Here is a 55,758-nt window from a genome sequence, read left to right on the forward strand (position 1 = left end):
GGGCCGCTTCCACGCTGGCATTCAATGCCAGCAGGTTGGTCTGGAAAGCGATCTCGTCGATCAAGCCGACAATATCACTGATCTTCTGGGCGCTGCCTTCGATCCGACTGACCGCAGCCACCGCATCGGCCACCACGCTGCCGCCCTTTTCGGCAGTATCGCGGGCCGCGACCGCAAGCTGATTGGCGGCCTGGGCATTATCGGCATTCTGTTTCACGGTGGTGGTGACTTCGTGCATTGAGGCAGCGGTTTCCTCGATGGCGGCCGCCTGCGCTTCGGTCCGCTGTGCCAGATCCTGGCTGCTGCCGGTGATTTCACCGGCGGCCGTCTTGACCGAATGCGTCGTGGAGGTCAGCCGGCCGGCAAAGTCGCGCAGCCGCGCCGCCATGCCATTGGCACTGTCTTTAAGCTGGCCGAATACGCCGTGATACTCGCCGCGCACACTGCGGGTCACATCACCCTCGGCCATGGCCCCCATGACTTCAGCGAGTTCGCCGGCCATGGTCTGCAGCGTTGCGGCCAGCCTGTTGAGTTCCTGGCTGGTGGAAAGGAAAAACCCGTCCTTGCCAGTTTCGTTGATACGGCCGGTAAGGTCGCCGCCAGCCACCTTGTTCACCAGGGCGGCGATTTCCTCGCCGGCGGCCTTTTCGCGCGTTTCGCGTTCGGTCCGCCGCAACTCCGCTTCCTCGCGCTGCTGCGCAATCTGCGTCTCGGCTTCCTCGCGGGCAATCATGCTGTCCTTGAATACCTGCACTGCCTTGGCCATTTCGCCGATCTCGTCGCGGCGTTCGCTGCCGGTGATGGCAATGCCGGTATTGCCGGTGGCCAGCGTGTTCATCACGCCGGTGATGCGGCTGATCGGCCGGGTCAGGGTGGCAATGACGATATAAAGTGCCAGCAGCACAGAAATGGCAATCGCCGCCACCGTGATGGTGATCAGCAGCGGGCGTTGGGCGTTGTAATACTCAGTCAGGCCGCTGCTGACCTCGATCACGCGCTCGGCATTACGTTTGGTGACGCCGTCGATCAGTTTGTTGACGGCCTGGCGGTTGGCACGATTGGCTTCGTTGTCACCATATTCGCGCGCCTGCTTGGTATCGACATCGGTGCCAAGCCGTGCCAGTTCGCGGCGGAACTGGATGAACTGGTTGATCTGCGCGATAAACAGCTTGGCTTCGTCAGTTGACGCCGCCTGCGGACCGATCAGGGTGGTCCAATCCTTGAGCACATTCTCCATCTCGGCGGTGAAACGCCGGATACCGGCGGCAAAGGGCTTGGCGGCATTGGTGTCCGCCGACATATAGACGCCCCGCGAGTCCATCACCACCGCATAGACCATGGCGTTCAGCCGTTCACCATACTGGGTCTGCTTGGCAATGCTCTCCATCACATTGGTCTGACGCTCGAAGCGGTCGAGGGAAATCACGCCCATCGTGCCGATGGCCGCCGCTGCGATCGCCAAGAGCGCAACGACAGCGAGCACCCGCGGGCCGATCTTGATATGAGAAGCGAATGACATGTGCGTCCCCTCCCCCGAAGCTGAGATTAAGCTGTTGCAGGTTGGCACAACGGCTTGATCTTGCTGAGGTTGATAAACGTACACCTGCGGAGGTTTCCGGGCGGGCGAAGCAGGCCACAACCGGGTACAATCCAATGTTCACATCTTAAAATTTAATTGTATGCGGATGATCTGGAACATGAATTCCGCAGGTACCGGCGAGACTCGGAAGCCCCGCCGGTCATCATCCGGCAGCGTATTAAGCCGCCGCCGAAATCGACGGTACGCCGCGATTGAACAGACGATTGACGTCGATCAAAGCCACCATACGCTCTTCGTGGGTGGCCAGGGCACTGAGGAAGGTGTGTTCCTCATCCGCCGCGGTAGCCGGCACCGGCTGCAGCGCCGAGGCATCCAGCGCAAGGATATCCGAGACCGTATCGACCAGCAGACCGACAGACTCGCTGCCGATCTCCACCACGATCACGACATTGGCGCTGGTCGGCTGGGTCACGCCACCGCCGAGGCGGACGCGCAGATCGAAGATTGGCACCACGGCACCGCGCAGGTTGATCACACCGCGCACGAAGGGCGGTGTATTGGGCAGCGGGGTCACGTCGGTCCAGGCGCGGATTTCGCGAACGCTGAGCAGGTCGAGGCCGTAATTCTGGTCGCCGATGGTGAAGGTCAGGACTTCCTGACTGCCGCCCATGACGGCGGCGCCGGCCTTGTCGGTCGTGGCGGGGACGGCGGTGGCGGCGGAAACGGTCGCTGGCATGGACATGGCGCTCACACTTTCTGTTGTCGCACGGGCTGTCGGTCTGCGGCAGCGGCGGAAATCGTCTGGTTAGAACGCCGCCCTTTGGTAACGAGGACGGCGTGTGCCCGGTGGGGGCGGAAAACTGCGGCTTATCCTTCGGTGATCGGGACCGGCAACCGGCTTGACCCGCCCGCTGCTTCAGGACTTCCGCGTCTAATGATTGGCAAAATTCCGGCCAAGCTGCAAACGGAATCCTAAAAATAGCCTCAAGGTTATCAAGACTTTAGCACCGGGCCGGCCAACCTCTACCAAGGCTTGTGGCAAAATCAGAAGCGCAACTCAACGAGTTGTGGTCCCCGGGTTTCCAGGGCCGCCGCGAAAGCCCGGCTGAAATCGCCCATCTCGTCGACGCTGACCGCCGCGACGCCATGGCCCTTGGCCAGAGCCACCCAGTCGGGGTCGGGCCGGTCGAGCGTCAGCATGTCGATGGCGCGCGGCCCGGGATTGGCGGCACCGACATTGGCCAGTTCGTTGCGCAGGATGGCATAGGAGCGGTTGGCGAAGATCACCATGGTGACGTTGAGCTGCTCGCGCGCCATCGTCCACAGCGCCTGTAGCGTATAGAAGGCACTGCCATCGCCGGTCAGTGCAACGATCTTGCGATCCGGTGCTGCAATCGCCGCACCGACGGCCACCGGCAGGCTGTAGCCGATCGAACCGCCCATATTGTTGAGCCAGTCATGCGGACCGGAGGCTTCTGCGGCGGCAAAAATGCCGCGGCCGGAGGTAACCGATTCATCCACCACCACGACGTTGTCGGGCAGAAGGGCGGAAATGGCGGCGGCGATCTTCTCGAAGCTCGGCGCGCCTTCGGGCAGGGCGGGCCTCAGCAGGCCCGGATTGTACGCCGGCACGGTCTTCGGTGCGCCGACCGCATCGGCCAGGCGCTCCAGCGCATCGATCAGGTCGCCCTCCACATCGAGCACCGGGGTGATGTTGCAGTCATCCGGCGTCAGGATACTGGGCTTGCCCGGATAGGCGAAGAAGGCGACCGGACGCTTGGCGCCGATCAGCGCGATCTCGCGCACATCCGCAAGATATTTCAGCGCCAGATCGACGACAAAGGGAATGCGGCCCACGCTGGGCAGCCCGCCGCCGCGCTCAATGCGCGCGCTGAAGCCATTATTCGACAGGCGACAGCCGGTGGCGGCCGCGATCCGAGCGGCCAGCAGCAGCCCCTGCCGCTGCAGCGCGATGCCGCCGAGGATCAGCATGCCTTTCGAGCCGGCTTTCTTCAGTGCGGCGGCCGCAGCCTTGACCTGGGTGTCATCGGCCCTGGCGCGCGGTGGCACGGGCAGCGGCCTGGCTTCACCCTGCGGCGCCTCGTTCCAGGCGGTATCCGCGGGCAGGATCAGGCTGGCGATCTGGCCGTTGTGACTGCGGGCTGCAGCCACGGCCTGAGCACCCAGGCCGGCAACCTCGCCAGCGGTGTTGGCACGGCCGATCCAGTGCGACACCGGACGGGCGATGCCTTCGATATCGGAGGTGAGCGGCGCATCATATTGCAGATGGTGCGTGGCGTGTTCGCCGATCACGTTCACCACCCCGGAACTGGCCTTGCGCGCGTTGTGCAGATTGGCAACGCCATTGGCGAGGCCGGGACCGAGATGCAGCAGCGTGGCGGCCGGTTTCTGTGCCAAGCGCCAGTAGCCATCGGCCGCACCGGTTACCACGCCTTCGAACAGGCCAAGCACACAGCGCACGCCGGGCACACGGTCGAGGGCCGCGACGAAATGCATCTCCGAAGTGCCGGGATTGGCGAAGCAGACATCGACGCCGGACGCGACAAAGGTTCTGACCAAGCTCTCGGCGCCATTCATGAAGCATCTCCCGTTTCGCGATCTGCGATCAAATCAGATCGTCAGCATGGGGAGCAAGTGCTTGAAAGACCAAAAATGTCGCGCGCGCGGCTCAGTCTGCTTTGAAAAATGCCACCAGCTCGGCCAAGCGTTGCGCTTCGCCGGCCAGCGCCTGGGCGGAGGCGGATGTTTGCTCAACGAGGGCACCGTTGCGCTGGGTCATCTCATCCATACTACCGACCGCCGTGTTCACCTGATCCAGCCCGGTGGCCTGCTCGCGGCTGGCCGCGGCAATCTCGGCCACGATGTCGCTCACCTTCTTGATGGCACTGACGATCTCCATCAGTGACACGCCGGTCTGATTCACCAGACTGGCACCGGTCTTGACCTGGGCATTCGATTCGGTGATCAGCGCCTTGATGTCCTTCGACGCATTGGCCGAGCGTTGCGCCAGCGCCCGCACCTCCTGCGCTACCACCGCAAAACCCTTGCCGGCCTCGCCCGCTCTTGCGGCTTCCACGCTGGCATTGAGCGCCAGCAGGTTGGTCTGGAAGGCGATCTCGTCGATCAGCCCCACGATGTCACTGATCTTCTGCGCGCTGGCCTCGATCTGGGTCACCGCGCTGACGGCATTCTTCACCACGCTGCCGCCTTTTTCTGCAGTATCGCGGGCGGCGACCGCCAGTTGATTGGCCGCCTGCGCATTGTCGGCATTCTGTTTCACCGTCGTGGTGATCTCATGCATCGAGGCTGCCGTTTCCTCGATGGAGGCCGCCTGCGATTCCGTGCGGCTGGCCAGATCCTGACTGCCGGAGGAAATCTCGCCAGACGCATCACGCACCGTTCGTGCGGTATCGTTCAGCCGATTGGCGATCTCGGTCAATTTCTCGGCCGTGCCGTTGGCATCGCTCTGAATGCGGGCGAACACGCCGGCAAAATCGCCGCGGATACGTCGTGACAAATCGCCATCGGCCATGCCGGCCAATACCGCACTGATCTGCTGTAATGAACGGTCGGTCACATCAAGCAGTCGATTGATGCCCTCGGCAATACGTCCAACGGCACCGTTCAGATTGGCGGCATCGATGCGATCTCCAAGATTGCCGCGCACCGCCGCATCGATGACTTTTGCCATCGAACGATCCAGTTCCTCCTCCTGCCGTGCACGCTCGGCCTCGTTGCGCTCACGTTCGGCCAGCTGCCCGGCCTGCGTCTGGCTGCGCTCAAGCTGCAGCGCCTGATTCTGCGCGATCTGCGCCTTGAACACATCAAGGCTGCGCGCAATATCGCCAACCTCGTCGCCACGTCCGAGGCTGGGAATTACAACATCCTGCCGTCCCGCAACCAAATCGGTGATGGTCGCGGTTATCTTTCGCAGCGGACGGCTGACCAGCAGCATCGTACCGAGCATCAACGCGACCATCAGCGCCGCCAGCAAGCCGCCACCGAGCAAGGCAGCGCGGCGGGAATCACGTGTGTAAGTGGCCTCGAGATTGGCCAGGCTGAGGGCCAGTGCCATAGTCCCGACATATTCCTTGTCGCGCCCGGCGACCACCGGCACGGCGACGATATAGTGCGTAGTGCCGATCACCGAAACCGGCTGACCGGCTTTCAGCGTCTGCAGCATGGCCGGCGAAATCAGGCTCGCCACCTCGCGGTTGGGCGGGAAAGCCTTGCTTTCGTATTCGAGAATGACCTTGTGACTGGCATCGAATACCGCCGCATTGGCGAGCGCTGACCCTTCGAACTGCGCCAGCCCCTCCAGCGCCGGCTGGATCGTCTCCGGCTTGCCCCAGCGCACACCGCCGGAAATTTGCTGCGCCACCAGCGTGGCCAGTTGCTGATTGCTGTTGCGGAAATCGGCAAGCGTCGCCTCCAGCCGCAATTTCAGCTGAAGAAACACCGTGCCGCCGACCATAACGCAAAGAATGACGGCGATGACCAGACCAAGCTTCACGGCCAGGCTCAGCCGCAGACTGCCCCGCTTGCCCATCATCCTGGCTGCCCCCATCATCGCATCTGCATTCTGCATGACCAGTTCCTTTTGCGATGAATGCTGATGGGCTTCACATCTCCATCAGCATTTCAACATCCAGGCCGACAGTGACCGCGCCGATCACGGCGCCGCCTGCCGGGTCGACAATCGAGATGCTGACCTGGGTCTGGAATTTCTGGGTCGATTCATCCTTGTCGACCTTGTCCACGAACACGGCCGCCGGGCCGACCGAGAATGTCTTCTGCCACTTGGCTTCATCGCCCTGCCAGTAGTCTGACGTCACATCGCTCTGGCCGACATTGAGCCCCTTGTTGTCCATGACGAAGATTTCGGTAACGAGACCCTTGCCCTCGGCTTCCTTCTTTTTCAGAAACGCCGAAAGCGGGTTGCCCATCACTTCATTGATCAGGGGTTTGGCAGAAGCCTTGGTTTCGGCGCGCCACTGCTTGTCGAGCGCATCGACCTTGTCCTGGGTCAGGCCGGCATGCTTGGCATTCTGTGCCTTGACCGCTTCGATCACGACAGGGTCTTTCATCCACTCACGCAGCGTTTTCTCCGCCCAGGCCTGGGCCTTGGGCGCATGCTTGTCCTGGGCCAGTACAGGCGCTGCGAATGCGACAGACAGTGCCGCGACGAGCGTGATGGCAATTATGCGGAATGCGGAATGCGGCTTCATTTTTCATCCCCCTGCTGTTGCTTCCTCGGATCGGTGCGATCCAGCGCGAATTGCAACTATTCGTATTCTGATTGTGCGCGGCTGGGACATTAATAAAGCGTAATGCGGCTAAATTGCCGGGCCGACGCTCAGTGTGCGGCACATAAATCCATCTGAAGATGTGGAGCCGCTTGGTAATAATGGACCATAGCGTGCAGCTTACTGCAACGCAGTTATCGCCCTGACAGCCGCGCTTCAGACGGTGGCGATAGGCGAGGCCGGCGAACCGACCGCACCGGTCAGGCGCAGTGGCGGTGCCGTGAGCAGGAAGCGGTTGCGCTGGTGCTGTTTCAGCCAGGCGGCCAGCTCCGAGAGATACCACAGCTCGCCCAGCGGCACGCCGAGCTTGAACAGGCAGTGTTCATGCAGCGGCAGCATGGCATGGCTGCCCTCCACGGCTTTGGCCGGCAGGCCTTCGACCGCATAGTTGTCGGCAATCAGGCAGCTGACTTTGGAATCGGTGATCCAGTTGCGCAATCTGGCATCGCGGCCATCCAGCACGGCGCAGGAATTTTCCAACCGGTGGTGATCAGGCTTGCGTCCCATGGACATCAGCACATCGCCAAAGCCGGTGTAGAAGCAGAGCATGTCACCCTGCTCGATACTGACCTTCTGCTTTTCCATCGCCGTCATCAGCAGGTCATAACCGATCCAGGTGCGCGTCTCGCCCACCTCGTCCTTCAGGTTGACCAGCACGCCACGGCCCTGCAGGCCATGCTTGGCGAAATTATGAATGCCAAGCGGCTCGGTGCCCTTGGACGGAAAGCGCTCCAGCCGCGGTTCGCCGACGCCGCGATCCTCGGCATCGGGAATATCGCTGCCGCCGCGCCAGCCATTGTAAAAGACCCGTTCGGGCTTGCCATCGCCATCGGCATCGAACATCGAGCCGATATGGGCGAAACTGTCCCATTGCGTGGAATACTGCAGATACAGCAGGGCTGCGTCGTCGCTTGAAACATCAGTCACTTTCGGATCGTACAACGACAGCGGCAGCGCCATGTTCGGCTTACCCTCGCGCACCACGGCAAAGAGTTGCGGCGGGAAGCGGCGCGGATTGAGCAGATTGCCGCCGGGATATTCGAGCGGCAGTGACAAACAGAAAGTGCGGCCTTCACGCACCTCGGCGACACCCTGCTTCACCTTCTCGGGCGTGATCCAGTTGACGCGGCCGATGCGGTCGTCGGCACCGAACTCGCCCCAGTTCGACCCGTCGGGCCGGTTCTTCCAGCGTTGCGTCATGCCAAGGCCCTTAAATGTGGATGGCCGGTCAGGACAAAGCCTGAGCCGGCCATGATTGAAGGAAAATTGCCGTCAGAAAGATAGTGTCACCGCAGCTCTCACGCTGTCTTCATGGCGAAGAGCGCGGCGGCCTAAGCCGCTGCCCGCTCGCGCATGGCGCCAACAGAGTAATTCTTCCAGCGCGCCTCGACCGCATCATGCAGGTCTTTCTGCTGGCCGAGCGCGAAAACGGTTTCGGCCACCAGGAACATCGGACCGATCAGTGCCTGCAGCAGATTGTCGGCAAGTGCGGGGCGCCGACCTTCGAAGACATGGCCGACAAGCTGGAATATCCAGCCGCCGACGAAGAAAGCAGCGAAGGCGATCCAGCCTACAGTGCCGCCCTGCATCGCCACCCATTCGGCGATCTGCAGCAGCCCGAAGGAAAACAACATCATCAGGCTGCCGATGCGGCGATCGAGCCAGATGTAAAACATGCCGGTGCCGAACCACAGCAGGCTGGCCAGGGTGATCACGGTTTCACCGCCCCAGAGTGTGAACAGCGTCACCCAGTGCAGCGGAATGAACAGCGCAAACACGATGGCCGGAATGCCGATGAAATGCGTGGCACGATTGCGCGCATCCCGGTGATAGGCCGAATACATCGCCATCTGCTCGACGAAGAACGGGTTCATGGCGGTTTCCTCCATTTTATCGAGTCGCCGAGTCGCGTCCGGCGCCCGGAAAACCCCTTTGCTGTGGATAACCCTAATCGCCCCTAAAGCATTGTCAATCGTGGTGTTTTCGAGCTTCCGCAAGGTCACCGGGAATATCATTGACTAATATATGGCGCCGCCTATTCTCGCGGCGTCGCTAGCAGTCTGGCGGGAGAGACGCGAAACCCGTTCTACACGGGGGCCCGCGCGCCGAAGGAGCAACCGCCCCGGAAACTCTCAGGCCAACGGACCGACCGGACTGGCGACACTCTGGAAAGCGGATCGGGAGTCCAACCCCGGTCCCACCGAAGGAGTAAGCAGTACAAAATACTGCGAATCTCTCAGGTTCCCGGACAGAGGGGGCGAACGGCGAAACCATCCGCCGGTTCGACTCTGACTCTGTCTGCAAGGGAACCTCGCTTGGGCGATACGGCCGAAAACCTCAAAATCACGCCGCTGAACGCGCTGCACAAAGAGCTGGGCGCGCGGATGGTGCCCTTTGCCGGCTATGAAATGCCGGTGCAGTATCCGGCGGGCATCCTGACCGAGCACAAGCACACCCGCGCCGCTGCAGGTCTCTTTGACGTATCCCACATGGGCCAGGTGCGCCTGACCGGAGGCGACCCGGCCAGGGCCTTGGAAGCTTTGGTGCCCGGCGATCTCGTGGCGCTGGATGTCGGCAAGATGCGCTACACGGTGTTCACCAACGACCAGGCCGGCATCCTGGACGACCTGATGGTGAACAAGCGCGACCGCGATCTGTTCGTCATCGTAAATGCCGCCTGCAAGACCGAAGACATCGCGCATATGCGCGCGCATCTCAAAGGCGTCGAGGTCGAATACCTGGAAGATCGCGCGCTGCTGGCGCTGCAGGGGCCGGTCGCCGTCGATGTGCTGTCGCGGTTGAATTCCGTGATGCCGGCGATGAGCTTCGGCATGGGCGCCACGCTGGCGCTCGGCAAATATGAGGCCTTTGTCACGCGTTCGGGATACACCGGCGAGGACGGTTTCGAGATTTCGCTGAAAGCCGATGAGGCCGAGGATTTCGCGCGCTGGCTGCTGGGTCAGCCGGAAGTAAAGCCGATCGGTCTCGGGGCGCGCGACTCTTTACGCCTTGAAGCCGGGCTCTGCCTCTACGGCCACGACATCGACACGTCTACGTCGCCCATCGAGGCCGGCCTGAACTGGACGATCTCCAAACGCCGCCGCGAAGACGGCGGTTTCCCCGGCGCCGCCATCGTTCAGAAACAGCTGAAAGACGGCGTCATGCGCAAGCGCGTCGGCATCCAGCCCGAGGGCCGCGCACCCGCCCGCGAAGGTACCGAAATCTTCAATGAGAAAAATGAGAAGATCGGCGTCATCACCTCGGGTGGTTTCGGTCCCAGTGTCGATGCCCCGGTCGCCATGGGCTATGTCGCCATCGAATACGCCAAGCCCGGCACGCCGCTTACTCTGATGGTGCGGGGCAAGGCCCTGCCGGCCAAGACCTGCACCCTTCCCTTCATCACCAAACGCTACGCCAAGTAAGGAGACGATCCATGACCACCCGCTACACCAAGGACCACGAGTGGATCCGTCTCGATGGCGATGTCGCCACCGTGGGCATTTCCGATTACGCCCAGAGCCAGTTGGGCGACGTTGTGTTCGTCGACCTGCCGGCACCGGGCAAAAAGGTGGATGCCGGCGCCGAAGTTGCCGTGGTTGAATCGGTGAAGGCGGCCAGCGAAGTCTACGCTCCGGCCGGCGGTGAAGTGGTGGAAGGCAACCAGGCCATCGTCGATGACCCCGCGCTGGTGAACCGCGCAGCGCAGACCGATGGCTGGTTCGTCAAGCTCAAGCTCAGCAACAAAGGCGAACTGGACGCCCTGATGGATCAGGTCGCCTACGACGCCTATCTCAAGACCCTCTAATCAGGAGCGCCTCCCCATGCGCTATCTCGGTCTGACCGAAGCCGACCGCGGCGAGATGCTGAACACCATCGGTGCCGGCGGTATCGACGCCCTGTTCAAGGACGTTCCTGCCGGTACACTGAACCCGCAGCTCGACCTGCCGCTGCACCAGGGCGAACTGGAAGTCGAGCGCGCTTTTGCTGCCATGGCGAAGAAGAATGTCTCGCCGATGGAGGTGCCGTTCTTCCTCGGCGCCGGCGCTTATCGCCACCATATCCCGGCTGCCGTGGATCACCTGATCCAGCGCTCGGAATTCCTCACCTCCTATACGCCGTATCAACCCGAGATCAGCCAGGGCACGCTGCAGTATCTGTTCGAGTTCCAGACCCAGGTGAGCATGATCACCGGCATGGAAGTGGCGAATGCCTCGATGTATGACGGCGCCACTTCGGCGGCCGAGGCCGTGCTGATGGCACAGCGCATCACCAAGCGCAGCAAGGCGGTGCTGTCGGGCGGCCTGCATCCGCATTACCGCGACACGGTCGCCACCCTGATGGACCAGACCGACCAGCCGCATGTGGCGGCCCCGGTCGATCTTGCCGGCAATGAAGACCTTGCGACCCTGATCGACGAGCAGACCGCCTGCGTGGTGGTGCAGAATCCGAATGTGTTCGGTCATCTGCGCGATCTCACCGGCCTCGCCCGCGCCTGCCAGGCCAAGGGCGCATTGCTGATTGTCGCTGTTACCGAGATCACTTCGCTCGGTCTGATCATGCCGCCGGGCGCCATGGGCGCCGATATCGTGGTGGCGGAAGGCCAGAGCATCGGCGTGCCGCTCAGTTTCGGCGGGCCCTATGTCGGTCTGTTTGCCACCCGTGAGAAATATGTGCGACAGATGCCAGGTCGCCTCTGTGGCGAGACCGTCGACCAGGATGGCCGGCGCGGCTTCGTGCTGACGCTGTCGGCCCGCGAGCAGCATATCCGCCGCGAAAAGGCGACATCGAATATCTGCACCAATTCGGGTCTCTGTGCACTGGCCTTCACCATCCATATGAGCCTGCTGGGCGAAGCCGGCCTGACCCGGCTGGCCGAGATCAACCATGGCAAGGCGGTACAGCTGGCCGAGAAGCTGAGCCAGATGAAGGGCGTCGCCATCGTGCCACAGGCCTTCTACAACGAATTCGCCATCACCCTGCCCAAGCCGGCAGCCGAGGTGGTGGAGAAGCTGGTGGAAAAGAAGATTCTCGGCGGCGTGCCGGCCTCGCGGTTATTCCCAGGCGATAAAAATTTGACAAATGTCCTGCTGATCGCCGTGACCGAAACCAATACTGAAGGCGACATGGACAAACTTGCCGCCGCCCTGAAGGAGGTGCTGTGATGCTGAACCGTCAGGGACGCCCGACCACGCCGCATGCGGCCGCCAACAGCGCCGTCACCGGCACCATCACCGGCAATCGCGGCCTGCAGATGGAAGAAGCGCTGATCTTCGAAATCGGCGAAGAGGGCCGCACCGGCGTTGATCTGCCAGATGCGCCGAAAGTGAAAGACCGCCTCGGCGGCCTGAAGCGCCAGGGCAGGATCGGCCTGCCGGGCCTGAGCGAGCCGCAGGTGGTGCGCCACTTCGTGCGCCTGAGCCAGAAGAACTATTCCATCGATGCCGGCCTGTATCCGCTCGGTTCCTGCACGATGAAGCACAATCCGCGCCTGAACGAGAAGATGGCCCGCCTGCCCGGACTGGGCGACATCCATCCGCTGCAGCCGGCCTCCACCGTGCAGGGCGCGCTGGAACTGATCGACCAACTGGCCGGCTGGCTCAAGACGCTGACCGGCATGCCGGCGGTGGCAATGTCGCCGGCGGCTGGCGCCCATGGCGAACTTTGCGGCCTGATGGCGATCCGCGCGGCGCTGAAGGCGCGCGGCGATGTGCGCAAGCGCATTCTCGCGCCTGAGTCTGCGCATGGCACCAACCCCGCCACCGCGGCACTCTGCGGCTATACCGTCGATCCGATCCCGGCCACCGCCGAGGGGCGCGTCGATCTCGATGCCCTGCAGGCCAAGCTGGGTCCGGATGTGGCGGCGATCATGCTGACCAACCCGAATACCTGCGGGTTGTTCGAGCGCGACATCAAGACGGTCGCCGACATGGTGCATGCCGCCGGCGCCTTCTTCTACTGCGACGGCGCCAACTTCAACGCCATCGTCGGCAAGGTACGGCCGGGCGACCTCGGCATCGACGCCATGCATATCAACCTGCACAAGACCTTCTCCACCCCGCATGGCGGCGGCGGCCCTGGCTCGGGCCCTGTCGTGCTGTCGGATGCGCTGAAGGATTTCGTGCCGGTGCCCTATGTGGTGCATGGCAGCGATGGCTATCGGCTGGTTGAAAGCGGCGACGCTAAAAGCTTCGGCCGCATGAAGGCCTTCAACGGCCAGATGGGCATGTTCATCCGGGCTCTGGCCTACATGATGAGCCATGGCGCCGATGGTCTGAAGCGGGTGGCGGAGGACAGCGTGCTGTCGGCCAACTATGTGATGGCCAGCCTCAAGGATGTGATGACCCCGAGCTTCGAGGGCCCCTGCATGCATGAAGCGCTGTTCGACGATCGCTTCCTCAAGGATACCGGCGTCACCACGCTGGATTTCGCCAAGGCGATGATCGACGAGGGCTATCATCCAATGACGGTGTATTTCCCGCTCGTCGTGCATGGCGCCATGCTGATCGAGCCGACCGAAAGCGAAAGCAAGGACAGCGTCGATGCCTTTGTGACCACTTTGCGCGGCCTGGCCGAGAAAGCGAAACAGGGCGATCAGGTCGCCTGGTTCCAGGCTGCACCGCAGCTTACGCCGCGTCGCCGCCTGGACGAAACCCGCGCCGCGCGGTCGCCCGTGCTGCGCTGGAAACCCGGCAGCAACGGTGCACCGATCGACAAGGCAGCCGCCGAGTAAAAAACCTCACGCTACAATGAAAAGCCCGGCCATAATTGCCGGGCTTTTTTATTTCCCACACATTAACGGGAGTGCTGATAATGCCGCAGAATAAAAAACAGGTAGAAATTTATACTCTGCAACTCTCTAAGGAAAAATTACTTAATAGCCCTAACGTTGAGCGTAATTTGTTTTTCCTGCTGGGCCACCTAGCAAACGACCTGCTTATACTAAACAGATTATTTTTGATAACCGCTCAAAGCACACATATTCGCGACGATAGCTTTGTAAAAAGATTTAATACGGCTCAGGCCCTACTAATCGGCAAGATCATTACGAGTAAGCTACATGAAGGTTGGGAATTAACAAAAAAACTCTACTTCATTAAAGAAGTATCTCAGAAATACGACAAGGTAATGCCAGAGCCCGGAAAGCAAGCTTTAAAAGCTCTAAAACGTTATTTTGGTAAAGCAAATATAGCTACATCAATTAGAAACGAGTTTGGATTTCATTATCCCATCAACCGCATTGATAAAACAATCAAGAATATAAACGAAAGCGAAGAACTACTTCTCTATCTATCCCCAGCAAGCTCAAATACGCTCTATTATGCATGCGATCTGATACCCAACCATGAAATGATCCATTCGATTGGTGAAGAGAATATGCAAAAATCCTATGATCGCTTGATTGATGAGACCGCAAAATGCGTGAAAAATTTCAACGATTTCATTCAGAATTATATGATCGCTTTTATAGAATCTAACGATGTCTTGGAGGGAGATGCTGGAGATCGTCCGACTATCACATACAAATCCGCTCCTAAACTAAAGCACTTTAAAATGCCGTCTGTGTTTGATCAGAGAGGGATGTAAAAAATTCCAATTCAGGCCACATGGCCGAAACGCAAACCGCCCGGTCAGCAATGTCCGGGCGGTTTTTCGTTTGGCGCGGGACTGTTACGCCGGCAGCGGCAGCATGATCTCGTAGCAGGCGCCGGGTCCGCCGCGGCGGATGTTGAAGGTGCCGGCCAGCTGCGCCACCAGGCCATGGATCAGTTTCATGCCGAGCCCCGTGGCCGCCTCGGGCTGGGCGGCTTCGGGCAGGCCGACGCCATCATCGCTGACGGTCAGATACAGCGCGCCATCTTCGCCCTTGCCGCAGGCAATCTCGATGACACCACCATCCTGCTGACCGGGATAGGCATGCTTGAGTGAGTTGAAAATGAATTCGTTGACGATCATGCCGGTCGCACTGGCGATCCGCGCCGGAACCCAGAGCGGATCGACATTCACCAGCAGGGCATGACGGTGATGATCGACCACAGCAGCAAAAATCTCGTCGCGCAGGCCGGTCAGATATTCTTCAAGTGCCACGATGCCGGTGCCGTCGCCGATCGACAGGCGTCGATGCAACTGGGCAATCAGACGCAACCGTTTGCTGGTGCGGGCCAGGGCGTCGCGGGCCTGAGCATCGACGGCTTGCTTTTGCTGCATGTTCAGCAGACTGCTGATCATCTGCAGGCTGTTGCCGATCCGGTGATCGGCTTCCCTGCGCAGCAGTTCAGACAGCTCGACTGATACCGATGGCGAATCCGTTGCGGAATCGCCGACCGGATGCGGCGGGAATAATAATGCGGGCCAGGTGCTCATCGCTGTGTCCTCTGCCCAGACCCTACGTCCATGTCCAGAATAATCCTAACGGTATTAAAGACTTAATCTGAGCATTGAACTCCTTAGGGGGCTTCAGCGTTTTCTACTCATAAGACGCAAAATGAGCGTCAAATAACTCTGCCCAATAACCCGGATGGTGAAAGGCCATGAACGATCAACAAGCCCGCGGCGAACGGCTGCAGATCATGCTGACGCCCGATGAATTGAAGGCGCTGGACGACTGGCGCTTCAACAAGCAGATGCCCAGCCGCGCTGCCGCTATCCGCGAACTACTGCGTCGCGGCCTCACCGGTGAAGGATTCGCTTTCGCCGACCGCCACACCAAGTCGAAGAACTTCGGCGTGATCGAAGGAGAATAGTCTGTTGCGAACTGCCATTTCCGCCGAACCCTCGGCGCCCGCGGATTTGAAATCCGCATGAATGATCCGAGCACGCTCTTCGATCAAATCGTTGCCAGACTGCAATGGATGCCGGACTGGATGATCAGTCTGATCATTCTGGCCCTGGCCCCGTTTCTGGCCAATCTTCTGCATCGTATTCTATTCCGCATGGTGACCCGATGGGTCAGCCATATGGACCTGTTCTGGCGGGCGCTGCTGGCGCGTACCGAGGGGCCGACACGTCTGGCTTTCCTGATCGTCGCCGTCAGTTTCGCCGCCAGCATCGCACCGCTACCCCCTGGATGGGGCGCCATCGTGCGACAGGTACTCTCGGTGGGATTCATCGCTCTGCTGGGCTGGATCGCGCTGACTGCTTTCCATGTCTGGATGGTGATGCATCTGCGCCGCTTCAAGCTGGACACCGAAGACAACCTTCTGGCGCGCAAGCATGTGACGCAGACCCGCATGCTTCAGCGCGTGGCGAATGTGCTGATCCTGGTGATCACCGCATCCATCGCGCTGATGACCTTTGACAGCGTGCGGCAATACGGCGTGTCGCTGCTGGCTTCGGCCGGTGCCGCCGGTATCATCGTCGGCCTCGCCCTGCAGCCGGTGCTGAAAAATCTGATTGCCGGCATCCAGCTGGCCATTACCCAGCCGATCCGCATAGATGATGCCCTGATCGTGGAGGGCGAATGGGGCAATGTGGAGGAAATCACCTCCACCTACGTGGTTGTAAGGCTGTGGGACTGGCGCCGCATGATCCTGCCGCTCAGCTATTTCATCGAAAAGCCGTTCCAGAACTGGACCCGCGAGAATGCCGACCTGATCGGCGTGGTGATGCTGTATCTGGATCACACCGCCCCGGTAGCTGAGATTCGCAGCAAGGCCGAGGAGATTGTGGGCGCCTCACCCAACTGGGACAAGCGTGTGATTGCCGTGCAGGTGACTGATTTCAAGCAGAGCACAATGGAAGTCCGCATCCTCGCCAGCGCCGGATCAGCCGGCCGCGCCTTCGACCTGCGCTGCGAAATCCGCGAGAAGATCATCGCCTTCCTGCAACAGAATCACGTCTATGCCCTGCCGCGCCTGCGCGCCGAATTGCCGACATTATCCGCTTGAAACATCATTACAGACTGTTGCAGGCAATCGCCGGACGCAAATCCGGCAAGAGCTGCCGATGCGGATTTGCCGGGCGGTCCGGAGCATCCGCCACTGCAATCTCCTGAAACAATATCTCTTCGTAAACTCAGCAACTTATTGGCACCGGACAATGGCATGCGACTTGATGCAGCTTTTTGCGGAGATATGGCAGCAGCCGTCGGCCGCATGCCACCTCCATATCCGCAATGACTTCGAAGGAGGTCCGTATGAGTAGCATTGGCGGTGTCGGTTCCGGCACCAATCCACTTCAGCAGGCCATGCGCCAGCTGTTTTCCAAAAGCGACGCCAATACCGATGGCAAACTGGATACCAGCGAGATCAGCTCCCTGCTCGACACGCTGCAGAGCGGTTCGTCCGACAGCAGCCTGACTTCGGACGGCATCGTCTCGGCTTTCGACACCGACGGCGACGGTGCCGTATCCGGCTCGGAATTCGATGCCGGATTCAAGAAGCTGGGCGAGCAGATGCACAGCACCATGCTGGCCATGCAGGAAAGCGGCCAGATGCCGTCGCCCCCACCGGGTCCGCCGCCCGGCATGTCGGGCGACAGCGCATCGGATGACGATGAGGATGATGACACCTCGACCGTTGCCACCCTGCTCGACCTGCTGCAGAGCTATAGCAGTGAGGAGACGGAGGATACCGCCTCCAGCAGCGACAGCACGACGACCACAACCGACACCCTGCTGCAGACCTTCCTTGGCCAGCTGGAGCAGTATGCCAGACAGCAGGATCGCCTGTCGGCATACCAGTCGCAGTATGGTAGCGGGGTATCTGTGTCGGCCTGACAGCCGACTGTCGCGAGACCCAAGGTCGATCCGCCCGGACAGAAGGCCTGGGCGGCATCGCACTAGATTTTCAGATTGGTATAGCTGGCATTGCCCAGTCCGGTGCCGATGGTCAGAGCAGCCCAGCGCCCGACATCGCGCATGCGCCAGACCTCGCTCAGACCCTGGACCACCGCGTCGTTATGCAGTGCGATGCTGATGCTGTGCCCGCCGATGCGCGGCAGGCGTTCAAAGAGTGCCTCTGTGAGGTTGAAATCCTCGCCTTCCCAATTGCCCGGCAGATTCTGCGCGCCGCGCTTGATCCAGCCGTCATCGGCAATCAGGCCGGGGCAACCGACCGCGATCACCGGCGCCAGCCGAAGTTTCTTCCTGGCTGCATATGCGGCCAGCTCGCGCATCATGCCTCCTAGATGGTCAATTGCTTCCTCGCGTCCCGGCCGTTCGTCACGATGCCGCCAGTGCAGCAGGCGCTCGACACGGGCGGTATCGCCCAGTCTATCCTTGCGGCGGATTGTCACGATACCGCAGCGCAGGTTGGTGCCACCGATATCGATGGCGAGAAAGCCATCGTGGTCGTGCATGACATCAGGTGCCAGCAGTTGCAGTCCGCCGATCAGGCCGGCCTCGTCGGGGTGGTGCGCCAGCGGCACCATTCCGACATCGAGATCGGCCTGCCGCAGCAGAATCGCCGAGCGCAGGATGGCGATCTCGCCCACCCGGCTGCGCCGCAACCCGCCGCCTACACCGATGCGCTGCACACCGCGCCATGTCTGCTGGCGCAGGAAACGCTGCGCCACGGCCGACAGGTTCTGCGCAAATTCCTCTATGGCACCCTGTACGATCGCGGCGGCGCCCAAGTCGTCGCCGGTGAGGATCCCATCGAGTTCAGCTTTCGACAGGTCGGCGTGCGGCGCCGTGTCCGCCTCAACCGCGTCGTCGGCCTCCTTGCGGATTTCGTCGAGCAGTCGGCGGAAGGCACGGCCACTGGCCTTATCGCCGATGAATCCCCCGGCGTCCCGCAGTTCGAGATTATAGCTGTCGACATGCACGGCCGGCAGGTCGGCGGCACCATGGTGCGGCAGCGCAGCCGGTTCGCCGGTGCGGCCGTTATTCCGTTTGATCTTCCTTGCAGAGTCTGCCGCCACATCGCCCTCTTGATCTGGAGGACGGACAGCGCCCTCGGCTGATCAACGTTCGGCACGTGCCAGCAGTGCCATAAGGAAATAGGCCAGGACGGCAAAGCCGAGACCGGGCAGCAGTATATTGCTGGCCACGAACCCCCAGTCGATCCCGCAGCCGGTGGGAATGCCACTGCCCCGGCTCATGTCGATGGGAATCAGGCCGCCGTTCGGTATTGGGTGGCACAGCCCCATCGGCTCGTAGCCATGGGTACGCAGCATCAGGATGGCATACAGCAGCACCGGCAAGCCAAGGCCGGCCACCAGGCTGGTCATGATACGGCCAGCCACGCTGCGGGGCCGGATCACTCTGGATAAACGCGGCAGCACATCTGTCTCCGAAAAGGACTGTCCTCGGGCTGGCTGCCTTCGAATAGCAGTCCCGGCGACCGGATGCCAGATGCGGCAGCTATCCGGCGGACAGTGCGATCCGCGCCCGGGTCACTGTACAGTCCCGGTCACCGGCGGCATCCACGGTCAGCCAGGCCGATTCCGTCGCCGCAGGCGGTTCCAGATGCTGCGCCTGCCACTGCACCACGGCTTCGTTGGCATCCGAGGCGTCGCCGCGCCGGCCGGCAACGCGCTGCGCCAGCACATCCAGCGGCGCCGTGAGCCAGAGGCCGGTGAAGCGTACCGCGCAAGTTTCCGCGACCCCGGCGACGCCGCGCCGTTCGTCAGGTCGGCCGAAAACCGCATCCAGGACGACGCTGTTGCCGTCCCGCAGCAGCAATGCCGCTCGGTGCAGCAAAGCCGCATAGGTGCGCTGGCTCGCCTCCGGCGTGTAGGTGTCGCGCGGCAGCGGCTGTGCCAGCGGCACGCCCAGCAGCTGCTTGCGCAACACGTCGCTACGCAGCAGCACGCCGCCCCAGGGATAGCCGCCCAGATCGGTCGCCAAGGCACGGGCCACGGTGGTCTTGCCGGTGCCGGAGAAGCCGCCAACGGCCGCCAGGCGGACACCGCTGGATTGCAGGGCCCGTTGCGCGAGGGCCAGATAGCGCGCTGCCTCGTCGCGGCCTGCCGGCGTCATCGCCGCGATATGGCAGCGGATCGCGGCACGGAGCGCGACATAGAGCGGCAGCAGGTCGAGACCGGCATAGTCGCCGCTGGCTTCCAGGTAACGGTTGAGCGCCAGATTGGCCAGGTCGGCGCGATCATGCTGCAGCAGGTCCATCAGCAGGAAGGCAAAATCGTAGAGCGTGTCGATCTCGGCGAAACCGTCATCGAATTCGAGGCAATCGAACAACACCGGCTTGCCATCGATCAGCGTGATATTGCGCAGATGCAGGTCGCCATGGGCATGGCGCATACGTCCGACGAAACGGCGCTGTGCCAGGCTGTCGCGCCGGCGGTTGCACTCGGCCGCCAGTGCGGTGTGAAAATCGGCCAGCGGCGCAGTCGGCAGGGCATCGGGGGCGAGCCGGTCGAAGGCGGCCCGGTTCAGTTCGATCGTGCGGGCAACGCTTGCCGCGGCGTCGACATCCACATGCGCGGCGCCGGCATGGAAGGCGGCGATGGTATCGGCCAGTGTTTCGACCAGCGCCGGCGTCAGGCAGTTCTGGGCGGCAAGCTCGTCGAACGTGGCTGCGGGCGGAAATCGCCGCATTTCGACCAGCCACTCCACCGGGTCGCCCTGTGCCGACAGGCTCAACCGGCCGGTGCTGTCACGGCAGACCGGGCGGCAGCCGAGATAGAGGGCCGGCGCTGTGCGGCGATTGAGCGCCACCTCGCGTTCGCAGGCGACGCGCCGCTGCTCCAGACTGCCGAAATCGACATAGGGCAACGTGACGGCCTTCTTCAGCTTCCAGGCCCGGTCACCGGTGAGGAAGACGCGCGAAATATGCGTCTCAATCACCTTGTCGGGCGGCGGATCGAACAGGTCTTCGATATCGGCAGGATTGGGCTCGGTCATGCCGGCAGTCTAACCCGCAGGTCGTGGCAGATGTTTGACCGAGCGCAAATGGCGCGATCTATTTGCCCTGCCGCTGCATCTGCCGGTCATGCCAGCGCGCCAGCAGCAGGGCCGCCAGGGCACCGACCAGGGCCATGAACATGTCGGACTGCGTATCCCACTCGTCGCCCTGGGTGCCGAGGAATTCATCCGCGCCCTGACCCAGGCTGAGCGCGGCCGCCCATTCGATCAGCTCATACATGGCGCTGATGGCGAGGCAGATGCAGACTGCCAGGAAACCGACCAGCCCCCGGCTGCCGATGCGGAACACACGGATCAGCAGTTCGCGCGCGATGATCGCCGGCACGAAGCCCTGGGCCAGATGGCCGATGCGGTCGTATGGATTGCGCTCCAGCTGCAGCCAGTCCTGCAGCCAGAAACCGAGCGGCACGCGGGCATAGGTATAGGCGCCGCCCAGCATCAGGATCAGGCCATGCAGGGCGATCAGCGCCATCGCCAGATCGCTGAAGCGGAAACGCTGCCGCGTGGCGAACAGGATCGGCCAGGCGATGATGGCGGGCAGGACCTCCATCAGCCAGGTGAGCCTGTCGTAGGGTGCGATGCCGCTCAGCACCAGTCCGACGGCCCAAGCCGCCGTCAGTAGCCAGAACATGCGACCGCTTATGCCGCCCCCCATCAAGCTGCCTGGGACCAGCTGCGGTCAACCAGCGCCACAATGGCGCGCATAATGGCGGTAAGGTCATAATCCTTCGGCGTGAAGACCCCGGCGATGCCGGCGGCTTTCAAGCGCGCCTCGTCCTCGGGCGGAATGATGCCGCCGACCACCACCGGCACCCCGCCGATGCCCTCGGCGCGCATGCGCTGCATCACCTCGGTCGCGAGTTCCACATGGCTGCCCGAGAGGATGGACAGGCCGACCAGATGCACGCCCTCTTCGAGGGCGGCGGCGACAATCTGCTCCGGCGTCAGGCGGATGCCCTCGTAGACCACTTCCATGCCGCAATCGCGCGCCTTCACGGCGATCTGCTCGGCGCCGTTGGAATGGCCGTCGAGACCCGGCTTGCCGACCAGCAGCTTGAGCGGACGGCCCAGCCGCCTGGCCACGGCCTTCACTTCCTCGCGTAGCTCGTCCATGCCGTCATTCGCCAGCGCGCCGCTGGCGGCCGAAACGCCGGTCGGCGCACGATATTCGCCGAATACCTTGCGCAGGATGGCAGCCCATTCGCCGGTGGTGACGCCGGCCTTGGCCGCAGCGATGCTCGGCTCCATGATATTGCGTCCCTCGCGCGCCGCAGCTTCCAGCCCGGTCAGTGCGGCATCGACAGCCTTCTGGTCGCGACTGGCACGCCACGCCTTCAGCCGCTCGATCTGCTCGGATTCGGCAGCCGGATCGACCGTCATGATCGCGCCACCCTCGGTGGCGACCAGCGGAGACGGCGCGCTTTCGGTGAACCTGTTGACGCCGACCACGGTGATCGCGCCGGTTTCGATGCCGCGCACGCGCGCGGTGTTGCTTTCCACCAGCGCCTGCTTGAGGTAGCCGCTCTCGACCGCCTGGATCGCGCCGCCCATATCCTCGATGCGCTTGAGCTCGGCACGCGCCGCCTGCTTCAGTTCCTCGACCTTGGCATCGATTGCGGGATTGCCATCGAACAGATCGCCGTATTCCAGCAGGTCGGTTTCATAGGCGACGATCTGCTGCAGGCGCAGCGACCATTGCTGGTCCCAGGGCCGCGGCAGGCCGAGCGCTTCGTTCCAGGCCGGCAACTGCACGGCGCGGGCACGGGCTTTCTTGGACAATACCACCGCCAGCATCTCGAGCAGGATGCGATAGACGTTGTTTTCCGGCTGCGGTTCGGTCAGGCCCAGCGAATTGACCTGCACGCCGTAGCGGAACATCAGGGCCTTGGGGTCGGTGACGCCATAGCGTTCGCGTCCGATCTCCTCCCAGAGATCGACGAAGGCGCGCATCTTGCAGATCTCGGTGACGAAGCGGATGCCGGCATTCACGAAGAAGCTGATACGGCCGAAAGCCTGGGCAAAATCCTCCGCTGGCACCTGGCCGCTGTCGCGCACCGCATCGAGGACTGCGATTGCCGTTGCCAATGCGTAAGCCAGTTCCTGCACCGGTGTGGCGCCGGCTTCCTGCAGGTGATAGCTGCAGACATTGGTGGGATTCCATTTCGGCAGCTCGCGATAGGTGAAGGCGATCACGTCGGTGATCAGCCGCATCGAGGCTGCCGGCGGATAGATATAGGTGCCGCGCGAGAGATATTCCTTGATGATGTCGTTCTGCACCGTGCCGTTCAGGTCGGCGCGCTTGGCGCCCTGTTCCTCGGCCACCGCGATATAGAGCGCCAGCAGCCAGGCGGCCGGGGCGTTGATGGTCATCGAGGTATTCATCTGCGCCAGCGGAATCTGGTGGAACAGCACCCGCATGTCGCCCAGATGGCTGACCGGCACGCCGACCTTGCCCACCTCGCCCCGCGCCAGCACATGGTCGCTGTCGTAGCCGGTCTGGGTCGGCAGGTCGAAGGCGACCGACAGGCCGGTCTGGCCGCGGCCCAGATTGGTCCGGTACAGCTCATTCGAGGCCGTGGCCGAACTGTGGCCTGAATAGGTGCGGAACAACCAGGGCTTTTCCGCGTTATTCTTTTCGCGGTTGCGAAGGCCAGTGGCCGTAGTACCATCAGTTGAGCGAGTCGCGGTCATAATTTTATTCCGTGTCAAGTTGACGTTAGGTCATTATATTTCCGGTTGCACGGCGTATTCGAAATATCATAACCTCTGCTGCATTGCAAAACGATCTTGCCATTTTTTCGCTTCTGCAAAAAGATGGTATCCGCTTTGCAATGCACCGTCTTAGGTGTCCGGCAAGGCTAATCCCGGCCTAACCGGCCCAACAAGCACAAACCTGCGTTCATAACGAACGTCGTACAGGGATAGCACAGGAGGAGTTTCGTCATGTCGAATGCGGGTGGATCCGTTGTCGCGCTGCCGACCGCCCAATTACAGGGGGGCCAGGCTCAGGCTGCCCAGGCCGCCGCTAAGGTTCAGGATGCGGCCGGCGCCCATAAAGACCTCTATGAGGTCGGTGAAATTCCGCCGCTCGGCCATGTGCCGAAGAATATGTATGGCTGGGTGATCCGGCGCGACCGCCACGGTCCGCCCGAGCAGTCGATGCAGCTCGAAGTCGTGCCCACCCCGGAAATCGATGCCGACGAGGTGCTGATTCTCGTGATGGCTGCCGGCGTGAACTACAACGGCGTCTGGGCCGGCCTCGGCGTGCCGATCTCGCCCTTCGACGTCCACAAGGCCCCGTTCCACATTGCCGGCTCGGATGCTGCCGGTATCGTCTACGCCGTCGGCCGCCGCGTGAAGCGCTGGAAGGTTGGTGACGAAGTCATCGTGCACTGCAACCAGGATGACGGCGACGACGAGGAGTGCAACGGCGGCGATCCGATGAACTCGCCCTCGCAGCGTATCTGGGGCTACGAGACGCCGGATGGCAGCTTTGCGCAGTTCGCCCGCGTGCAGTCGCGCCAGCTGATGCCGCGGCCGAAGCACCTGACCTGGGAAGAAAGCGCCTGCTATACACTGACGCTGGCGACCGCCTATCGCATGCTGTTCGGTCATCGCCCACATATCCTGCGGCCGGGCCACAATGTGCTGGTCTGGGGTGCCGCCGGCGGCCTGGGTTCGATGGCGATCCAGCTGATCGCGATCTCCGGCGCCAATGCCATCGGCGTGATCTCCGATCCGTCCAAGCGCGACTTCGTGATGAGCCTCGGCGCCAAGGGCGTGATCAACCGCAACGACTTCGATTGCTGGGGCCAGCTGCCGCCGGTGCTGGATGCCGAGAAATACGGCGCCTACATGAAGAAGTGCCGCGAATTCGGCAAGGCGATCTGGGAAGTCACCGGCAAGGGCAACGATGTCGATTTCGTCTTCGAACATCCGGGCGAGCAGACCTTCCCGGTCTCCTGCTTCGTGGTGAAGCGCGGCGGCATGGTGGTGTTCTGCGCCGGCACCACCGGTTTCAACCTTACCTTCGACGCGCGTTTCGTGTGGATGCGGCAAAAGCGCATCCAGGGCAGCCATTTCGCCAACCTGCTGCAGGCCAGCCAGGCCAACCAGCTGGTGATCGAACGTCGTCTCGATCCCTGCATGTCGGAAGTCTTCAGCTGGGCCGATATCCCGCGCGCCCATACCAAGATGTGGAAGAACCAGCATAAGCCCGGCAACATGGCGGTACTGGTCAGCGCCAAGACGCCTGGCCTGCGCACCATCGAGGATGCTATCGAAGCGGGCAACTCATAACGCCCCTCGATGCTGACCGGTTGGCGGGGGCAACCCCGCCAACCGCCTTTCAGGATTTAATTTCCACTCCGATTTTTTTGTCGAGAATGAGCCCCGCATGTCTGCTGCTCCCAAGCCCACTCCCATTTCTGATGTCCTGCTGATTGCCGATCTGCTACCGCTGTGTGGCAAGGCCCTGGAAGCCGCCGAACAGCTGCTTGGCCACGCCACCGCTGCCGTGGCGCAGCGGGTGCGCGGCATCGACGGCAATATCGACGGCGCGCGGCTGGAAGAAGAGCAGTTCGCCACCCATGGCCTGGCCTGGCTCGCTACCTATGTGGCAACGCTGAAGGAAAGCCTGCACTGGGCCGAGCGCCTGCAGGCCGAAGGCAAACTGCGTGAACTGGAACAGCTGATCCTGCAGGCCGGCTTCGGCGAATATCTCGCCCAGATGATGGGCGGCATCAGCATGAGCCAGGTGGAAATCTGCCGCCTGTCCGATCTCGGCGTCACTCCGGACGCGCAGCAGGCAATGCTGGTGCCGGCGGCGAAAACCCTGATCGGTGCCGGTAATACGCCGGCCGTGCGCAGCCGCATCGCCGAATTGGTCAAGGACGGGCTCGCGACCGGCGATTTCGGCGAGCTGGGCCTCGACGAGACCATGGCGATGGTGCGCGAGCAGTTCCGCCGCTTCGGCGAGGACAAGGTGGTGCCGTTTGCCCATGACTGGCATCGCAAGGACGAATTCATTCCGATGAGCGTGGTGGACGAGATGGCCGAACTCGGCGTCTTCGGCCTGACCATCCCGGAAGAATACGGCGGCCATGGCCTGGGCAAGACGGCGATGTGCGTCGTCTCCGAGGAACTCAGCCGCTGCTATATCGGCGTCGGCAGTCTCGGCACCCGCGCCGAGATCGCCGCCGAACTGATCCTGCGCGGCGGCACTGAAGAACAGCGCAAGCAGTGGTTGCCCAAGCTGGCTTCGGGCGAAATCCTGCCCACCGCCGTGTTCACCGAACCAAATACCGGCTCCGATCTCGGCTCTCTGCGTACGCGGGCGGTGAAGGACGGCGATGTCTACAAGGTGACCGGCAACAAAACCTGGATCACCCATGCGGCACGCACCGACCTGATGACCCTGCTGGCGCGCACCGATCCCAATGAGAAGGGCTATCGCGGTCTTTCCATGTTCCTGGCCGAAAAGCCGCGCGGCGACGATGCCAACCCCTTCCCTGCCGAAGGCATGACCGGTGGCGAGATCGAGGTGCTGGGCTATCGCGGCATGAAAGAATACGAGATCGGTTTCGACGGTTTCACCGTGAAGGCCGAGAACCTGCTGGGCCAGCGCGAGGGCCAGGGCTTCAAGCAGCTGATGGAGACCTTTGAGTCGGCCCGCATCCAGACCGGCGCCCGGGCACTCGGTGTGGCGCAATGCGCTATGGAGCTTGGCCTGAAATATGCGAACGAGCGCATCCAGTTCGGCAAACCGATCTACAGCTTCCCGCGCGTGCATGGCAAGATCGCCTGGATGGCGGTGGAAACCATGCTGGCGCGACAGCTCTGCTATTTTGCCGCGCGCGAGAAGGATCAGGGCCGGCGCTGCGACCTGGAGGCCGGTATGGCCAAGCTGCTGGCCGCCCGCATCGCCTGGGCCAATGCCGACAACGCCCTGCAAGTGCATGGCGGCAACGGCTATGCCGAGGAATATCCGATCAGCCGCGTGCTCTGCGACGCGCGCATCCTCAACATCTTCGAGGGTGCCGCCGAAATCCAGGCGCAGGTGATCGCGCGTCGCCTGCTGGAAACCCGCAACGGTTAGCCTCTGGGTCTAACGGCCTATGAAATCCGTGCTGGTCGGGTTGCTGCCGCAGACCAGCACGGCGACCTTCTCGCCCGGCTGCGGCACATAGCGGCCAGACAGCAATGCGGCAAAGGCCGCGGCGCCGCCAGGCTCGGCTACCAGCCGGAGCTTGTCCCAGAGCGCCGCCTGCGCTTCACTGATCGCGTTGTCAGCCACCAGCACGGATGCAGCGACATGCTTCTGCGCGATCGGAAACATCAGGCTGCCGATCATCTTCGGCGCCAGTGAGTCCGCGGCAATCCCGCCGGCCGGCGCCTCCACCGGCCTGCCGGCCTTGAGCGCCATATGCAGCGTCGGTGCCGCCTCCGGTTCTACAGCCACCACCTTCACCTTGCCGCTATACCACGCGGCGATGCCGCCGATCAGGCCGCCGCCGCCGACGGCCACCAGCAGGGTGTCGATTTCCGGCGCCTGCTGCTCCAGTTCGAGGCCGACGCTGCCTTGGCCGATCAGCGTTTCCGGCTGATCATAGGCATGAATCGCCATGGCGCCGCTCTGCGCCAGCCAGGCCTCACTGGCCGCCAGCGCATCGGCATAACGCTCCCCGCCCACCACCAGATCGGCGCCATAGCCGCGGATACGCGCGATCTTCATCGGTGCCGCGATGCTGGGCACGAAAATCTTGGCCGGCACCTTCAGCACCATGGCGGCATAGGCCACCGCCGCGCCGTGGTTGCCGCCCGAGGCCGCCACCACGCCAGCCGCCGGCACCGGACGCTGCAGTAGGCTGGTGAAGGCGCCACGCGGCTTGAACGAGCCGGAATGCTGCAGCAGTTCAAGCTTGAACTGCACCTCTGGTATCGGCAGGCCGAAATCGATGCCATTCACCGCAATCATTGGCGTGCGCCGTATGTAAGGTGCGATCCGCTCATAATTGGCGGCGATGGTGGCACGGTCGACGATTGGCTGGGTCATGGGCTCTGGGTGAAGGTGGGGCCGACAGGGGCGGGCGTGGAAACCGGCTTGACTATAATTAGGGAAATGGCTAATTGGCAATATGCCTTCCGGCGAAACATTTCACGCTCTCTTCCGGGCACTGGCCAGCGACCGCCGCCTGGCTATTCTGGACTGGCTGCGCAATCCCCGTGCGCATTTCCGCCCGCAGACGGACGGCGACCTAGTGAAGGACGGCGTCTGCGGCCTGCTGATCGCCGAGAAACTGGGGGTCAGCCAGCCAACCGCCAGCGAACATCTGAAAATCCTGCAGCAAGCCGGCCTGCTGCAGGGCAAGCGGATCAGGCAGTGGACCTTCTACCGCCGCGACGAAGCCGCCATCGCCAAGCTGAAGCAAGCTCTGCGCGATCTCTAGTCCGGCCGCCCGCCATCGAGAATCCGCATGATTGTCTGCATGGCAGACAGCAGATCGCGCTGTTCGCCTTCAACCAGCGGCCGCAACAGCTGAGCCACCTCGCGGCTGGCGGCACGATCCAGCGGTGCGAAGGTGGTCCGGCCGAGAGACGTCAGCCGCAGATGATATTCGCGCCGGTCATGCGGACTGGGCTCGCGCAGGAGCAGGCCATTGCGGCGGAAACGCTGCAGAATCCGGCTCAGATAACCAGCGTCGAGGCCTAGCCGCTGTCCGAGTGTACCGGCCGTGGTCGGTTGCCCATGCGCAAGCTCGAACAGCACCCGCACTTCCGTCAGCGAAAATTCGCTTTGCAACAGGCCATCATCCAGCGCACCGATACAGCGCGTGTAAAACCGGTTGAAACGCCGCACCGCGGCAATGCGCCCGACCTGCCGCCCCGTCATGCCGGCCGGCCGCGTTGCGACGCCGACCATGTCGCCAGCGCAAAGCCTGCAATGATCAGTACAATGCCCGCAATGTGGAAACTGCGCACCGGTTCGCCCAGCGTCAGCATCGCGAGGATGGCGGTAAAGACCGCGACCAGGTGGAACGATACGCCGGTCATCGTCGCCCCCAGCATGGCAACGCAGCGGTTCCATAGGATGAAGGCAAGCAGCGAGGCGAACAGGCCGATATAGAGCACGGCCGCCACGGAGGCCGGATCGAAAGGGATTGTCGCACCGGCGGCAAGCTCCCACAGCCAGAAGGGCAGTAGCACGAGCAGGCCTGAAACCATGGTCGCCGCAAGAAAAACGAAGGGATCGAGCGCTGCAGCACGACGGCGCAGCAATACCGAGTACAACGCGTAATTCAGAATCGCCAGCAGCACCAGCAGGTCGGCGCGCTCAAACCGCAACGCCAGCAGGGCTGCGACATCCCCCCGCGAAACGATCCAGCAGACACCCGCGAAAGACACCGCAATACCCAGCAGCGTGGGGCGTGATACCTTCTCGCGTCCCAGCAGAAAGGCAGCGACGGGAATCATCAACGGCAGGGTCGAGTTCAGGAACGCCACATTGACGGCCGGCACCGAGCGCAGGGCAACATAGGCCAGCGCATTGTAGCCCGCGATACCGAAACCGCCGCAGAGCAGGATCAGCCCGCGCTGGCGCCACAGCAGGGCGCGCTGGCGCCAGGCCTGTGCGGCAACGAAGGGCAACAGAAGCAACAGCGCCACCAGCCAGCGCCCGACCGCGAGCGTCACCGGCGGCATCGTCTCGGCCAGTCCTCGCCCGAGCACCAGGTTACCTGCCCAGAATGCCGGCGGCAGCCAGAGCAGCAGGTAAGGGCGCTGCCAGATCGCCTGCAGCCACCGGGTCATGTCTCAGGCCGGATCAAGGCCGAGCCGCAGACGCCGGTTATGCCGCCCCTTGTTGTCGATCTTGAGGATGCGCAGCTGACGCGAGGCCCCGGTCGAGGCCAGATGCGTGCCACCGCAGGCCTGGCGGTCGAGTCCTGCAATTTCGATGACACGGATCAGCCCGTCGCTGGTCGGCGGTGGCGCGACCGAGCGCGACCGCAGCAGGCCCTTCTCGTCATAGGCGTCATCGAGTGGCAGATAGCTTTCCCGCACCGGCAAGTCCTGACGGATGGCATCGTTGATCGCCGGTTCAAGCGCACGCAGCCGGTCGTTATCGGCATCAGGCAGATCGAAGTCAATTCGTGCCGTGGCATCGGCATTCATCTGTACCCCGGTGACCAGTGCGCCGTCGAAGGCCTGGAAGACCAGCGCATTGATGATGTGCAGATCGGTATGCAGCTCGCGCATGGTCTGCCGGAAAACCGGATCGACCTTGGCCTCCACCTCGCCGGTCAGCTCCACCGGCTGCGCCAGCCTGATCCACAGCCGGCCGTCGATGCTGTCGAACCCCGCCACCGCCACCGCCCCTTCGCTCCAGTGTAGCATGCCCTGGTCGGGTAACTGGCCGCCGCCGCCGGGATAGAAGGGCATCTCGGCCAGGCGCACGAGGCCCGGGCGGCTCTCCGCCACCGTACTGCGCAGCTCCATGACATCGGGATTCAGATGACAGAAATATCGTGACATTAACCACCTCATAGTCCTGGGGCGGACGATAGGCAGGCGATCAGCGGCATTCTTGGTGAAAATTGCGCGCGCGGAACTCCGCCGCCGCAGCTAGCCCGCCTGGGCCGCGACGAACTGCCGGGGCGTGATGCCGTAGATGCGGCGGAAGTGCCGGTTCAGCGCACTCTGGTCGAAGAAGCCGGCCGCCACGGCCGCTTCGGCAATCGGCAGGCCGACCCGCAGATGCCGCAGGACTGCCTTGAGCCGGATCTGGGTGAGATAGGCATGCGGTGTCAGGCCGGTGGCCTGGCGAAACAGCCGGATCAGCTGGAAGGAGCTGAGGTCGAAGGAGGCGCCCAGTTCGGTGAGAGTCAGCCGTTCGGTATGGCGCTCCTGCATTTCCGCAATCAGCCGGCGCAGCAGGTCCGGTATTCCGCCGGCATGCCGGGCCGGCTGGCGGCTGCCGTAACGGCCGCTCAGCAGGGCAAAACCCTGCGCGAGCAGCTCCTGCTGCCGGAACCGGTCGTCGTCCTGCTCGAGTGCGCAATGCAATTCATGGAAGATCGTCACCAGTTCCGGGTCGCGGAACAGGTTGGCGGTGAAATAACTCGGCCGGTCCAGGCCGGCCAGCCGGCCGGCCGCGGCGATGGCTGGGCTGTCCAGATATAATGAACGATAGCGCCAGCGCGGGCTCCGGGCCATCCGGCCGGAATGCGGCTCGCCGGGGTTGAACACCATCAGGGCTTCGGCCCGGGCCTCTTCGGTGCGGCCGCGGCTGGTGAATTCGGCGCCGCCGGCCTCGGTGACCGCCACCACCAGAGCGTCATGGCTGTGCGGGGCATAATCGTGCCGGGTGAAATCGGCATGCAGCAGGCTCAGGCCCGGCATATGTCGATCCTGCCAGTAATGGGCTGCATTTTTCGAATTTGCCTGCATGGGCCCTCCTGAACAGCTGCAGAATAGTGTCGCCTCGCCCAGGCCACCACAGGATTATCGCCATGCCGGCCCCGCCCTGCGGCCTTGGGTCGCGCCCGGATCGGACGGCGGTCGGGTTCTGGCTGTTGGATTGCCCCCCGCCGACCCTATATCCTCCAGTCATGCAGACCGTCATCAACATGCTGATCCCGGCCTTTGCCGTGGCCACCTTCCTGGTGCTGTGCGTGGGCATCTTTGCCCTGTTCCGCGGCGGCCGGTTCAACCGGTCCTATTCCAACCTGCTGATGCGCTGGCGCATCCTGCTGCAGTTCATCGCCATCATCCTGATCGGCATTGCCAGCTTCGCCTTCCGCAACTGAGGCCGCCTTGCATGGTTAAACTCGACCGAATCTATACGCGCGGCGGCGACAAGGGCATGACCTCGCTGGGCAATGGCGAACGGGTGCCCAAGCATGACCTGCGGGTCGAGGCCTATGGTGCGGTCGACGAAGCCAATGCAACCATCGGCCTGGTCCGCCTGCATACGGCTGGCGGCGATCTGGATGCCATGCTGTCGCGCATCCAGAACGATCTGTTCGATCTGGGGGCCGACCTTTCCACTCCGGAAGACGAAGATAACGATCCGCGCCGCCGGCCCGCCCTGCGGGTCACCCAGGTGCAGGTCGACCGGCTGGAAGCCGAGATCGATGCCCTGAATGCCCGGCTCAGCCCGCTGACCTCTTTTATATTGCCCGGCGGCAGTGCGGCAGCCGCCTATCTGCATCTGGCCCGCACCGTCGTACGCCGGGCCGAGCGGCTGGTGACAGCCCTGCAAGACGCCGAACGGCTGAATCCAGCCGCGCTCAGCTATATCAACCGGCTGTCCGACCATCTCTTCGTTGCCGCCCGCCACGCCAATCAGGATGGCACCGCCGACGTGCTCTGGGTGCCCGGCCTCAACCGCGGCTGAGCCCTGCAGGACCGGCCACACCCGGCAAATTCTGCCGCCACAGCCCCTGCAATGATGTGACACGGCAGAAGCTGCCGCGTTTACCGAATTCCGAAATATTATGAAATCCCCTGAAATAATAATGCGTTAGCCCAGGCGTCCGGAACTGGCACGACGCTTGCTCATATCCTGCCAAATCGGTTTCCAGCCAGGAGGCAGTGTTATGTCAATTAGTGGCGCTTTGCAGACTTCTATTACCGGCCTGAATGGTCAGTCGTCCGCCATCGGCTTCATTTCGGATAACGTCGCGAACGCGAGCACCATCGGCTACAAGAAAGTCGAATCGCGCTTTCAGACGCTGGTAACGCAATCCAGCGCCCAGGCAAACACCCACTCGCCGGGCGGTGTGCTCAACCAGCCATTCTTCGCCAACAATTCACAGGGCGCGATCCAGCAGGTGTCTTCCACCACCTCGATCGCCCTGGTCGGCGGCGGCTTCATGCCGGTGTCCAAGAAGAACGGTACGGACGGCACTACCGGCCTGCCGACCTTCGAGACCACCAGCTACTTCACCCGCGTCGGCGACTTCAACCAGAACAACGATGGCTTCCTGGTGAACTCGTCGGGCTACTACCTGCGCGGCTGGCCGATCGATCCGGTCACCGGCGTGGTCGACAGTTCGGCGACCGAAGAAGTGCGCGTGTCCAACCTGCTCGATGCGCCGGTAGCGACCAGCGTGGTGGATTACGCCGCCAACCTGCCGTCGAATGCGCAGAACGGTTCGGGCTCGCTTCCGGCCACCCTGCCGGCCAGCTCGATCCAGATCTTCGACGCACTGGGCAATGCCCGCACGCTTGATCTGACCTGGACCCGCACCGGCGGCAACACCTGGGAACTAAACGTTGGCGCCACAGGAGCCACCTCCACCTCCTTCGGCCCGGTCACCGTGGTCTTCGGCGGTTCGATTGCCGGCACCGACATCGCGCCGGGCACGATCGCCGCGCTGGGCGCCGCTGACGGCACGACCAGTTCGAACGGCCTGATCGGCTCTCTCGCTTCGGCAACCAACGACGACGCCTCGCTGAGCTTCAGTCTCAATTATGGCTCGGGTGGTCAGCAGATCCGCCTGGACCTGGGCTCCTATGGCAACTCGATCGGCACCACGCAGTATGCCGGCGACACCCTGACGCTGAACAATTTCCAGCAGAATGGTGTGCCGCAGGGTAACTTCAAGAACCTTGCAATCGACCAGGACGGTTTTGTTTCGGTCACCTTCGACAATGGTAACGTCAAGCAGTTCTACCAGATCCCGGTGGCCAAATTCCGCGATCCGACCGAACTCGACCGCGTTGCCGGTAACGCCTTCGTCGAAACCCCGAGCTCGGGCGCTGCGGTTCTGTCGCAGTCGGGTGCAAGCGGCGCTGGCGACTACGTCTCGGCCGCCATCGAAGGCTCGAATGTCGATATCGCGGAAGAGTTTTCCAAACTGATCGTCGCCCAGCGCACCTACTCGGCCAATGCCCGACTGATCACCGCTGCGGACGAACTGCTGCAGGAAACCATCAACATCCGCCGCTAAGCCTGACCTGACTGCCGGGCAGCCCACCGCCCGGCAGTCGACAGCCCCTCTGTAAAAAAGGTTTCTGTGTCATGTCTCTGAGCGCCGCCCTCAATACCGCCGTGATCGGTCTGCAGACGCTGCAGAGCCAGACGCGCGTCGCGGCGGGTAACGTCTCGAATGCGCAGAATCCGAACTACACCCGCAAGATCGCCACTCTCACCACACCGGTTGCAGAAGGCCTGCCGCAGGCCGCCCTGATTTCCAGCGTAGTTCGCGTCGCCGCTCCGGAAATCCAGCAGGATTACTACGAGGCCAATGCCGATTTCGGCCGCCTGCAACAGCAGTTGACCTATTCCAAGGAACTGGCCGAAGCGCTGGACGCGACCAATACGACCGGCGACCAGCCGGCCCTGCTGGCCATGATGACCCGCTTCGAGGATGCCTGGAAGCAGCTGGAAGCGACGCCGGAAAACAACGACCTGAAGAATCTGGTCGTGCAGCGCGGCAACGAATTGGCGACAGAAATTCGCCGTCTCAATGGTTTGCAGTCCGAATTGCAGAATCGTGCCCAGGCGAACCTGCAGAGGGATATCGAGGCGATCAACCAGTCGACGATCAAGATCGCCGAACTCAACGGCAAGATCGCCTCGCAGGCTGCCAGCGGTTCGCCGGTCGGCGACCTGCAGGATCTGCGCGATGCCGAGGTCGCCATCCTGTCCGACAAGGTCGGCGTGCGCGCCATTCTTAACGACCGTGGCGAGCTGTTTGTTTACACCGAAGGCGGCGTCCAGCTGGTTGGCTCCACCGCCCAGCAGTTCGACTATATTACGACCGCCAATCCGCCGACCCATCCGCAGGCCGGCATCTATCTGCAGGGATCGAGCACCGATGTCACCGGCGGCTTCCTGAATGGCTCCACGCGTGCCTCGATCGACTATCTGGATGTCACCGCGACCGCCCTTGCCACCAGCGATCCGAATATCGGTGCCCTGCCCAAGTTCTTCAACCAGCTGGACACATTTGCCGCCAACCTCGCCGATGTGGTGAACACTGCCTACGGCGGCGTCTTCTTCGATTTCAGTGGCGCCATCAGCACGCCGCCGGATGAAGCCGGTCTGATCGTTGTCGAAGCCGGTGTTATGGGTGATCCCAGCACGCTGGATTCAACAGTGGCCGGCACGGTTCAGCAGGCTATGCGCAACACCACGATGACCAATGCGCAGATCAATCGAACGACCGATCCGAACGGCCTGGTGATCGCCAATGTGAACATCTTCGGCGTCGCCAACGGCATCCTGGCTTATCAGGCCCGCGCCGCAGCCGATAATGAAATCCAGCGCGATTCATCCGAGCGCCTGCAAAACACGCTCGACCAGAAATACCGCAACCTGACCGGCGTGAATATCGACGATGAGCTTGCGCAATTGCAGGTTCTGCAGAACAATTATGCGGCATTGGCCAATGTGATGAACACGATCACGCAGATGTTCGACACACTCGTCAGCATCGGGAGGTAAATCATGGTTGCGCTTGTAGGAACCACCCAATACGCCACTCAGCTCGACGTGACCCGCAACATCCGGCTGCTGAACCTGCAGCTGAACAAGCAGAACCAGCAGCTGGCAGATGGCCGTTATGCCGACGGCCTGATCGGCGTGTCGCAGCGCGCCCAGGAACTGGGCTCCCTTAAGTCTGAAGTCGGCACCGTCAACAACTACAAGAGCGCGGTGCAGACGGCGCAGAACCGCACCAACCTTTACGCACTGACCATCGAAGAGCTCATCGATATCGCCACCGAGGCGCAGGATACGATGATCAAGAACCGCGATCCGTTCTTCGCGGCGACCTCTGCTCCCAACGTACAGGCCAATGTGCTGCTCGACCGCGTCGGCAGCCTGCTGCAGACCAAGGATGGTGACCGCTTCCTGTTTGCCGGCACCAATTATACCGACAATCCGATCAACGGCGCGATCTCGGGTCTGGCGACCGTCTATCCCGCCGGCGCGGTCCCCGGAATTGGCTTCAATACCTTCGTGCCGTTCACGGCTCCGGCAGCCTTCCCGGGTACAACGAACTACGCCACGGCCAATGACTTTTACGTCAACCCGACGGCCACCGCGCCGGGCACGTATGACGATTTCTACAATACCACCGGCACGACGCTGTATTCCGACGACAACGAGCAGATGAGCTACGGCGTTTCAGCGGCGGAAGATGGCTTCCAGACCATGATCGACTCGATCATCCGCTTCCGCGATGCCACCCAGGACATCGCGACCGATCCGAACAATTACCAGGCCCGCGTCGACGATGCGCGTGACCAGCTCAACACCGCGATCACCCAGCTGAAGACGATTGCTTCGCGCAACGGCTATAAGCAGCAGCAGATGAAGGAAGTGCAGGGGCGCCATGATCGCGCACTGGATGTCCTCAAGGTTCGTATCGGCGGCATCGAGAATATCGATATCGGCGAAGTTTCGGTTAACATCAAGAACCTGCAGACCACGCTGGAAGCCAGCTATGTGATCACCCGCGACAGTCTGCAGCTTTCGCTGGTCAACTACCTGCGTTAGTTCGCACTTTCTGGACGATTTTCCGGCCTGATGAAGCACTGGCGGGCTGCCCCGCCGGTTGCGATTCCACGTCCATCGCCTATATTCCGGGCCATAACACGGGCCCCGGACCATGGACATTCAACTTTACAATACGCTTACCCGCCAGAAGGAAGTCTTTTTGCCGCTCGATCCGCAGCGGGTGACCATGTATGTCTGCGGCCCCACCGTCTACAACTACGCCCATATCGGCAACGCCCGGCCGGCGGTGGTATTCGATATCCTGTACCGGCTGCTGCAGCGCAGTTTTCCGACCGTGGTTTATGCCCGTAACGTCACCGACGTGGACGACAAGATCAATCAGTCGGCCAGGGACCAGGGTGTGCCGATCAGCACCATCACCGACCGGTATCTGGCGGCCTATCATGCCGATATGGGCGCGCTCGGCGTGCTGCCGCCGACCATCGAACCGAAGGTGACCCAGCATATCGACGCCATTATCGCGATGATCGAGCGGTTGATCGCCAACGGCAATGCCTACGAGAAAGACGGCCAGGTGCTGTTCCATGTGCCGTCGTTTGCACAATACGGCCAGCTGTCGCGCCGTGACCGCGACGAGATGATTGCCGGCGCCCGGGTCGATGTCGCCCCGTACAAGCGCGACCCGGCCGACTTCACGCTGTGGAAACCCTCGACCGAGGACATGGTCGGCTGGGACAGCCCCTGGGGCCGCGGCCGGCCCGGCTGGCATATCGAATGCTCGGCGATGATCGAACGCAATTTCGGCACCGGCCCGATCGACATCCATGGCGGCGGACACGATCTGATTTTCCCGCACCATGAGAATGAAATCGCCCAGAGCACCTGCGCCCATAACGGCGCGCTGTTCTGCCGCACCTGGCTGCATAACGGCTTCGTCAACATCAACGCCGAGAAGATGTCGAAATCGCTCGGCAATGTGACGCTGGTGCATGATCTTCTGGAGCTTGCTCCGGGTGAGGCGCTGCGCCTGGTGCTGCTCTCGGCACATTATCGCCAGCCGCTCGACTGGACCGAGAATGCCGTGAAGGATGCGCGTGCCCAGCTCGACCGCCTGTATCGCGCACTGGACAGCCTGAAAGATGTCGAGGCCAGCAACAACGCCGTACCGGCCAGCTTCATGACCGCCCTGGCCGACGATCTCAACACGCCGAAGGCGCTGGCCGAACTGCACCAGATCGCCAATGCCGCCAACAAGGCCACGGATGCCGCCGAACGCGCCCGACTGAAGGGCGAACTGCTCGCCGCCGGCTGGCTGCTCGGCCTGCTGCAGCAGGATCCCACCGCCTGGCTCAAAGGCACCGGCGCCGCCGATGTGGATGCAGCCGCCATCGAGGCGCTGATCGCCGAACGCAAGGCGGCCCGCGCCCGCAAGGACTGGGCCGAGTCCGACCGTATCCGCGATGAGCTTGCCGGCCGCGGCATTCTGCTGGAAGACAAAGCCGGTGAAACCACCTGGCGGGTAGCATCATGAGTGAGCCCGATATCAAGGCCGTGCAGGAAGAGATCGTCGGGGATTTTGCGACATTCGACGACTGGATGGACCGCTATCGCTTCCTGATCGACCTTGGCCGCGCCCTGCCCGCCTATCCCGACGAGTTACGCACCGACGAATGGCGCGTGAAAGGCTGCATCAACCGCGCCTGGCTGCATGGCGAGGCGCGCGATGGCCGGGTATATTACCAGGCCAGCAGCGAGTCCGAGATCGTCGCCGGGTTGATCGCCCTGCTGCTCAAGGTCTATTCCGGCCGCAAGGCGCAGGAGATCGTCGACAATCCGCCGGACTTCCTGCAGCGCATCGGCGTGTGGGAAAATATCACGTCCAACCGCATCAACGGACTGAACGGCATGATCGCCCTGATCCAGTCGGTGGCAAAGGCCGAGCTGAAGGCTGCCTAGACAGGTTTTCTCGCCGCCTCGATCTGGTCGATCGCCTTTACCGCCGCCTCGAACGGCAACAGCACGGCATTATGGCGGGCCTTGTGCTCGCGCACCGGTACCAGCACTTCCAGGTCGCAGAAAGCGCCCCCGGCAAAATCCGGGCCCGGCGGCGCGCCGTTTTCCTTCAGCATGCTGCGCATCACGCCGACCAGCTGGCGCAGTGTGGCGGCATCCTGGCCGACGATATGCTGGCCCAGGATGCTGGCGGCGGCCTGGCCGAGCGCACAGGCCCGGACCTGCTGGCCATAGGCGGCCACCCGGCCGTCCGGGGCCAGGGTCAGGTCCACGGTAATCCGGCTGCCGCAAAGCGGGCTATGGTGCGTCACGGTCGCATCCGGGGCGGCCAGGCGCTCGGTTTGCCCGATATGTGCCGCAAAATTAAGGATTTTTTCGTTGTAGAGGGCATTCAGCATGGCGCGTAGGCTACTCCTCGGCCGGCTCGGCTTGAAGCACCGGCCACCCGACGATATATAACGGCCATTCTTTCAAGAGCAATCCGGCATCACGGGTCCCCCGTCCGGCCGGCAGGAGCAAAGCCCGTGTTCGCCAAACGCGTCTCGATTGAGCAGGTTGAGGAAGGCAAGGATCTGGCGCCGAAATTCGACGCCGATGGCCTGATTGCCTGTGTCACCACCGCCGCCGAAAGCGGCGAGGTACTGATGCTGGGCTATATGAATGCCGAAGCTCTGCAGAAAACCATCGAGACCGGCGAGGCGCATTATTACAGCCGCAGCCGCAAGGTGCTGTGGCACAAGGGCGCCACTTCGGGCCTCGTGCAGAAAGTGGTCGAAATGCGCATCGACGACGACCAGGATGCCGTCTGGCTGCGCGTGACGATTCCGGGCGATGCCTCCTGCCATGTGGGCTATCGCTCCTGCTTCTACCGTTCGGTGCCGACCGGCACACCGGCCGACAAGCCGGTGGAGCTGACCTTCGAGGAGAACGAAAAGATGTTCGATCCGAAGGACGTCTACGGCGACGCGCCCAATCCTACAATTTTGTAGGGCCGACGATTCTGTAATCCGCTAAAGCCCGAGCGCCTCGTAAGGATAGAAGCGTGCGGGCTGGCCCGGCTCCAGTCGCAGCAGGTCTTCCGGCAGTTCCAGCAGCCCGTCGGTGCGCGTCAGCGACGTGATCACCCCGGCACCGTCGACGGGGTATTTCTCCGCCCGCCAGCCGCCCTTGCCGTCATCCTGCAGCGAGACCCGCACCCATTCGCGGCGGTCGGATTTCTTCTTGTAGGAAAAACCGGCCGTGACCGGGAAGCTGCGCATCGGCTTGGGATATGCACCGTTCAGGCGCTGCAGCAGCGGGCGGGCGAAAAAACAGAATGTCAGCAGGGCAGCCACCGGATTGCCCGGCAGGCCGAAAAACGGTATCCGGCCGATCTGGCCGAGCGCGACCGGCCGGCCCGGCTTGATCGCCAGGCGCCAGAAATCCAGCCGGCCATGCGCCTCGATGGCGGCCTTCACATGATCCTCGTCGCCAGTCGACACGCCGCCGGAACTGACCACCGCATCATGCTCCCGGGCCGCCTGGGCAAAAACACCGGCCAGATGGTCACGGCGGTCGGGCTGGATGCCAAGATCGTTCACCTTGCAGCCGGCCGCCGTCAGCAAGGCGGCCAGCAATGGCCGGTTGGCGTCATAAATGCCGCCATCGGGCAAGGCGCTGCCGGCCTCATGCACTTCGTCGCCGGTGGAGACCAGGGCCACGCGCAGCGGCCGATGCACCGCCAGCATGGCATGGCCGCCGGCCGCGGCCAGCGCCAGGTCGGCGGCCGTCAGGATATTGCCGGCCTTGAGCACGGTCTCGCCCTGCCGCAGATCCTCACCAGCCAGCCGGCGATTGGCGCCACGCCTGATGCCGGGACGGATCACCACGACATCGCCATCACGCGCGCAGTCTTCCTGCATCATCACGGTATCGGGACCGCCCGTTTCGCCGAATGGCATGACGGCGCCGGTCAGCATGCGAACGGCCGTGCCGCGCGGTTGCGGCCCCTCGAAAGGATGGCCGGCCGCGGCACGACCGATCACCCGCAGATGCGTTTCGCCGTCTGCGGAAAGATCATCATGATAAACCGCATAGCCATCGACGGCCGAATTGTCGCGCGGCGGCACGGCAACCTTCGCCACCAGCGAGGTGGCAAGAATGCGATTGTGGCACAGCGCCAGCGGCAGGGTCTCCATGGCAGCAATGGGGACAAGACGCTGGGTCAGTTCGGCCAGTGCATCGTCCAGCCGCATGAGCGCCCCGCCATGGGCGAAGCAGTCGTCACTCAGCTGCGCCACGGCGCGCCTCGCCCCGTGTGGCGGCCGGCCGGCCCATCCACGCCACGATGAAATCCGCCACCTGCTGCGGCCGGTTGGTATCCAGCTGCGGCACACTCAGATTCGGCACCGGCGCATCGCTGGCCACCGCAATCACGGCGGTATCCTCGATCTGCAGCATCGGCTTGCCAACGGAGGCGCGCCAGACTTCGATCTTGGCATGGCTCGATTTCTTGAAGCCTTCGACCAGCACCAGATCGACCGGGCTGAGCCGGGCCAGCAGCTCATCCAGTGTCGGCTCCGGTGCGTCGCGATGCTCATGCATGATGGCATAGCGTTTCGCCGAACTGATCAGCACCTCGCTGGCGCCGGCCTCGCGGTGGCGATAGGAATCCTTGCCCGGCTGGTCGACATCGAAGTCGTGGTGCGCATGCTTGATCGTGGAGACCTTCACGCCGCGCGCCGTGAGCAGCGGGATCAGTTCGGCCAGCAGGGTGGTCTTGCCCGACCCGCTCCAGCCGGAAATGCCCAGTACTTTCATGCCGGCACCTTCATGACGGCTTCTTGCCGGCCGCCTTCAGTTCGGCGGCGGCACGTTCGGTCAGGTAATCGTCGGTGGTGCGCACATCGGGTCGCGGCGCGCCGGCATAGGGATCCAGCTTGGTCTCGCTCTGCACGATGATGCGGCAGTCGGCACACATGCGCATGCGGTCGGCAATATCGCCGCCCTTGCCATACATCCAGTGCTTGCCTTCCAGTTTGGCAATCACCTTCTCGATGGAAGATTTTGTGCCGAACGGCTTGGCGCAGCGGATGCAGTGGAAGGGTTCTTCTTCCTTGATCAGCCGCGGACGGCCTGAAGCCGTGGTGAAATTCACCCGCGGTTCCAGTGCAATCACCTTCTCCGGGCAGGTCGTCTTGCACAGCCCGCATTGCACGCAGGCATCTTCAGTGAAACTGAGACGCGGGGTTTCCGGATCGTCGCTCAGCGCGCCGGTCGGGCAGGACGACACGCAGGCCAGGCACAAGGTGCAGCCTTCGGCATCGATCTGCAGATTGCCGAAAGGCGCGCCCGGCGGCAGGGCCACTGTGTCGACCGGCTGCGGTGCAACCGCATGCAGGTGCCGGAATGCCATTCGCGCCAGATCGCGGTTGCGGCCCATCGGCAGATAGCTGGCGCCGCTCGGGCCTTCGCGCCGCGGCAGGGCGGCCAGTGCGCTGCCCAGCTGGTCCGGATCGTCGGCCTCAATCAGGCCGAGCCGCCCGCCTTCATACCCCAGGCCGACCAGCACGCTTTCAGCCAGCGCCATCTGCTGGCCGATACCGGCGACATCGTCGCTGCGCCTGGCCGGCGCCAGCAGGCGCAGATCGGCGGCGCCGTAGGAAAAGGCGGAAGCCAGGAAAGCGACATTGCATTCGCCGAGCGCATGTACGGCAAAAGGCAGTACCCGGGCCGGCAGGCCGTCGCCATGACGGGCCAGCGCATCGATCAGCGGCGCGCCGTGTTTGGCATCGTGCAGCAGCACAACGGCCTGGCGCCCGCCGGCTTCGCGGTAGGCCAGCAGCAGGGCGCGCAGCTGTTCGGTCAGTGTCGCCGGCGGCGGCAGGCTGTATTCGGCCGCGCCGGTGGGGCAGACTGCACCGCAATTGCCGCAGCCACCGCAGATAAAGGGGTCGATGGCGACATGATCGCCGGCCGGGGTGATCGCGCCGGTCGGGCAGACATCCAGGCAGCGCGTGCAGCCGGTCTTCTTCGAACGGCTGTGGGCGCAGATTTCGGCATGGTAGCTGACATAGATCGGCTTCTCGAAACTGCCGGTCAGGTCGCTGGCCTCGAACAGGGCCCGGTGCACTGCCGCCGGATCCTTCGGATCGGGGCGGAAATAGCCGTCGCGCTTTTCATGCGCCGGAAACAGCGGCGTGCCGCCGGTGAGGTCGATGATGATATCGCATTTCGAGCTGGCCCCGTTGCGGGCCGGGCTGAACACCAGGCTGCGGCGCGACGATGGCAGCGGCAACGCATAATTGTCGACCACCAGCTCGAAGGCGCCCAGATGGCCGCGCGCACCGGCGATATGGCCCTGCACGACGGGCAGGTCCATCAGTGGCGGCGCCGCGACGTCTTTCGGGCGATCCAGCATGACGGTGACATCCAGCCGGCTGCTGAGCTGGCGCGCGGCGGCAATCGCCACCTCGTCGCGGCCATAGATCAGCGCCACGCCTTCCGATTTCATAGTGACGACCGGCAGCGCCGGAGACGGCACCGCAGCCGCCGCAATCAGCGCCGCCATTTTCGGGGTGGCATCGCCCGCTTCGGCGGACCAGCCGGCGGTTTCACGAATGTTGACGTAAGTGACGGGCGTCTGGCTTTCCAGCTCTTCGCGCTGCTCGTCGAACAGCGGACTTTCCTGGGTGCAGGCCACCGTCAGGGGCTCGCCGGCCTTCAGCGCGGCCTGGAACACGCCGATCTCGGCGCGGCAGAGCTGGGTCGCGACCTCGCCTGCGACACTCGCGCCACATGCCTTCGCCAGCGCCTTGCCATCCAGCGGCATGGTGCCTTCGCAGTTGCACACCAGGACGCGTTTTCCGTCCAGCCGCATGACCCGTTTTCCACCCGACAATCTGGTAAACTCAACATCTGAAACTATAGTGTTGAGGCAACAGGAAAACCAGCCGGAGGGTCCGGGTGCGTATCGTCATTTGGCTGCTGATTCCCGGGCTGCTCGCCTGCGCCGGGGCGGCATCGGCGCAGGTCGCCAAACCCGAGGACCTGGAGCCGCCGAGCGTGGAGCGCGGCGCCGAATTATGGGGCAAATGCCGGGCCTGCCACACCATCGAGGCCAGAGGCCGCAATATCGTCGGCCCGCGTCTCCATGGCGTGTTCGGCCGCAAGGCCGGCAGCGTCGCCGACTACCGCTATTCCGAGGCGATGAAGACGTCGTCTGTGGTCTGGACGGAGCAGACGATGGACGCCTATCTGGCCGCCACCCAGGACTTCATGCCGGGCAACAAGATGTATGGCGGGCTGGCCATCGCCCAGGATCGGGTCGATCTGATCGCTTGGCTCAGACAGGCCTCGTCTCAATAGCCAAGCTCTTCCCATTGGTCTGCGAAATCCTATATAATTTAGTTGTATCAATACTTTGGAGGTCGCCCCATGAAAGCCTTCGTTTCCGGCCTGATCGCCGCCCTGGTTATTGCCATCGGCGCCGCCTTCATTCTGCAGACGGTCAACAAGCCCGCCGATGTCGCCTTCAGCACGGAAGGCGCACGCGTCACCCACGAGACGCATCAGAATTAAACCGGACTTCGCTGTTGCGGTTCAGGATTTCGGCGCGGGAATCAACGCGCCTGTTTCCAGCGACCAGACTTTGATCACCGTATCGTAGCCGCCCGACACGGCGCGCTTGCCGTCCGGCGTGAAGGCAACCGACCAGACCGGCTTTTCATGGCCGGCGAACTGCTTGAGCTGGCGACCCTCTTTCAGATCCCACAAACGCATCAGACGATCCCCGCCGCCCGACAACGCGTAGCGGCCATCTTTCGAAATCGCAATCGAGGTAATGAAGCTGCCATGGCCAGGCAGTCTGCCGCTTTCGCGTTGCGCGGCCAGGTCCCAGCGTTTGATCGCGCCATCGGTGCTGCCGGTGAAAGCGGTCTTGCCATCAGGCATCACAGCCACAGCATTCACGCTGGCCTGATGCCCGGTCATCACGGCAAGCTCCCTGCCGCTGGCGACCTCCCACAGGCGGACGGTCCGGTCGTAAGCCACCGAAACCAGCTGCTTGTCATCCATGGCAAAGGCAACCTGCATCACGTTGGCGTCGTGACCCTCGAAGCTGCGCTCCAGCGCATTGGTCGACAGGTTCCACAGCTTGACTGTGCGGTCCCAGCTGGCGGTTGCCAATCGGCGGCCATCGCGACTGAGCGCCATGCCGGCGATATTGTTGACATGGCCGGTGAGCCTGGCGATTTCCCTGCCGCTGTTCAGATCCCAACGGATCACCATGTGATCCCAGCTGGCCGATAGCGCGCTTTTGCCATCGGGCAGAAAGACCACGGCATTGACGCTGGCTGTGTGGCCGTCCAGCACCTTCAGCTCGCTCTGCCTGCCAAGATCCCAGAGCCGCACGGTGTAATCCCAGCTCGCCGAGAGCAGGCGTTTGCCATCGGCCGAAACCGCCACGGCATTGACCATGGCACCATGGCCGGTCATATCGGCCCTCGCCGCATCTGCCGGCAAACCGGTCGCCAGAGCAAGCGCGGCAATAGCCGCATAATGCCGCAACGTCATCCGCCGCATCCTGTGCAACTTTTCCATTCCGATGGCGTTTATCATGCCTGCATGCGCCTGCATTGCAAGCGCGCCTGCGCCCGGACCGGTCACAGCTGCGACGGCCACCGCCGCACCGTCACAGCCCGGCCACGTAAAAACCGCATCATATTGCTGCGCAGAAGCGTTCCGCCCTATATGAGGCGGGTATCCCAGACGACCAGCACATCATAAGGAGTGAATAATGAGCGCCCCCTTCACCATGAAGCCCCTGCCCTATGCCGATGACGCCCTGGATCCGGTGATTTCCGCCCAGACCATCGGCTTTCATTATGGCAAGCATCACACCACCTATCTCAATACCCTGAACAAGCTGATTGCCGACGAGCCGTCGCTTCAGGGCAAGAGCCTGGCCGAAATCGTCAGGGCCACACATGGCAAGCCGGACAGAACCGCGATCTTCAACAATGCCGGTCAGGTGTGGAATCACGATTTCTACTGGCAGAGCCTGTCGCCCAAGGGCGGCGGAAAACCGGGCGGCCGCATCGCCGAGATGATCAAGGACAGTTTCGGTGATTATGACAAGTTCAAGAGTGAATTCGCCAATACCGGCGTGACCCAGTTCGGTTCCGGCTGGGCGTGGCTTTGCCTGGAAGGCGGCAAGCTGGTGCTAAAGAAAACCGCGAATGCGGAAAACCCGCTGCATATGAATGGCGTGACGCCGCTGCTCACCCTCGATGTCTGGGAACACGCCTATTATCTGGATTACCAGAACAAGCGGCCCGACCATCTGAACGCCGCCATCGACAAACTGCTGAACTGGGAATTCGCCGAAAAGAATCTCGGCTGACGCAACCGGCACAAAAAGAAAGGGCGGTGGAAATCCACCGCCCTTTTCGTTTGGTTCGCCTGCCAGTCTAGTCGTCGCCCGCGCCACGCGCGGTAACGTCCTTGACCCACAGACTGTGATGCTCGCGCGCCCAGTTCACGTCGACCTGGCCGCTGCCCATCGCATCGAAAGCGCCCTCCATGCCGATGCTGCCGATATAGATATGGGCGAGGATCACCGCCACCATCAGGATGCCGGCAATGGCGTGGACCAGCTGCGCCAGCTGCATGCCGGCGATATCGGTGACGTAGAAAGGAAACATCAGCATATAGCCGCTGACTGCCAAGGCGGCGGCACCCAGCACAACCAGCCAGAAGATGATCTTCTGGCCACCGTTGAACTTGCCGGCCGGCGGATGCACACCTTTCTGCAGCAGCCCGCCACCCTGGCGAAACCACTCCATGTCGATGGCATTGAAGATGTTGTGGCGAATCCACAGCACCGCCATCAGCAGCACGCCCAGCACGAAGGGGAAGCTGAGGAAGTTATGCGCCAGCTTGCCGAAGGCGGTGAGCCCAGTGAAAGCCTCCGGACCCATCACAGGCAGCAGCAGACTGCGGCCGAACGAGATGTTGAGGCCGCTCAGCCCCAGGATGACGAAGCAGATCGCTGTCAGCCAGTGAGCAAAGCGTTCGATGCCCTTGAAGCGTTCGATGGTGCGGCCCGACATGCCATGCTCGATCTTGATACGGCCGCGGATCGCCAGGAAAGCGGCAAGCGCCACCACGGTGAGCACCAGCAGCCAGCCGCCGGCCGATTTGACCGGACCTTCCAGCGTCTGGCGCCAGTCGCGACCCTGCGGCTGGATCAGCACGCCTGACTTGGCATCGGGAATCGAAACACGACCGGTGACGGGCCCGCCCTTGAGCTGCAGCAACAGCGCAGCCTCGTCGGCCGGGGCCTGCTGCTGGGCCGAAGCCGGCGCAACGGAACCGAGGCTGAGCATGATACCAAAGGCGAGCGCAGCCCAGATCGTGCGCTTGATGTTGAAAAGGCGCATCTTGTGTCTCCCTTGAACTGCGATCAGGCCGCGGTGCCGGACTTGTAGGCCGTCGCCCAGCCCCAGGCACCGGAGCCATAGCCACGACGGCTGACGCGCTCCTTGTAAATCTGGGCGATCACATCGCCGTCGCCGGCGAGCAGTGCCTTGGTCGAGCACATCTCGGCGCAGAGCGGCAGCTTGCCTTCGGCCAGACGGTTGGCGCCGTATTTGGCATATTCTTCCTTGGTGTTGTCGGCTTCCGGACCGCCGGCGCAGAAAGTGCACTTGTCCATCTTGCCGCGGCTGCCGAAGTTGCCGACCTGCGGATACTGCGGCGCGCCGAACGGGCAGGCGTAGAAGCAGTAGCCGCAGCCGATGCACAGGTCCTTGGAATGCAGGACCACGCCTTCATCGGTCTTGTAGAAGCAGTCGACCGGGCAGACGGCCATGCAGGGTGCATCTTCGCAATGCATGCAGGCCATCGAGATGGAGCGTTCGCCCTTGGCGCCGTCATTCAGCGTGACGACGCGGCGGCGATTGATGCCCCACGGCACTTCATTTTCGTTCTTGCAGGCGGTGACGCAGGCGTTGCATTCGATGCAGCGCTCGGAGTCGCAGAGGAATTTCATGCGGGCCATGGTGTATCTCCCCTAACCTTCGCTCAGGCCGCTTCGATGCGGCAGAGCGTGGCCTTGTTCTCATGCATATGGGTGACCGGGTCGTAGCCGTAGGTGGTCACGCCGTTGACCGATTCACCGAGCACGATTGGATCGGCGCCCGGCGGATAGTTCTTGCGCTGGTCCACACCCTGCCAGAAGCCGGAGAAGTGGAACGGCATGAAGGCAACGCCTTTGCCGACGCGCGGCGTCACCATGGCTTTGACCCTGGCCTTGGCGTTGTTTTCCGGACCGTAGACCCAGACATTCTGGCCTTCCTTGATGCCAAGGCGGGCCGCGTCTTCCGGGTTGATCTCGACGAACATGTTCTGCTGCAACTCGGCCAGCCACTTGTTCGACCGGGTTTCTTCGCCACCGCCCTCGTATTCCACGAGACGACCGGAGGTGAGGATGATCGGGAAATCCTTGCTGACATCCTTGTCCTGGATGCTCTTGCCCAGATGCGGCAGACGATAATCGCGGCGGTCGGCCATCGCCGGATACTTGGCGACAAGGTCGCGCCGCGAGGTATAGATCGGCTCGCGATGCACCGGGATCGGATCGGGCAGACCGAAGGCATTGGCGCGCGCCTTGGCATTACCCATCGCCTGCACGCCATGCGCCATGGTGACGCGAATGATGCCGCAGCTCAGGTCGATCGCCCAGCCGACCGCATCCGGATTGTTGCCGCCGATCTTCTCGATCGTGGCGCGTTCCGCGTCGGTCAGCTCCTTGTCCCAGCCCATCTTCTTGAGCAGGCCATAGGTGAACTCGGGGTGGCCGTCCTGGATTTCCGAACCCAGCGGGTAGGACCCATCGGCCAGCAGCGACACGCCATTGCGCTCGACACCGAAACGGGCGCGGAAGGCGCCGCCGCCGTCTTTCACCGGCAGGTTGGTATTGTAAAGCACATGGGTGCCCGGATGTTTCATCTCCGGCGTGCCCCAACAGGGCCACGGCAGACCATAGAATTCGCCCTTGAGCGGGCCCTTGGTGGCGCGCAGCGACACGATGTCGAAGTCGCCCTGGTTCGCCATATGCTCCTTCAGGCGCTCCGGCGACTGGCCGGAATAGCCGATCGAGATGGTGCCCTTGTTGATCTCGCGCAGGATGTCTTCGACGTTCGGTTCGTCGCCCTCGTCGATCTTGATGTTCTTGAACAGCTCCTGCTCGAAACCGAGCTTCTTGGCCAGCTTGTACAGAATCCAGTGATCGGGCTTCGATTCGAAGACCGGCTTGACGATCTGTTCGCCCCACTGCAGCGAGCGATTCGAGGCGGTGCGTGAGCCGCGCGTCTCAAGCTGGGTGCAGGCCGGCAGCAGGTAGGTGCCGTTCTTGCGGTCCGGCAGGGCCGCGGCTGTGGTCGGATGCGGGTCGACCACGACCATCAGCTCGACCTTTTCCATGCCGGTGCGCATCTCGGGCATGCGCGGCACGGTGTTACCGCCATGGCCCCAGAAGAACATCGCCTTCACGTTGTCGGGCTGCTCCAAGTCCTTCTTGTCGATCATGACAGCATCGAACCAGCGGGTCGACGGGATGCCCTTGGTCTCCATGAACTTCTTGTCCTGGAAGCGGCTGAGCACCCAATTGTAGTCGACATCCCAGACGCGCGACCAATGCTTCCAGGCGCCTTCGACCAGGCCGTAATAGGCCGGCAGACTGGTGACGTCCAGGCCAAGATCCGTACAACCCTGAACATTGCAATGGCCGCGGAAGATGTTGGCACCGCCGCCTTCCACGCCGATGTTGCCGAGCGCGAGCTGCAGGATCGACAGCGCACGCACGTTGGCGGTGCCGACGGTATGCTGCGTCACGCCCATGCACCAGATCAGGGTGCCGGGCTTGTTCTTTGCCATCAGCTCGGCGACGCGCTTCATCTGCTCGCCGGGAACGCCGGTGACCTTCTCGGTCTCCTCCGGAGTCCACTTGGCGACTTCGGCGCGGATATCATCCATGCCGTAGACGCGCTGGCGGATGTATTCCTTGTCCTCCCAGCCGTTCTGGAAGATGTGCCAGAGCAGGCCCCAGATCACCGGGATATCGGTTCCGGGACGGATGCGCATGTATTCGGTGGCGTGCGCGGCCGTGCGCGTGAAGCGCGGATCGATCACCACCATCGGCGCGCGATTCTTTTCCTTGCCGCGCAGCACATGCTGCAGCGACACCGGATGCGCCTCGGCGGGGTTGCCGCCCATGATCACGATGCATTTCGAATTGTGAATGTCGTTATACGAATTGGTCATCGCGCCGTAGCCCCAGGTATTGGCTACGCCGGCGACAGTGGTCGAATGGCAGATACGCGCCTGGTGGTCGATATTGTTGGTGCCCCAGAAGGCGGCGAATTTGCGGAACAGGTAGCCGCCTTCGTTGGAGAATTTGGCCGAGCCGAGCCAGTAGGCCGATTCCGGACCGGACTTCTGGCGGATTTCCAGCAGCTTGTCGCCGATCTCGTTGATCGCGGTATCCCAGCTGATGCGGGTCCATTTCCCGTCGACCAGCTTCATCGGATATTTAAGGCGACGGTCGCCATGGGTGAGTTCGCGGATCGAGGCGCCCTTGGCGCAATGGGTGCCGAGATTGATCGGGCTGTCCCAGGTCGGTTCCTGCCCGACCCAGACACCGTTCTCGACTTCGGCGGTCACGGTGCAGCCGACCGAGCAATGGGTGCAGATATTCTTCTTCTTGACGAGATTGGCGCTCGATGAGGGCGCTGCTTTGGCAGTCTTGACCATTGCCGGCGTCAGCGCCGAAATGGCAGCCAGACCACCAGCAGCAAGACCCGAAGCCTTCAGAAAGCCACGGCGATCCATTGTCTGCAGGGCGGCGCCGGCCAGGATGCCGGACAGTTTGCCGCCGGCCTTCTGAGGCGCGGCGCCAGTGGTAGAGCTTTTCTTGATCAACATCGGGGCGTCTCCCTAAGACGGGACTTGGGAATGGGCTGGTCGCGGGCCTGAACGTGCCGGCTCAGAGCCGGTTGCTGTCGTAATAGCGCTTCACGTGCTCGGTTTCCTTGTAGCGCTGCTTCTTGCGGGTCTCGGCATTCTCGGCAGCCTCGGCGCTGGTCGGCGCAACGACAACGCCGGCCACGGCAGCCGCGGCAGCGCCCACGCCTGCGGTGCGCAGGAAACTGCGACGATCGAGGGCATCTTTCTTCTCAGCGGATTTGTCTTTGCTCATGGCGGGTCCCTCCGTACGCGTGTGTGCCGGCCGCTCAGGCGGCCATGGCAAAGGCCTGATTTTCGATGGTGACGAACAACCGGCCGGCTGTGCCGAGCGGTCGATAGAGTTTCGCGCTGGGCGCCAGTTCGAGATCGGTGAAGAACCGCTCGCCCCAGGGCGCCAAATGCTGGCGGAACAGGCGTTCCTGCGTCGCCAGCTCGGCCGGACCGCGGCCTTCGCCGCCGCGGATCAGCAGGGCCATCAATTCGCACAGCGCGCCCATATGGTCCTCGGGTTCGGCGACATGATCGGCCCGGGCATAACCCAGCTTCTCCATGTCGCCGCGCAGCTTGGCGAGCGGGCGTTCGTACAGAAAGCCGGTGCGGTAGAAAGAGGCATAGGGCACCAGTTCGCCGCGCGGCAGCCCGATGAACAGCGTGTCGTATTCGTCCTGGGCGCGTTCCAGCGAGGTGGTGCGGGCCGCTTCGGCCAGACTGGCGAGCGCCTGACCCATTGGGCTGCTGTCGCCCCTGAGCTGGGCCAGCGCGGTCAGCAGCGCAGTATCGGGACGGCGCGCCAGGCCGCGGCCGAGCAATGCGTAAATCTGGGCGCGCCAGAGGTCTTCCTCGGCAATCGCCGGCAACGCATCGGGCGCCTGGGCGTCGGGATAGAGGTCGGGGCGCAGAGCGTGGCGCGTCACCTGGCCGCCGGTGGCGGTCTCGATGGCCAGGACATACTCGCCCGGCACCCGCTCGGCCTTGTTCAGCCAGTGCCAGACATTGGCCTGCTTCACGCCGAGCAGCCGGGCCAGTTGCGTCTGGCCCCCTACAATTTCAATCGCGTTCGAGAGTGCGCTGGTCACGAATCCCTTCCTGCCGGCGTTAACTTACAAACTGATTTGTCGGGCGCCAATCAAAATCGGCATAACCTGCTGATATTTCAGGGTTTTTGCTGCACCTGCGAAATTTTGAGAGCGATTCTTATTCGCAGTTTATAAGGATTTTAAACTGGAGCAGCGATGTATTAACCGCTGGGCAACTACCTGTATTCCCTGAGAGTTCGACGACCGCCCATCATTCTGTAGCGTAAGGATTTGACCGGCATGCCGCATGACGCCCCGCTGATCACCATGCTGGCTCTCGCATTCGTGATTGCGTTTGCCTTCGGCATGATCGCGCAGCAGTTTCGGCTCTCGCCGCTGGTCGGCTACCTGCTGGCCGGCATTGCCGTGGGTCCGCACACACCGGGCTTCGTCGCCGACAGCGTGCTGGCGCAGCAGCTGGCCGAGATCGGCGTGATCCTGCTGATGTTCGGCGTCGGCCTGCATTTCTCGCCTGCCGACCTGATACGCGTGCGCTGGATCGCCATTCCCGGTGCGCTGGCGCAGATTGCCGTCGCCACCCTGCTCGGCTTCGGCATCGCGCAGCTGTTCGGCTGGGGCCTCGGCGGCGGCCTGGTCTTCGGGCTGGCGCTGTCGGTCGCCAGCACCGTGGTGCTGTTGCGGGCGCTCGAGGCGCGCGGCGAGGTCGACACTGACCAGGGCCGCATCGCGGTCGGCTGGCTGCTGGTCGAGGATATCCTGATGATCGTGGCGCTGCTGCTGCTGCCGGTTTTCGCCGATCTGCTGGGCGACCGCCCGAGCAGCAGCGACAGCAGCCTGGCGCTGACGCTCCTGATGACGGCAGTGAAAGTGGCGCTCTTTGCCGCACTGGCGCTGGTGGTCGGCAAACGCGCGATTCCCTGGCTGCTGCAACATGTCGCCGACACCGGTTCGCGCGAACTGTTCACGCTGGCGGTGCTGGCTTGCGCGCTCGGCATCGCCTTTGGCGCCGCCATGCTGTTCGACGTCTCGTTTGCGCTCGGCGCTTTCTTCGCCGGCGTGATCATGAACGAATCTGACCTCAGTCATGATGCCGCGCAGCGCTCGCTGCCGTTTCAGGATGCCTTCGCCGTATTGTTCTTCGTCTCGGTCGGCATGCTGTTCGAACCTGCCATCGTGTTCGAGGCGCCGCTCGCCCTGCTGGCGGTGGTACTGATCATCGTCCTGGGTAAATCGATTGCCGCCTTCCTGATCGTGCTGGCCTTCCGTCACCCGCTGACCACGGCGCTGACGGTCTCGGCCAGCCTGGCGCAGATCGGCGAATTCTCCTTCATCCTGGCCGGACTGGGCGTGTCCTTCGGGCTGCTGCCCGCGGAAGGCCGCGACCTGATCCTGGCCGGCGCGCTGCTGTCGATTGCGCTCAATCCGCTGCTGTTCCGCGCGCTGGAGCCGCTGGAAGACTGGCTGCGCGCACGGCCGGATCTGCTGCGTCGGCTCGGCGCCGACAAGGAGGACGGCAGGTCCTAGCTGGGCAATGCCCCGCCATGCCGGCGGCGCGACAGCGACACTGCCGGCTCAGCTTCAACCGGCGCAGCTTCGACTGCCGGCTCAGGCCGGGAGACCTGCGCCACGGGCCGCTCATCCGGAACCGGCAAGGCCTGCTGCGGCTCGGCCGCTGCCTCCGGAACCGCCGGCGGCTCGTCTTCCGGCTTCGGCTCCTGGCTGAATCCCGAAAAGACCTTCTGCGCCATCTTCACCACATCGTCGCCCGGCAGCAGGTCGCCATAGCCCGGCGCGGTGAAATCCCAGTTGTAGTCGACCAGTGGCTGGTAATTCACCACGCTGGGCTCGACCAGCCAAAGTTTGCGCAAAGCCGCGGCCTTCAGGGCCGGGGGCACGCCCTTGCGCAGGAACAGGCTGAAATCGCTTTCGGCTGTCAGGCTGTCGATCGGCGGCAGCGAAGCCAGATCGATTTCGGGTTCGGCCTCGGTTTCCACGGCAGGGACAGCGTCCGTTTCCGGCGCCTGTTCCTGGCGCCGGATCTCGGCCTTGCGGCGCGACCAGCGCGACAGGAAGCTGCCGGCTTCCGCGTCGGTCGGGTCGGGCTTGCTGCGGTCGTCGCTGCTCATTCGTCTTCCGGCACCTGTCGCAACGGATCGGATTCGTAAAGCCGCGTGCGCCGCGCCAGCGCTTCGGGGTCGGCGCGGTCACGCTTGCGCTTGTAATGCTCTTTCGTGGGCGGGTGGCGGCGCACGTAATCCTGCATCCATTCCAGGATCGCCGTCGGCATCGGCACGAAATCGACAATGTCGTCGCCGGTATCGTTATGGGCATGCGCTTCACCCGGGTCGACCGAAGCGCCGTACAGGGCAATGCCAGGTTCCACATCGCTGTTGCGCAGGAAGACCCAGACAGCGGGCTGCGCGCTTTCGATATTGTAGACGTAGGTCTCGCTTTCATGGCGATACAGCGCCAGTTCGGCATCGCCGGCATAGAACTGCACCCAGCCTTCGCCCTCGGCCAGCCTGGTCCAGGGCGCCGAGTCCGGTACGCCGGGCAGCACCTGCACCGGGCGCCAGCTGTAATCCTTCCAGGGATTGTCGAGCTTGCGACGCTCCAGGATCACACCGACGCGGCGGATTTCGGTTTCAGGCGGCAGGATATCGGTCATGTCCTAGCTTCCCGCATTCAGCGGCAGGTTGACCACCAGATTCTGCGGCTTCAGCCGAACCTTGCCATGGTGGTCCATCGCCATGCCGAGATAGACCGGGCGGCCGGCAATGCGTGGCAGCATCAGCGACGGATCGCGGAATTCCAGCCGGAACAGCGCCAGAATCTGGCGCATGTGATCCTCATCCACCGGCTTGCCTTCATACAGCGCATTCATGATGGCGCTGGAGGTCGTGTCCATGCCGACATGCCAGACCCAGCGTTCGTCGCGGATGGTCTGCACCGGCTGCACCTGCACGGCAGCGCCGGTCAGCCGTTCGACCCAGGCCTCGACCACGCGGGCAAAGGCATCCTGCCCGGTGCGGGTGAAACCGAAGTCGAGCACGAAATCGTGCCGATCGCTGCGCGACCAGTATCCGGCGGCGTTTTCCTTGGTCAGGATATCCATATCGACGCTGCGCAGCACCGTGCCGGCCTCGGCCACCAGCGCACCGAGCGACCCGAAACCGCCGCCGGCCGATAGCATCTCGACGGTTTCGTCGTCGGCCAGCAGGATGCGGCTGTCCTGGATCGTGGCCTTCTGCACGCGGAAGAACAGTTCGGCGGCGCGAACGCGGAAGGCATCGCGGCTGCCGTCCAGCAGGTCGCGCAGGATGGCGGCGGCCAGATGATCCATGAACATGGCCGGCACGGCCGGCGCCTTGGGCCGAAACAGGCCGACATAAGCCGCCTCCAGACTGCCGGCGCGGATCAGGTGGTCGCGGAAGCGCAGGAAGATGGTGTAATTCTCCTGCGCATCGGCATCGGCCAGCGCGCCGAGATCGGCGGCGGTCACACTGCGCAGCGGTTCGGCCAGCAAAGCGGCATGCAGGGCACGCTCGGCATCGCAGGCCTCGTCGGGCGGCGCCATTTCCGGCCGGCTGAGATAGGCACGGATGAAATCGCCGCTGACGCCCAGACGCCCATCGGCACCGCGATCGAGCAGGTCGTAGCCGCTGCTGATCCAGAAGGGTTCAGACATCGGGGGTGATCTCCCAGATCCTGGTATGCGGCTTGTCGCCCGGCGGCGGCACGATGCGGAACTGCTCGCGGATCGCATCGCCCTCGATGAAGCGGCTCAACGACAGCAGCGTGTTGATCGGGTGCTCGCAGAGCGAGGCTGTATAATCGATCTCTTCCCTGGCCGCAGCCTTCGCCGTGGCAAAGTCCGGCGCACCGTAATCCTGCTGCAGATGCCGCGCCAGCACCTCGATCACCGCGTCATACTCGTCGCGTTCGATGGTCGCCACCGTCACCAGAGTGGACCAGCCGAAACTCTCGAGGCCGAGAAAACCGTTGGCGAAAGCCTGGCGTTCCTGCCGGCTGAGCGTCTCCGGATCGGCATCGGCAAAGGCGAAGGTGCCCGGCACCGCCCATTCGCCGGGATCGGCGGCTTCGGGGAAAACACGCGTGTCGGACTCATCGAACCGGATGGTGCGCAGCAGTTTCATGACACGGCCTTCACGATCTCGGGCAACTGCCAGCTCGGCTGACGCAGACGGTCGCGCAGGGCATAAACCGTCTTGCCCGCGCCGGCCTCCAGCCAGGCATCGCCATTGGCTTCGATCTTCAGAGTCTTGTCGTCCAGATCGTGCAGCACCGCGCGACGCACCGGTTCGAAGCCTTCTTCCTGCCAGCGGTCGAGCCAATGCAGCAGATGGCGGGCAAAAGCCTCCACCAGCTGCGGCACGCTCACCTCGCCGCAACCTTCCTCATGCAGGTCGGTATAGTCCAGTTCGGTGCCCGGCATATCGTCGTCGCGGTCTGCCGCCATCTGCACGGTGATGCCCAGCACCAGCCAGTCGGGCACATCAATCATGCCCTCTTTCTCGACCAGC

General features: G+C 62.9%; 55 protein-coding genes, 2 pseudogenes and 1 riboswitch (1 of these 58 only partly in view). Of the genes and pseudogenes, 23 read left to right on the forward strand and 34 right to left on the reverse strand.

Annotated features, from left to right (window positions below; genetic code table 11):
• The 7 genes from OJJ21_RS02770 to OJJ21_RS02800 form a co-directional block, all read right to left on the reverse strand.
• The coding region (locus tag OJJ21_RS02770; RefSeq protein WP_297682904.1) for a methyl-accepting chemotaxis protein at positions 1-1,519 on the reverse strand (1,519 nt) is incomplete at its 3' end.
• Positions 1,520-1,757: 238 nt separating this feature from the next.
• Complete coding sequence (locus OJJ21_RS02775; protein ID WP_297682906.1) at positions 1,758-2,282, reverse strand: chemotaxis protein CheW; 525 nt, start codon at positions 2,280-2,282, stop codon at positions 1,758-1,760.
• A 302-nt stretch (positions 2,283-2,584) separates the two neighbouring features.
• Positions 2,585-4,138: an acetolactate synthase large subunit gene (locus OJJ21_RS02780; protein ID WP_297682909.1), complete on the reverse strand. Its 1,554-nt coding sequence runs from the start codon at positions 4,136-4,138 to the stop codon at positions 2,585-2,587.
• A gap of 91 nt (positions 4,139-4,229) precedes the next feature.
• Positions 4,230-6,149, reverse strand: coding sequence for a methyl-accepting chemotaxis protein (locus OJJ21_RS02785; RefSeq protein WP_297682911.1), 1,920 nt, complete (start codon positions 6,147-6,149; stop codon positions 4,230-4,232).
• 34 nt (positions 6,150-6,183) lie between these two features.
• Complete coding sequence (locus OJJ21_RS02790) at positions 6,184-6,789, reverse strand: hypothetical protein (RefSeq protein WP_297682913.1); 606 nt, start codon at positions 6,787-6,789, stop codon at positions 6,184-6,186.
• A gap of 234 nt (positions 6,790-7,023) precedes the next feature.
• A complete protein-coding gene (locus OJJ21_RS02795; protein ID WP_297682915.1) occupies positions 7,024-8,067 on the reverse strand; it encodes a cyclase family protein in 1,044 nt (347 codons plus the stop codon).
• 131 nt (positions 8,068-8,198) lie between these two features.
• The gene (locus OJJ21_RS02800; RefSeq protein ID WP_297682917.1) at positions 8,199-8,741 is read right to left on the reverse strand and encodes an Mpo1-like protein; all 543 of its coding nucleotides are present in this window, start codon (positions 8,739-8,741) and stop codon (positions 8,199-8,201) included.
• A gap of 281 nt (positions 8,742-9,022) precedes the next feature.
• Positions 9,023-9,129: riboswitch (glycine riboswitch) on the forward strand.
• Between the two features lie 53 nt (positions 9,130-9,182).
• Between OJJ21_RS02800 and gcvT the strand changes: the two genes are divergently transcribed.
• From gcvT to OJJ21_RS02825, 5 genes are all read left to right on the forward strand, one after another.
• Complete coding sequence (gene gcvT, locus OJJ21_RS02805) at positions 9,183-10,289, forward strand: glycine cleavage system aminomethyltransferase GcvT (protein ID WP_297682919.1); 1,107 nt, start codon at positions 9,183-9,185, stop codon at positions 10,287-10,289.
• 11 nt (positions 10,290-10,300) lie between these two features.
• On the forward strand, positions 10,301-10,672 hold the full coding sequence (gene gcvH, locus OJJ21_RS02810) for a glycine cleavage system protein GcvH (protein WP_297682921.1): 372 nt from the start codon (positions 10,301-10,303) through the stop codon (positions 10,670-10,672).
• Positions 10,673-10,688: 16 nt separating this feature from the next.
• Positions 10,689-12,029: an aminomethyl-transferring glycine dehydrogenase subunit GcvPA gene (gene gcvPA, locus OJJ21_RS02815; protein ID WP_297682923.1), complete on the forward strand. Its 1,341-nt coding sequence runs from the start codon at positions 10,689-10,691 to the stop codon at positions 12,027-12,029.
• Positions 12,029-13,597, forward strand: a complete 1,569-nt coding sequence (gene gcvPB / locus OJJ21_RS02820; protein ID WP_297682925.1) for an aminomethyl-transferring glycine dehydrogenase subunit GcvPB — start codon at positions 12,029-12,031, stop codon at positions 13,595-13,597. The genes gcvPA and gcvPB overlap by 1 nt, the downstream gene beginning before the upstream one ends.
• A gap of 80 nt (positions 13,598-13,677) precedes the next feature.
• A complete protein-coding gene (locus tag OJJ21_RS02825; RefSeq protein ID WP_297682927.1) occupies positions 13,678-14,451 on the forward strand; it encodes a hypothetical protein in 774 nt (257 codons plus the stop codon).
• 84 nt (positions 14,452-14,535) lie between these two features.
• On the opposite strand, the gene OJJ21_RS02830 is transcribed toward OJJ21_RS02825, so the two are convergent.
• Complete coding sequence (locus OJJ21_RS02830) at positions 14,536-15,228, reverse strand: sensor histidine kinase (protein ID WP_297682929.1); 693 nt, start codon at positions 15,226-15,228, stop codon at positions 14,536-14,538.
• A gap of 167 nt (positions 15,229-15,395) precedes the next feature.
• Between OJJ21_RS02830 and OJJ21_RS02835 the strand changes: the two genes are divergently transcribed.
• The 3 genes from OJJ21_RS02835 (at position 15,396) to OJJ21_RS02845 (ending at position 17,581) form a co-directional block, all read left to right on the forward strand.
• Positions 15,396-15,608, forward strand: coding sequence for a hypothetical protein (locus tag OJJ21_RS02835; protein ID WP_297682932.1), 213 nt, complete (start codon positions 15,396-15,398; stop codon positions 15,606-15,608).
• Positions 15,609-15,665: 57 nt separating this feature from the next.
• Positions 15,666-16,751 carry a mechanosensitive ion channel family protein gene (locus OJJ21_RS02840; protein ID WP_297682934.1) on the forward strand — a complete coding sequence of 362 codons (1,086 nt, stop codon included), beginning with the start codon at positions 15,666-15,668 and terminating at the stop codon, positions 16,749-16,751.
• 248 nt (positions 16,752-16,999) lie between these two features.
• Positions 17,000-17,581 (forward strand): EF-hand domain-containing protein, encoded by a 582-nt coding sequence (locus OJJ21_RS02845; protein WP_297682937.1) that lies wholly within the window; start codon positions 17,000-17,002, stop codon positions 17,579-17,581.
• Positions 17,582-17,643: 62 nt separating this feature from the next.
• Here OJJ21_RS02845 and OJJ21_RS02850 read toward each other — a convergent pair whose 3' ends face one another.
• From OJJ21_RS02850 to OJJ21_RS02870, 5 genes are all read right to left on the reverse strand, one after another.
• The gene (locus OJJ21_RS02850) at positions 17,644-18,726 is read right to left on the reverse strand and encodes a hypothetical protein (protein ID WP_297682939.1); all 1,083 of its coding nucleotides are present in this window, start codon (positions 18,724-18,726) and stop codon (positions 17,644-17,646) included.
• Positions 18,727-18,768: 42 nt separating this feature from the next.
• Positions 18,769-19,089, reverse strand: a complete 321-nt coding sequence (locus tag OJJ21_RS02855) for a hypothetical protein (protein ID WP_297682941.1) — start codon at positions 19,087-19,089, stop codon at positions 18,769-18,771.
• Between the two features lie 79 nt (positions 19,090-19,168).
• On the reverse strand, positions 19,169-20,668 hold the full coding sequence (locus tag OJJ21_RS02860; RefSeq protein ID WP_297682943.1) for a bifunctional aminoglycoside phosphotransferase/ATP-binding protein: 1,500 nt from the start codon (positions 20,666-20,668) through the stop codon (positions 19,169-19,171).
• 58 nt (positions 20,669-20,726) lie between these two features.
• Positions 20,727-21,320, reverse strand: a complete 594-nt coding sequence (locus OJJ21_RS02865; RefSeq protein ID WP_297682945.1) for a DUF2238 domain-containing protein — start codon at positions 21,318-21,320, stop codon at positions 20,727-20,729.
• 23 nt (positions 21,321-21,343) lie between these two features.
• Positions 21,344-23,380: a methylmalonyl-CoA mutase family protein gene (locus OJJ21_RS02870; protein WP_297682947.1), complete on the reverse strand. Its 2,037-nt coding sequence runs from the start codon at positions 23,378-23,380 to the stop codon at positions 21,344-21,346.
• A 252-nt stretch (positions 23,381-23,632) separates the two neighbouring features.
• Between OJJ21_RS02870 and ccrA the strand changes: the two genes are divergently transcribed.
• Both ccrA and OJJ21_RS02880 read left to right on the forward strand, forming a co-directional pair.
• Positions 23,633-24,988 carry a crotonyl-CoA carboxylase/reductase gene (ccrA, locus tag OJJ21_RS02875; protein ID WP_297682949.1) on the forward strand — a complete coding sequence of 452 codons (1,356 nt, stop codon included), beginning with the start codon at positions 23,633-23,635 and terminating at the stop codon, positions 24,986-24,988.
• A 97-nt stretch (positions 24,989-25,085) separates the two neighbouring features.
• Complete coding sequence (locus OJJ21_RS02880) at positions 25,086-26,786, forward strand: acyl-CoA dehydrogenase family protein (RefSeq protein WP_297682951.1); 1,701 nt, start codon at positions 25,086-25,088, stop codon at positions 26,784-26,786.
• 9 nt (positions 26,787-26,795) lie between these two features.
• Here the strand turns inward: OJJ21_RS02880 and OJJ21_RS02885 are convergent, their stop codons facing one another.
• Positions 26,796-27,743 (reverse strand): threonine/serine dehydratase, encoded by a 948-nt coding sequence (locus OJJ21_RS02885; RefSeq protein WP_297682953.1) that lies wholly within the window; start codon positions 27,741-27,743, stop codon positions 26,796-26,798.
• Between the two features lie 82 nt (positions 27,744-27,825).
• Between OJJ21_RS02885 and OJJ21_RS02890 the strand changes: the two genes are divergently transcribed.
• Positions 27,826-28,137, forward strand: coding sequence for a helix-turn-helix domain-containing protein (locus OJJ21_RS02890; protein ID WP_297682955.1), 312 nt, complete (start codon positions 27,826-27,828; stop codon positions 28,135-28,137).
• On the opposite strand, the gene OJJ21_RS02895 is transcribed toward OJJ21_RS02890, so the two are convergent.
• The 4 genes from OJJ21_RS02895 to OJJ21_RS02910 form a co-directional block, all read right to left on the reverse strand.
• Positions 28,134-28,610 carry a MarR family winged helix-turn-helix transcriptional regulator gene (locus OJJ21_RS02895; RefSeq protein WP_297682957.1) on the reverse strand — a complete coding sequence of 159 codons (477 nt, stop codon included), beginning with the start codon at positions 28,608-28,610 and terminating at the stop codon, positions 28,134-28,136. The genes OJJ21_RS02890 and OJJ21_RS02895 overlap by 4 nt on opposite strands.
• Complete coding sequence (locus tag OJJ21_RS02900) at positions 28,577-29,497, reverse strand: DMT family transporter (RefSeq protein ID WP_297682959.1); 921 nt, start codon at positions 29,495-29,497, stop codon at positions 28,577-28,579. Before OJJ21_RS02900 ends, OJJ21_RS02895 begins: the two co-directional genes overlap by 34 nt.
• A gap of 3 nt (positions 29,498-29,500) precedes the next feature.
• Positions 29,501-30,220 (reverse strand): alanyl-tRNA editing protein, encoded by a 720-nt coding sequence (locus OJJ21_RS02905; RefSeq protein ID WP_297682961.1) that lies wholly within the window; start codon positions 30,218-30,220, stop codon positions 29,501-29,503.
• A 90-nt stretch (positions 30,221-30,310) separates the two neighbouring features.
• Positions 30,311-31,087, reverse strand: coding sequence for an AraC family transcriptional regulator (locus tag OJJ21_RS02910; protein ID WP_297682963.1), 777 nt, complete (start codon positions 31,085-31,087; stop codon positions 30,311-30,313).
• A 209-nt stretch (positions 31,088-31,296) separates the two neighbouring features.
• Between OJJ21_RS02910 and OJJ21_RS02915 the strand changes: the two genes are divergently transcribed.
• The 7 genes from OJJ21_RS02915 (at position 31,297) to OJJ21_RS02945 (ending at position 38,114) form a co-directional block, all read left to right on the forward strand.
• On the forward strand, positions 31,297-31,494 hold the full coding sequence (locus tag OJJ21_RS02915) for a twin transmembrane helix small protein (protein WP_297682965.1): 198 nt from the start codon (positions 31,297-31,299) through the stop codon (positions 31,492-31,494).
• Positions 31,495-31,505: 11 nt separating this feature from the next.
• A complete protein-coding gene (locus tag OJJ21_RS02920; protein WP_297682968.1) occupies positions 31,506-32,084 on the forward strand; it encodes a cob(I)yrinic acid a,c-diamide adenosyltransferase in 579 nt (192 codons plus the stop codon).
• Positions 32,085-32,286: 202 nt separating this feature from the next.
• Positions 32,287-33,642, forward strand: a complete 1,356-nt coding sequence (locus OJJ21_RS02925) for a flagellar hook protein FlgE (RefSeq protein ID WP_297682970.1) — start codon at positions 32,287-32,289, stop codon at positions 33,640-33,642.
• A gap of 71 nt (positions 33,643-33,713) precedes the next feature.
• Positions 33,714-35,141 (forward strand): flagellar hook-associated protein FlgK, encoded by a 1,428-nt coding sequence (gene flgK / locus OJJ21_RS02930; protein WP_297682972.1) that lies wholly within the window; start codon positions 33,714-33,716, stop codon positions 35,139-35,141.
• Between the two features lie 3 nt (positions 35,142-35,144).
• A complete protein-coding gene (locus OJJ21_RS02935; RefSeq protein ID WP_297682974.1) occupies positions 35,145-36,197 on the forward strand; it encodes a flagellin in 1,053 nt (350 codons plus the stop codon).
• 112 nt (positions 36,198-36,309) lie between these two features.
• Complete coding sequence (gene cysS, locus OJJ21_RS02940) at positions 36,310-37,689, forward strand: cysteine--tRNA ligase (RefSeq protein ID WP_297682976.1); 1,380 nt, start codon at positions 36,310-36,312, stop codon at positions 37,687-37,689.
• A complete protein-coding gene (locus OJJ21_RS02945; RefSeq protein ID WP_297682978.1) occupies positions 37,686-38,114 on the forward strand; it encodes a SufE family protein in 429 nt (142 codons plus the stop codon). Before cysS ends, OJJ21_RS02945 begins: the two co-directional genes overlap by 4 nt.
• Here the strand turns inward: OJJ21_RS02945 and OJJ21_RS02950 are convergent.
• On the reverse strand, positions 38,111-38,569 hold the full coding sequence (locus OJJ21_RS02950) for an iron-sulfur cluster assembly scaffold protein (RefSeq protein WP_297682980.1): 459 nt from the start codon (positions 38,567-38,569) through the stop codon (positions 38,111-38,113). The genes OJJ21_RS02945 and OJJ21_RS02950 overlap by 4 nt on opposite strands.
• A gap of 126 nt (positions 38,570-38,695) precedes the next feature.
• Here OJJ21_RS02950 and hisI point away from each other — a divergent pair, with 126 nt between their 5' ends.
• On the forward strand, positions 38,696-39,160 hold the full coding sequence (hisI, locus tag OJJ21_RS02955; protein ID WP_297682982.1) for a phosphoribosyl-AMP cyclohydrolase: 465 nt from the start codon (positions 38,696-38,698) through the stop codon (positions 39,158-39,160).
• Between the two features lie 21 nt (positions 39,161-39,181).
• Here the strand turns inward: hisI and glp are convergent, their stop codons facing one another.
• From glp to OJJ21_RS02970, 3 genes are read right to left on the reverse strand one after another with little or no spacing between them, the layout of a single operon-like run.
• Positions 39,182-40,450, reverse strand: a complete 1,269-nt coding sequence (gene glp / locus OJJ21_RS02960) for a gephyrin-like molybdotransferase Glp (RefSeq protein ID WP_297682984.1) — start codon at positions 40,448-40,450, stop codon at positions 39,182-39,184.
• On the reverse strand, positions 40,434-40,970 hold the full coding sequence (mobB, locus tag OJJ21_RS02965; protein ID WP_297682986.1) for a molybdopterin-guanine dinucleotide biosynthesis protein B: 537 nt from the start codon (positions 40,968-40,970) through the stop codon (positions 40,434-40,436). The genes glp and mobB overlap by 17 nt, the downstream gene beginning before the upstream one ends.
• A 10-nt stretch (positions 40,971-40,980) precedes the next feature.
• Entirely contained in the window at positions 40,981-43,029 is a 2,049-nt protein-coding gene (locus OJJ21_RS02970) for a 4Fe-4S binding protein (RefSeq protein WP_297682988.1), read from the reverse strand.
• A gap of 86 nt (positions 43,030-43,115) precedes the next feature.
• On the opposite strand from OJJ21_RS02970, the gene OJJ21_RS02975 reads away from it, so the two are divergent.
• Positions 43,116-43,517, forward strand: coding sequence for a cytochrome c family protein (locus OJJ21_RS02975; protein WP_297682990.1), 402 nt, complete (start codon positions 43,116-43,118; stop codon positions 43,515-43,517).
• Between the two features lie 69 nt (positions 43,518-43,586).
• Positions 43,587-43,730 carry a hypothetical protein gene (locus OJJ21_RS02980; RefSeq protein ID WP_297682992.1) on the forward strand — a complete coding sequence of 48 codons (144 nt, stop codon included), beginning with the start codon at positions 43,587-43,589 and terminating at the stop codon, positions 43,728-43,730.
• Positions 43,731-43,751: 21 nt separating this feature from the next.
• On the opposite strand, the gene OJJ21_RS02985 is transcribed toward OJJ21_RS02980, so the two are convergent.
• Positions 43,752-44,723, reverse strand: coding sequence for a WD40 repeat domain-containing protein (locus OJJ21_RS02985; RefSeq protein WP_297682994.1), 972 nt, complete (start codon positions 44,721-44,723; stop codon positions 43,752-43,754).
• Positions 44,724-44,946: 223 nt separating this feature from the next.
• Here OJJ21_RS02985 and OJJ21_RS02990 point away from each other — a divergent pair, with 223 nt between their 5' ends.
• Positions 44,947-45,552, forward strand: coding sequence for a superoxide dismutase (locus OJJ21_RS02990; RefSeq protein WP_297682996.1), 606 nt, complete (start codon positions 44,947-44,949; stop codon positions 45,550-45,552).
• Between the two features lie 67 nt (positions 45,553-45,619).
• Here OJJ21_RS02990 and OJJ21_RS02995 read toward each other — a convergent pair whose 3' ends face one another.
• The 6 genes and pseudogenes from OJJ21_RS02995 to OJJ21_RS24380 form a co-directional block, all read right to left on the reverse strand.
• Positions 45,620-46,591 carry a formate dehydrogenase subunit gamma gene (locus OJJ21_RS02995; RefSeq protein WP_297682998.1) on the reverse strand — a complete coding sequence of 324 codons (972 nt, stop codon included), beginning with the start codon at positions 46,589-46,591 and terminating at the stop codon, positions 45,620-45,622.
• A gap of 23 nt (positions 46,592-46,614) precedes the next feature.
• On the reverse strand, positions 46,615-47,211 hold the full coding sequence (fdh3B, locus tag OJJ21_RS03000) for a formate dehydrogenase FDH3 subunit beta (RefSeq protein ID WP_297683000.1): 597 nt from the start codon (positions 47,209-47,211) through the stop codon (positions 46,615-46,617).
• 23 nt (positions 47,212-47,234) lie between these two features.
• Positions 47,235-50,135, reverse strand: a complete 2,901-nt coding sequence (locus tag OJJ21_RS03005; RefSeq protein WP_297683002.1) for a formate dehydrogenase subunit alpha — start codon at positions 50,133-50,135, stop codon at positions 47,235-47,237.
• Between the two features lie 61 nt (positions 50,136-50,196).
• Positions 50,197-50,409, reverse strand: a complete 213-nt coding sequence (locus OJJ21_RS03010) for a twin-arginine translocation signal domain-containing protein (RefSeq protein ID WP_297683004.1) — start codon at positions 50,407-50,409, stop codon at positions 50,197-50,199.
• Positions 50,410-50,443: 34 nt separating this feature from the next.
• Positions 50,444-50,905 (reverse strand): molecular chaperone TorD family protein, encoded by a 462-nt coding sequence (locus OJJ21_RS24375; RefSeq protein WP_366092294.1) that lies wholly within the window; start codon positions 50,903-50,905, stop codon positions 50,444-50,446.
• A gap of 150 nt (positions 50,906-51,055) precedes the next feature.
• Positions 51,056-51,253: pseudogene (locus tag OJJ21_RS24380) on the reverse strand (helix-turn-helix domain-containing protein); the annotation flags it as partial.
• A gap of 240 nt (positions 51,254-51,493) precedes the next feature.
• On the opposite strand from OJJ21_RS24380, the pseudogene OJJ21_RS03020 reads away from it, so the two are divergent.
• A pseudogene (locus OJJ21_RS03020) lies at positions 51,494-52,687 on the forward strand (cation:proton antiporter); the annotation flags it as partial.
• 47 nt (positions 52,688-52,734) lie between these two features.
• On the opposite strand, the gene OJJ21_RS03025 reads toward OJJ21_RS03020, so the two are convergent.
• The 5 genes in view from OJJ21_RS03025 to OJJ21_RS03045 are tightly spaced (at most 3 nt apart) and all read right to left on the reverse strand, a layout consistent with a single transcriptional unit that may run on beyond the window.
• Complete coding sequence (locus OJJ21_RS03025) at positions 52,735-53,340, reverse strand: DUF3306 domain-containing protein (protein WP_297683008.1); 606 nt, start codon at positions 53,338-53,340, stop codon at positions 52,735-52,737.
• Positions 53,337-53,882, reverse strand: a complete 546-nt coding sequence (locus OJJ21_RS03030; protein ID WP_297683010.1) for a DUF3305 domain-containing protein — start codon at positions 53,880-53,882, stop codon at positions 53,337-53,339. Before OJJ21_RS03030 ends, OJJ21_RS03025 begins: the two co-directional genes overlap by 4 nt.
• A 3-nt stretch (positions 53,883-53,885) precedes the next feature.
• Positions 53,886-54,902: a DUF6352 family protein gene (locus tag OJJ21_RS03035; RefSeq protein ID WP_297683012.1), complete on the reverse strand. Its 1,017-nt coding sequence runs from the start codon at positions 54,900-54,902 to the stop codon at positions 53,886-53,888.
• Positions 54,895-55,371, reverse strand: coding sequence for a DUF6505 family protein (locus tag OJJ21_RS03040; RefSeq protein ID WP_297683014.1), 477 nt, complete (start codon positions 55,369-55,371; stop codon positions 54,895-54,897). The genes OJJ21_RS03035 and OJJ21_RS03040 overlap by 8 nt, the downstream gene beginning before the upstream one ends.
• On the reverse strand, positions 55,368-55,758 hold the 3' portion of the coding sequence (locus OJJ21_RS03045; protein WP_297683016.1) for a biotin/lipoate--protein ligase family protein. It continues 335 nt past the right edge of the window; 391 of the gene's 726 nt are visible here — the last part of the coding sequence; the start codon falls outside the window, past its right edge — the gene reads right to left on this strand; it ends in the stop codon at positions 55,368-55,370. The genes OJJ21_RS03040 and OJJ21_RS03045 overlap by 4 nt, the downstream gene beginning before the upstream one ends.

Source organism: Ferrovibrio sp., from assembly GCF_025869515.1.
Classification (GTDB): Bacteria; Pseudomonadota; Alphaproteobacteria; order Ferrovibrionales; family Ferrovibrionaceae; genus Ferrovibrio.

What these genes read in the sequence shown, in the direction of transcription:
- mobB (WP_297682986.1), bottom strand. Translation starts at nt 40,970, where the DNA reads ATGAAAGTACTGGGCATTTCCGGCTGGAGCGGGTCGGGCAAGACCACC.
- OJJ21_RS02865 (WP_297682945.1), bottom strand. Translation starts at nt 21,320, where the DNA reads ATGTTCTGGCTACTGACGGCGGCTTGGGCCGTCGGACTGGTGCTGAGC.
- OJJ21_RS02870 (WP_297682947.1), bottom strand. Translation starts at nt 23,380, where the DNA reads ATGACCGCGACTCGCTCAACTGATGGTACTACGGCCACTGGCCTTCGC.
- OJJ21_RS03035 (WP_297683012.1), bottom strand. Translation starts at nt 54,902, where the DNA reads ATGTCTGAACCCTTCTGGATCAGCAGCGGCTACGACCTGCTCGATCGC.
- OJJ21_RS03030 (WP_297683010.1), bottom strand. Translation starts at nt 53,882, where the DNA reads ATGACCGATATCCTGCCGCCTGAAACCGAAATCCGCCGCGTCGGTGTG.
- OJJ21_RS02800 (WP_297682917.1), bottom strand. Translation starts at nt 8,741, where the DNA reads ATGAACCCGTTCTTCGTCGAGCAGATGGCGATGTATTCGGCCTATCAC.
- OJJ21_RS02945 (WP_297682978.1), top strand. Translation starts at nt 37,686, where the DNA reads ATGAGTGAGCCCGATATCAAGGCCGTGCAGGAAGAGATCGTCGGGGAT.
- OJJ21_RS02970 (WP_297682988.1), bottom strand. Translation starts at nt 43,029, where the DNA reads ATGCGGCTGGACGGAAAACGCGTCCTGGTGTGCAACTGCGAAGGCACC.
- OJJ21_RS02775 (WP_297682906.1), bottom strand. Translation starts at nt 2,282, where the DNA reads ATGTCCATGCCAGCGACCGTTTCCGCCGCCACCGCCGTCCCCGCCACG.
- OJJ21_RS02785 (WP_297682911.1), bottom strand. Translation starts at nt 6,149, where the DNA reads ATGCAGAATGCAGATGCGATGATGGGGGCAGCCAGGATGATGGGCAAG.
- OJJ21_RS02985 (WP_297682994.1), bottom strand. Translation starts at nt 44,723, where the DNA reads ATGACGTTGCGGCATTATGCGGCTATTGCCGCGCTTGCTCTGGCGACC.
- OJJ21_RS02910 (WP_297682963.1), bottom strand. Translation starts at nt 31,087, where the DNA reads ATGCCGGGCCTGAGCCTGCTGCATGCCGATTTCACCCGGCACGATTAT.
- OJJ21_RS03010 (WP_297683004.1), bottom strand. Translation starts at nt 50,409, where the DNA reads ATGAGCAAAGACAAATCCGCTGAGAAGAAAGATGCCCTCGATCGTCGC.
- OJJ21_RS02835 (WP_297682932.1), top strand. Translation starts at nt 15,396, where the DNA reads ATGAACGATCAACAAGCCCGCGGCGAACGGCTGCAGATCATGCTGACG.
- OJJ21_RS02905 (WP_297682961.1), bottom strand. Translation starts at nt 30,220, where the DNA reads ATGTCACGATATTTCTGTCATCTGAATCCCGATGTCATGGAGCTGCGC.
- OJJ21_RS02885 (WP_297682953.1), bottom strand. Translation starts at nt 27,743, where the DNA reads ATGACCCAGCCAATCGTCGACCGTGCCACCATCGCCGCCAATTATGAG.
- gcvPA (WP_297682923.1), top strand. Translation starts at nt 10,689, where the DNA reads ATGCGCTATCTCGGTCTGACCGAAGCCGACCGCGGCGAGATGCTGAAC.
- OJJ21_RS02795 (WP_297682915.1), bottom strand. Translation starts at nt 8,067, where the DNA reads ATGACGCAACGCTGGAAGAACCGGCCCGACGGGTCGAACTGGGGCGAG.
- gcvH (WP_297682921.1), top strand. Translation starts at nt 10,301, where the DNA reads ATGACCACCCGCTACACCAAGGACCACGAGTGGATCCGTCTCGATGGC.
- OJJ21_RS02995 (WP_297682998.1), bottom strand. Translation starts at nt 46,591, where the DNA reads ATGCGCCTTTTCAACATCAAGCGCACGATCTGGGCTGCGCTCGCCTTT.
- flgK (WP_297682972.1), top strand. Translation starts at nt 33,714, where the DNA reads ATGTCTCTGAGCGCCGCCCTCAATACCGCCGTGATCGGTCTGCAGACG.
- OJJ21_RS02980 (WP_297682992.1), top strand. Translation starts at nt 43,587, where the DNA reads ATGAAAGCCTTCGTTTCCGGCCTGATCGCCGCCCTGGTTATTGCCATC.
- OJJ21_RS03025 (WP_297683008.1), bottom strand. Translation starts at nt 53,340, where the DNA reads ATGAGCAGCGACGACCGCAGCAAGCCCGACCCGACCGACGCGGAAGCC.
- gcvPB (WP_297682925.1), top strand. Translation starts at nt 12,029, where the DNA reads ATGCTGAACCGTCAGGGACGCCCGACCACGCCGCATGCGGCCGCCAAC.
- OJJ21_RS02915 (WP_297682965.1), top strand. Translation starts at nt 31,297, where the DNA reads ATGCAGACCGTCATCAACATGCTGATCCCGGCCTTTGCCGTGGCCACC.
- OJJ21_RS02845 (WP_297682937.1), top strand. Translation starts at nt 17,000, where the DNA reads ATGAGTAGCATTGGCGGTGTCGGTTCCGGCACCAATCCACTTCAGCAG.
- ccrA (WP_297682949.1), top strand. Translation starts at nt 23,633, where the DNA reads ATGTCGAATGCGGGTGGATCCGTTGTCGCGCTGCCGACCGCCCAATTA.
- OJJ21_RS02990 (WP_297682996.1), top strand. Translation starts at nt 44,947, where the DNA reads ATGAGCGCCCCCTTCACCATGAAGCCCCTGCCCTATGCCGATGACGCC.
- fdh3B (WP_297683000.1), bottom strand. Translation starts at nt 47,211, where the DNA reads ATGGCCCGCATGAAATTCCTCTGCGACTCCGAGCGCTGCATCGAATGC.
- OJJ21_RS02935 (WP_297682974.1), top strand. Translation starts at nt 35,145, where the DNA reads ATGGTTGCGCTTGTAGGAACCACCCAATACGCCACTCAGCTCGACGTG.
- OJJ21_RS02860 (WP_297682943.1), bottom strand. Translation starts at nt 20,668, where the DNA reads ATGACCGAGCCCAATCCTGCCGATATCGAAGACCTGTTCGATCCGCCG.
- OJJ21_RS02825 (WP_297682927.1), top strand. Translation starts at nt 13,678, where the DNA reads ATGCCGCAGAATAAAAAACAGGTAGAAATTTATACTCTGCAACTCTCT.
- cysS (WP_297682976.1), top strand. Translation starts at nt 36,310, where the DNA reads ATGGACATTCAACTTTACAATACGCTTACCCGCCAGAAGGAAGTCTTT.
- OJJ21_RS03005 (WP_297683002.1), bottom strand. Translation starts at nt 50,135, where the DNA reads ATGTTGATCAAGAAAAGCTCTACCACTGGCGCCGCGCCTCAGAAGGCC.
- OJJ21_RS02900 (WP_297682959.1), bottom strand. Translation starts at nt 29,497, where the DNA reads ATGACCCGGTGGCTGCAGGCGATCTGGCAGCGCCCTTACCTGCTGCTC.
- OJJ21_RS02895 (WP_297682957.1), bottom strand. Translation starts at nt 28,610, where the DNA reads ATGGTCGGCGTCGCAACGCGGCCGGCCGGCATGACGGGGCGGCAGGTC.
- OJJ21_RS02925 (WP_297682970.1), top strand. Translation starts at nt 32,287, where the DNA reads ATGTCAATTAGTGGCGCTTTGCAGACTTCTATTACCGGCCTGAATGGT.
- OJJ21_RS02880 (WP_297682951.1), top strand. Translation starts at nt 25,086, where the DNA reads ATGTCTGCTGCTCCCAAGCCCACTCCCATTTCTGATGTCCTGCTGATT.
- OJJ21_RS03040 (WP_297683014.1), bottom strand. Translation starts at nt 55,371, where the DNA reads ATGAAACTGCTGCGCACCATCCGGTTCGATGAGTCCGACACGCGTGTT.
- OJJ21_RS02790 (WP_297682913.1), bottom strand. Translation starts at nt 6,789, where the DNA reads ATGAAGCCGCATTCCGCATTCCGCATAATTGCCATCACGCTCGTCGCG.
- OJJ21_RS02890 (WP_297682955.1), top strand. Translation starts at nt 27,826, where the DNA reads ATGCCTTCCGGCGAAACATTTCACGCTCTCTTCCGGGCACTGGCCAGC.
- OJJ21_RS02950 (WP_297682980.1), bottom strand. Translation starts at nt 38,569, where the DNA reads ATGCTGAATGCCCTCTACAACGAAAAAATCCTTAATTTTGCGGCACAT.
- OJJ21_RS02920 (WP_297682968.1), top strand. Translation starts at nt 31,506, where the DNA reads ATGGTTAAACTCGACCGAATCTATACGCGCGGCGGCGACAAGGGCATG.
- OJJ21_RS02830 (WP_297682929.1), bottom strand. Translation starts at nt 15,228, where the DNA reads ATGAGCACCTGGCCCGCATTATTATTCCCGCCGCATCCGGTCGGCGAT.
- OJJ21_RS02840 (WP_297682934.1), top strand. Translation starts at nt 15,666, where the DNA reads ATGAATGATCCGAGCACGCTCTTCGATCAAATCGTTGCCAGACTGCAA.
- OJJ21_RS02780 (WP_297682909.1), bottom strand. Translation starts at nt 4,138, where the DNA reads ATGAATGGCGCCGAGAGCTTGGTCAGAACCTTTGTCGCGTCCGGCGTC.
- OJJ21_RS24375 (WP_366092294.1), bottom strand. Translation starts at nt 50,905, where the DNA reads ATGGGTCAGGCGCTCGCCAGTCTGGCCGAAGCGGCCCGCACCACCTCG.